Origin of the sequence: Siccirubricoccus soli (assembly GCF_024178315.1) — a bacterium.
GTDB lineage: Bacteria > Pseudomonadota > Alphaproteobacteria > Acetobacterales > Acetobacteraceae > Siccirubricoccus > Siccirubricoccus soli.
This window is the reverse complement of record NZ_JAMZIK010000118.1, coordinates 1-43,184: the sequence shown is the minus strand read 5'-3', so window position 1 is coordinate 43,184 and position 43,184 is coordinate 1. Positions and strand designations below refer to the sequence as shown.

At 72.3% G+C, this 43,184-nt stretch carries 32 protein-coding genes and 1 pseudogene; 12 read left to right on the top strand and 21 right to left on the bottom strand.

All coding sequences use genetic code 11. The features are described from left to right. Positions 1 to 118: 118 nt before the first annotated feature. The 5 genes from NJ376_RS18480 to NJ376_RS18460 form a co-directional block, all read right to left on the bottom strand. Positions 119 to 775, bottom strand: coding sequence for an RluA family pseudouridine synthase (locus NJ376_RS18480; RefSeq protein ID WP_252954759.1), 657 nt, complete (start codon positions 773 to 775; stop codon positions 119 to 121). Beyond that, a complete protein-coding gene (locus tag NJ376_RS18475; protein WP_252954758.1) occupies positions 772 to 1,266 on the bottom strand; it encodes a YaiI/YqxD family protein in 495 nt (164 codons plus the stop codon). The genes NJ376_RS18480 and NJ376_RS18475 overlap by 4 nt, the downstream gene beginning before the upstream one ends. Before the next feature lie 397 nt (positions 1,267 to 1,663). Further along, a complete protein-coding gene (gene sugE / locus NJ376_RS18470) occupies positions 1,664 to 1,984 on the bottom strand; it encodes a quaternary ammonium compound efflux SMR transporter SugE (protein WP_252954757.1) in 321 nt (106 codons plus the stop codon). Positions 1,985 to 2,208: 224 nt separating this feature from the next. Further along, the gene (pbpC, locus tag NJ376_RS18465) at positions 2,209 to 4,215 is read right to left on the bottom strand and encodes a penicillin-binding protein 1C (RefSeq protein ID WP_252954756.1); all 2,007 of its coding nucleotides are present in this window, start codon (positions 4,213 to 4,215) and stop codon (positions 2,209 to 2,211) included. 236 nt (positions 4,216 to 4,451) lie between these two features. Beyond that, the gene (locus tag NJ376_RS18460) at positions 4,452 to 9,584 is read right to left on the bottom strand and encodes an alpha-2-macroglobulin family protein (protein ID WP_252954755.1); all 5,133 of its coding nucleotides are present in this window, start codon (positions 9,582 to 9,584) and stop codon (positions 4,452 to 4,454) included. Positions 9,585 to 9,985: 401 nt separating this feature from the next. On the opposite strand from NJ376_RS18460, the gene NJ376_RS18455 reads away from it, so the two are divergent. The 3 genes from NJ376_RS18455 (at position 9,986) to NJ376_RS18445 (ending at position 14,598) form a co-directional block, all read left to right on the top strand. After that, entirely contained in the window at positions 9,986 to 11,014 is a 1,029-nt protein-coding gene (locus NJ376_RS18455) for an efflux RND transporter periplasmic adaptor subunit (protein ID WP_252954754.1), read from the top strand. Between the two features lie 17 nt (positions 11,015 to 11,031). Further along, the gene (locus tag NJ376_RS18450; protein ID WP_252954753.1) at positions 11,032 to 14,127 is read left to right on the top strand and encodes an efflux RND transporter permease subunit; all 3,096 of its coding nucleotides are present in this window, start codon (positions 11,032 to 11,034) and stop codon (positions 14,125 to 14,127) included. 138 nt (positions 14,128 to 14,265) lie between these two features. Continuing rightward, on the top strand, positions 14,266 to 14,598 hold the full coding sequence (locus NJ376_RS18445; RefSeq protein ID WP_252954752.1) for a DHCW motif cupin fold protein: 333 nt from the start codon (positions 14,266 to 14,268) through the stop codon (positions 14,596 to 14,598). Here the strand turns inward: NJ376_RS18445 and NJ376_RS18440 are convergent. The 4 genes from NJ376_RS18440 to NJ376_RS18425 all read right to left on the bottom strand — a co-directional run bounded on the left by NJ376_RS18440 (position 14,585) and on the right by NJ376_RS18425 (position 18,546). Continuing rightward, a complete protein-coding gene (locus NJ376_RS18440) occupies positions 14,585 to 14,833 on the bottom strand; it encodes a hypothetical protein (RefSeq protein ID WP_252954751.1) in 249 nt (82 codons plus the stop codon). The genes NJ376_RS18445 and NJ376_RS18440 overlap by 14 nt on opposite strands. A 120-nt stretch (positions 14,834 to 14,953) precedes the next feature. Beyond that, complete coding sequence (locus NJ376_RS18435; protein ID WP_252954750.1) at positions 14,954 to 16,417, bottom strand: MDR family MFS transporter; 1,464 nt, start codon at positions 16,415 to 16,417, stop codon at positions 14,954 to 14,956. 9 nt (positions 16,418 to 16,426) lie between these two features. Then, the gene (locus NJ376_RS18430) at positions 16,427 to 17,431 is read right to left on the bottom strand and encodes an NADPH:quinone oxidoreductase family protein (protein WP_252954749.1); all 1,005 of its coding nucleotides are present in this window, start codon (positions 17,429 to 17,431) and stop codon (positions 16,427 to 16,429) included. Between the two features lie 122 nt (positions 17,432 to 17,553). Continuing rightward, positions 17,554 to 18,546 carry a Bug family tripartite tricarboxylate transporter substrate binding protein gene (locus tag NJ376_RS18425; RefSeq protein ID WP_252954748.1) on the bottom strand — a complete coding sequence of 331 codons (993 nt, stop codon included), beginning with the start codon at positions 18,544 to 18,546 and terminating at the stop codon, positions 17,554 to 17,556. A 161-nt stretch (positions 18,547 to 18,707) separates the two neighbouring features. Here NJ376_RS18425 and NJ376_RS18420 point away from each other — a divergent pair, with 161 nt between their 5' ends. The 4 genes from NJ376_RS18420 to NJ376_RS18405 all read left to right on the top strand — a co-directional run bounded on the left by NJ376_RS18420 (position 18,708) and on the right by NJ376_RS18405 (position 23,821). After that, a complete protein-coding gene (locus NJ376_RS18420; protein WP_252954747.1) occupies positions 18,708 to 19,826 on the top strand; it encodes a CaiB/BaiF CoA transferase family protein in 1,119 nt (372 codons plus the stop codon). A gap of 352 nt (positions 19,827 to 20,178) precedes the next feature. Then, entirely contained in the window at positions 20,179 to 21,438 is a 1,260-nt protein-coding gene (locus NJ376_RS18415; RefSeq protein WP_252954746.1) for a hydantoinase/carbamoylase family amidase, read from the top strand. A gap of 84 nt (positions 21,439 to 21,522) precedes the next feature. Further along, on the top strand, positions 21,523 to 22,875 hold the full coding sequence (locus NJ376_RS18410; RefSeq protein WP_252954745.1) for a tetratricopeptide repeat protein: 1,353 nt from the start codon (positions 21,523 to 21,525) through the stop codon (positions 22,873 to 22,875). A 19-nt stretch (positions 22,876 to 22,894) separates the two neighbouring features. Next, the gene (locus NJ376_RS18405) at positions 22,895 to 23,821 is read left to right on the top strand and encodes a serine hydrolase domain-containing protein (protein ID WP_252954744.1); all 927 of its coding nucleotides are present in this window, start codon (positions 22,895 to 22,897) and stop codon (positions 23,819 to 23,821) included. 42 nt (positions 23,822 to 23,863) lie between these two features. On the opposite strand, the gene NJ376_RS18400 is transcribed toward NJ376_RS18405, so the two are convergent. The 4 genes from NJ376_RS18400 to NJ376_RS18385 form a co-directional block, all read right to left on the bottom strand. Further along, positions 23,864 to 24,259, bottom strand: coding sequence for a carboxymuconolactone decarboxylase family protein (locus tag NJ376_RS18400; protein ID WP_252954743.1), 396 nt, complete (start codon positions 24,257 to 24,259; stop codon positions 23,864 to 23,866). A gap of 16 nt (positions 24,260 to 24,275) precedes the next feature. Further along, positions 24,276 to 25,052 carry a fumarylacetoacetate hydrolase family protein gene (locus NJ376_RS18395; RefSeq protein WP_252954742.1) on the bottom strand — a complete coding sequence of 259 codons (777 nt, stop codon included), beginning with the start codon at positions 25,050 to 25,052 and terminating at the stop codon, positions 24,276 to 24,278. Between the two features lie 320 nt (positions 25,053 to 25,372). Then, positions 25,373 to 26,308, bottom strand: coding sequence for an SMP-30/gluconolactonase/LRE family protein (locus NJ376_RS18390; RefSeq protein WP_252954741.1), 936 nt, complete (start codon positions 26,306 to 26,308; stop codon positions 25,373 to 25,375). A gap of 225 nt (positions 26,309 to 26,533) precedes the next feature. Further along, the gene (locus NJ376_RS18385) at positions 26,534 to 28,051 is read right to left on the bottom strand and encodes a glycosyltransferase family 39 protein (protein WP_252954740.1); all 1,518 of its coding nucleotides are present in this window, start codon (positions 28,049 to 28,051) and stop codon (positions 26,534 to 26,536) included. A 115-nt stretch (positions 28,052 to 28,166) separates the two neighbouring features. On the opposite strand from NJ376_RS18385, the gene NJ376_RS18380 reads away from it, so the two are divergent. Together NJ376_RS18380 and NJ376_RS18375 are read left to right on the top strand one after the other, a co-directional pair. Continuing rightward, positions 28,167 to 29,798, top strand: coding sequence for a hydantoinase B/oxoprolinase family protein (locus NJ376_RS18380; protein ID WP_252954739.1), 1,632 nt, complete (start codon positions 28,167 to 28,169; stop codon positions 29,796 to 29,798). Beyond that, positions 29,798 to 31,846, top strand: coding sequence for a hydantoinase/oxoprolinase family protein (locus NJ376_RS18375; RefSeq protein WP_252954738.1), 2,049 nt, complete (start codon positions 29,798 to 29,800; stop codon positions 31,844 to 31,846). The genes NJ376_RS18380 and NJ376_RS18375 overlap by 1 nt, the downstream gene beginning before the upstream one ends. Positions 31,847 to 32,166: 320 nt before the next feature. On the opposite strand, the gene NJ376_RS18370 is transcribed toward NJ376_RS18375, so the two are convergent. Next, a complete protein-coding gene (locus tag NJ376_RS18370) occupies positions 32,167 to 32,412 on the bottom strand; it encodes a hypothetical protein (RefSeq protein ID WP_252954737.1) in 246 nt (81 codons plus the stop codon). A 150-nt stretch (positions 32,413 to 32,562) separates the two neighbouring features. Here NJ376_RS18370 and NJ376_RS18360 point away from each other — a divergent pair, with 150 nt between their 5' ends. Both NJ376_RS18360 and NJ376_RS18355 read left to right on the top strand, forming a co-directional pair. After that, positions 32,563 to 33,450 carry a fumarylacetoacetate hydrolase family protein gene (locus tag NJ376_RS18360; protein WP_256476438.1) on the top strand — a complete coding sequence of 296 codons (888 nt, stop codon included), beginning with the start codon at positions 32,563 to 32,565 and terminating at the stop codon, positions 33,448 to 33,450. Between the two features lie 190 nt (positions 33,451 to 33,640). Next, a complete protein-coding gene (locus NJ376_RS18355) occupies positions 33,641 to 35,230 on the top strand; it encodes an ABC transporter substrate-binding protein (protein WP_252954736.1) in 1,590 nt (529 codons plus the stop codon). 88 nt (positions 35,231 to 35,318) lie between these two features. Here NJ376_RS18355 and NJ376_RS18350 read toward each other — a convergent pair whose 3' ends face one another. From NJ376_RS18350 to NJ376_RS18325, 6 genes are all read right to left on the bottom strand, one after another. Further along, complete coding sequence (locus tag NJ376_RS18350) at positions 35,319 to 36,188, bottom strand: ABC transporter permease (protein ID WP_252954735.1); 870 nt, start codon at positions 36,186 to 36,188, stop codon at positions 35,319 to 35,321. Positions 36,189 to 36,191: 3 nt separating this feature from the next. Further along, positions 36,192 to 37,127, bottom strand: a complete 936-nt coding sequence (locus NJ376_RS18345; protein WP_252954734.1) for an ABC transporter permease — start codon at positions 37,125 to 37,127, stop codon at positions 36,192 to 36,194. 156 nt (positions 37,128 to 37,283) lie between these two features. Further along, entirely contained in the window at positions 37,284 to 38,531 is a 1,248-nt protein-coding gene (locus tag NJ376_RS18340) for an ABC transporter substrate-binding protein (RefSeq protein WP_252954733.1), read from the bottom strand. A gap of 18 nt (positions 38,532 to 38,549) precedes the next feature. Beyond that, entirely contained in the window at positions 38,550 to 39,548 is a 999-nt protein-coding gene (locus NJ376_RS18335; protein ID WP_370288425.1) for an ABC transporter ATP-binding protein, read from the bottom strand. A 165-nt stretch (positions 39,549 to 39,713) separates the two neighbouring features. Then, positions 39,714 to 40,736 (bottom strand): glycerophosphodiester phosphodiesterase family protein, encoded by a 1,023-nt coding sequence (locus NJ376_RS18330; RefSeq protein ID WP_252954732.1) that lies wholly within the window; start codon positions 40,734 to 40,736, stop codon positions 39,714 to 39,716. Positions 40,737 to 40,995: 259 nt separating this feature from the next. After that, positions 40,996 to 41,625, bottom strand: coding sequence for a NeuD/PglB/VioB family sugar acetyltransferase (locus NJ376_RS18325; protein WP_252954731.1), 630 nt, complete (start codon positions 41,623 to 41,625; stop codon positions 40,996 to 40,998). A gap of 94 nt (positions 41,626 to 41,719) precedes the next feature. Here NJ376_RS18325 and NJ376_RS18320 point away from each other — a divergent pair, with 94 nt between their 5' ends. Beyond that, complete coding sequence (locus tag NJ376_RS18320) at positions 41,720 to 42,694, top strand: S1C family serine protease (RefSeq protein WP_252954730.1); 975 nt, start codon at positions 41,720 to 41,722, stop codon at positions 42,692 to 42,694. Positions 42,695 to 42,900: 206 nt separating this feature from the next. Here NJ376_RS18320 and NJ376_RS18315 read toward each other — a convergent pair. Beyond that, positions 42,901 to 43,184, bottom strand: a pseudogene (locus NJ376_RS18315) (transposase); the annotation flags it as partial.

Below are 43,184 nucleotides of genomic sequence, written 5' to 3'. Positions count from 1 at the left end.
GGGGCGCCGAGCGCCGTCTCGGCAGTTCGCAGCGCGGCCAGCCCCTCGCCATAGCCGCAGGCCGGGCGCTGCGCCACGGCCGGCGCGGCCAGCAGCAGGGCGAGGAGCAGGGCCGGGCTCATGCCGCCCAGCCGCAGCGCGCCAGCGCCGCCCGCATATGCGGCGGCACCGGCGCCTCCACCGCGACGGGGGGCGAGAGCGGCAGCGCGATGCCGCGCGCCAGCAGCTGCATCGGCCCGGGGCCTTCGCCGTAGCGCGCATCGCCGAGGATCGGCCAGCCGGCATGGGCGCAATGGACGCGAAGCTGGTGGGTGCGGCCGGTGCGCGGATGCAGCTCCAGCCAGGCAAGGCCCTCGGCCCCGCCCAGGCGGCGCCACTCCGTCACGGCCGGCTGGCCGGCGGGGTCCACCACTATGCGCCAGCCCTCCCGCGCCGTGCTGCGCTTCAGCAGCGGCGCTTCGATCACCCCTGCCTCCCCCGGCACGCCGCGCACCACGGCCCAATAGGTCTTGCGCACCTGCCCGGCGGCGAAGAGCGCGCCCAATTCGGCCAGCGCCGGCTTGGTCCGCCCCAGCACCAGGCAGCCGGCGGTGTCCGCATCCAGCCGGTGCGCCGGCTGCGGCAGGCGCTTCTTCCCCATCGCCAGCGCCGGCAGCCAGTCCTCCAGCGAGACCCCGCCCCGCGGCCCGGCATGCACCGCGAGCCCCGCCGGCTTGTCCAGCACCAGCAGCCGCTCGTCGCGGTACAGCAGGCGGCCGAGCGGGTCCTGGCTCACTCGAAGGGTACCCAGGCGCGGGGCGGCGGCGCGGCCAGGTCCCGCTTCGCCGCCGCCACCTCCGCGTCCAGCGCGGCGAGGAAGCGGGAGCGGTCCTCCCTGCTCAGCGGCGCCGGGCCGCCGGTGGCGAGGCCGCGCTCCCGCATCTCCCGCGACACCTCCCGCCCCGCCAGCGCCCCGCCGATATTGTCCGGCGTCCAGGGGCGCCCCTTGAAGCCCAGGGCGCGGGCGCCCCTGGCGAGGCAGCGGCTGGCGAGCGGGATATCCGCGGTGATGCAGACATCGCCGCGGGCGATGCGCTCGGCGATCCAGTCATCCGCCTTGTCGGCGCCTTCCGGGACCAGCACCAGCTCCACATTCGGCAGGCCGGGCGGGCGGATGGGGCGGGAGCCATTGGCGACGAGCTTCACCGGCAGGTTGAGCCGGGTGGCGACGCGGAACGCCTCCTCCCGCACCGGGCAGGCATCGCCGTCGATATAAAGGGTGGTCATGGCGGGACCATGGGAGGGTGGGCCGCCCGCCGCAAGGCCCATGCACCGCCTGGCAGGACAGGAGGGGACATGGCGGATCTGCCCTTCCTGCCGCCTGGCCGCGGCGGGCCGGGCGAAGCACCGCATGCGATCGCCACGCCCCGCGACGCCGCGCCGCGGCAAGCTGCCACCCGGCCGGAAGCTCCTGACGTGCCGAGCCGGGTATCACCTGCAGGATTCGCGCAGGAGATGCGCGCGGGAGCCAGGCCAGGCCGGGCGGCTGTGGACCGGTCCTGATTCGTATTTCACACGCCGTGCCGGTGTGGCGGCTGCATGCTGGTGGAGCGCATGGGCCGGTAGCCCGCGCGGCCGGCAGGAGGCGCTGGCGCCATGCGCCGGACGGCCGCCACCCAAGCTCCTACGCGGGGCTGGACAGCTTCATGAGCAGCAGGCCGCTCACGATCAGCAGGGCGGCGGTCACGCGCAGCGCATTGGCCGTCTCACCGAGGAAGACGACGCCGACGAGGAAGGCGCCCACCGCGCCGATCCCAGTCCACACCGTATAGGCGGTGCCAAGGGGGAGCGTTCGCATCGACCAGGACAGCAGCCCGAAGCTCACCAGCATCGCGGCAAGGGTGACGACCGAGGGCCAGAGGCGCGTGAAGCCCTCCGACTGCTTCATCGCGAAGGCCCAGACGACCTCGAACAGACCGGCGATAGTGAGAATGAGCCAAGCCATGGCAGCCTCCAAGCAAGCTGCCGGGCCGTCCCGGACCTGAACCCATGAAGGGGGAGGACGTGGCCTCGCGCCGCTGAGGTAGGGTGCGGCAGACCCGGGGTCAACATTCCCGCCCCGCCCGTTCTCCGTCAGCCCTCGGCGCGCCTGACAGACCCTGCCGCCGCAAGGCCTCGGGAATGCAGTGATGTCGCCCACCAAAGCCGCGCAGCGGTCTTGTGGGAACGTTATCGCACCCGCACCTCCGCCCGTGCCACGCTGCCCGCCGCATCCAGCACCGTCACGCGGTAGAAGCCCGGTCCCTCCGGGCGCCAAGCGGCCTCGCGCTTGGCGGGCTCGGCGGGGACGGGCCGACCATCCACCAGGAAGGTCAGCGGCCGGCGACCGCCGCTCGCCCGCAGCGTCACGTGCGGCACGCCTTCCTCCAGCACCGCGCCCGGGGGCGGGAAGACCAGGCGCAGCCGGTCCACAGCCTCGGCCAGCATGGGCGCCGGCGCGGTGCGGGCGGGCAGGGCGCGGCGCGGCGCGGGCGGCAGGCGCTCGAAGAGCTGGGCCAGCAGCGGCAGGGCGGTGCGGGCGCCGGTCGCGCCCGGCAGCGGCGTGCCATCTGGCCGCCCGACCCAGACCCCCGCCACATGCCGGGCGTCGTACCCCACCGCCCAGGCATCCCGCCCGCCCCAGCTCGTCCCCGTCTTCCAGGCGATGCCCTGCGGCCCACCGCCGGGGAAGGGGTTCACCAGGATGCCCGCCACCTGTTCCGCCGCCCGCGGCGCGAAGGCCGGCCGCGCCGCCGCCACCGTCTCGCCCGGCCGGAACAGCAGCGGCCGCGCCCGTCCCTGATCCGCCAGCGCGGCATGCACCGCGACCAGCTCGCGCAGCGTCGTCCCCATCCCGCCAAGCGCCAGCGGCAGGGAGGGATCCTGCCCCGGCGGCAGGCGCGGCGGCGCCCCCGCCGCCTTCAGCGCCGCGACGAAACGCAGCGGCCCGAGCTCCGCCAGCAGCGCCACGGCCGGCAGGTTCAGGGATTGCCGCAGCGCATCCGCCACCGTGATGCGCCCGGCGAAGCCGCGGTCGAAATTCTCCGGCGCGTAGCCGCCGAAGCGGCGCGGCAGGTCCGCCAGCAGCGTCTCCGGCGCGGCGATCCCCGCCTCGAAGGCCAGGGCATAGAGCGCCGGCTTCAGCGCCGAGCCGGGCGAGCGCACCGCCCGCGTCAGATCCAGCATCCCCGCCCGGCCATTGGCGCCGAACTCGCCGCCCACCAGCGCCCGCACCTCCCGCGTCTCCAGCTCCGCCACGAGCATGGCCAGCGAGGCCCGCTCCGGCAGCTCCCGCAGCGCCCGGCCAGCGATCGCCTCGGCCGCACGCTGCAAGGGCAGGGAGAGGGTGGAGGCGATGCGCACCTCGGTCGCACCCCGCGCCAGCTCCCGCGCCAGGTGCGGCGCGGCCTGGGGCAGCGGGCGGCGCATGGCGGGCACCGGGCGGGCCAGCGCCGCTTCGGTGTCCTCGGGGCTGATGCCGGGGGCCGCGCGTGCGCGTTCCGTCAGCACCGCGTCCCGGGCAGCGCGGGCGGCTGCGGGATGGCGGTCGGGGCGCAGCGCCTCCGGCCTGCGGGGGATCGCCACCAGCAACGCCGCCTCGGCGGGATCGAGCTGCCCGACCGGCCGGCCGAACCAGGCAAGCGCCCCGATCCGCGCCCCTTCCAGGTTGCCGCCCATCGGCGCCAGGGTCAGCCAGAGACCGAGGATCTCATCCTTCGAGTAATGCGCTTCCAGTTGCAGGGCACGCAGGATCTCGATGGCCTTGCTGCGCAGGGTCCGCGGCCGTGGCTCCAGCAGCCGCGCCGCCTGCATCGTCAGGGTGGAGCCGCCGGAGACGATGCGGCCCGCCCAAATCCATTGGAAGGCCGCGCGCGCGAGGGCCAGGGGATCGACGCCCGGATGGTGGCGGAAGCGCCGGTCCTCGGCGGCGATCAGCAGATCCAGCAGATGCGGCGGCACATCGGCGGCGCTGGTCGGCAGCCGCCAGATGCCGCCCGGGGCGGGCAGGACGGCGAGGCTGCGCCCCTCCCGGTCCAGCACCTCCGTGCCATGCACGGCGAGGCGGGCGAGGTTGGGGGGGTAAAGCCGGTCGAGGATGAAGGCGGCGCCGGCAAGCCCCGCCAGCACGGCCAGCGCGGCGAGAGCCAGGCGGTGCCGGCGCCGGCCCCTGCCCACCTGCATCCCGGCGGGGCGCATGCGCCCCGCCGCAGTGGGCGGCGGCGTCCCTTGCCTCGCCGGCGGGGGAGGGCCAGGGCGGGCGCCATCCGTCCCGAGGCGGTGGCCCGACACCACAGGGTCAGGGCAGCCCGCATCGGAAGGGCGGGGCCGGCCCGCCCCCAGGGCCCGGCCGTGATCCGCCACGCCGGTGCCGTCACGGCCTCGCCCTCCGGGCGGGGCCTGGCCCTCCCCGCCCGCCTCCACCGGCCCTGCCATCACTCCACCGGCCGCACCGTGATCCGCCCGGTGTTCTGCCGCGCGAAGAGCTGCGGCCGGTACATGTCCTCGAGCTGTGCGCCCGGCAGTTCGTACTGCCCGGCCGTCACCGCCCGCACCCGGACCGCGAGGCGGAATTCCGGCGCATCCGGCGTCAGATCCATGGCCGCGGCGAAGCGGTCATCCAGCGCCGGGGAGGCCACCGTCTCGGTCAGGGTGCCGAGCCAGGGCATGCCCGGCACCTCCCCCGCCGCCAGCCTTCCGATGATCTCCCACCCCGCCGGCAGCCCCTGCTGCAGGATGGCGCGATGCGCTTCCCGCGTCTCCGCCCTGCCTTCCAGCAGCAGGACGAAGACCTGGTTCTGCCGCAGCGTGTCGAGGTTCAGCGGCTGGCCGTCGAGCCCGAGGAAGCGCCGCGTGATGCGCATTCCCGCCCGCCCGGCCGGCAGGGGCTGGGCCGGGATGCCGGTGACGGAGGTGGTGACGTAGAGCGGCGCATCGCCGAGGTTCCGCGCCACCGCGGGCGCGCTCAGCGCCACCGAGAATTGCGCCGCCGGCGCCTGCTCCCGGCCATCCAGCGCCACCCGGGCCGGGCGGCCATCCCGTCCCAGCGCCTGCGCCGCCAGCACCGCCCAGGCGGCTTCCTGGGTATTCGCCACCGCAGGGGTGAAATTCGCCCCCGGCAGCCGGGTCTGCAGCGCCTGCATCTGCTGCGGCAGCAGCCCGCTCTCCCGCAGCAGCGCGGCCATGGCCAGCAGGTCGCGCTCCGCCGTGCCGTAGTCGTAGAGCCAGGGCTGCCGGGCGCCGGGCGCCAGCGCCGCCCGGAAGGCCTGCTCCGCCCGCGCCGTGTCGCCGGCCCGGGCGAAGGCGGCGCCGAGCTGCGCCTTGGCCAGCGGCGTCGGCAGCGCGTCGAGCTGTTCCAGCAGCCGCCGCGCCGCCCCCGGCAGCGGCTGGCCCGCCAGCGACAGCACATGCAGCCGGTAGGCCTGGGCGGCCCGCTCCTCCGGCGTGTCCGGCGTGCCCTCCTCCGCCTGCTCGGCGATCTGGCGCAGCGCATCGGCCAGCGCCGCCTCGGGCACCGCGGCGCCGGCCAGGCGGGCGCGCAGCAGCCCCTCCACGGCATAGGCGCCGGTCCAGTACTGCGCCTCGCCCTGGGCGGACCACAGGCCGAAGGCGCCGTCATAGCGCTGCTTGTTCAGCACATGCTCCACCGCCTGCTGCAGCCGCGCCGCGCGCTCCGGCAGCAGCGGCGTCTCCGGCGGCGTGGCGGCGAAGGCGAGGAGCTGGGAGGAAGACTGCTCCAGGCAGGCAAAGGGGTAGAGGTCGAGCAGCCGCAGCATCCCCGCCGCATCGTAGCGCACCACCCCGCCGAAGCTGGCCGTCGCCCGGAGGGTGCCGGGCAGGAAGCGCGCGGCGGGGATCTCCAGCCGCCCCTCCTGGCCCGGCGCCAGGCTCTGGCTGGCGATCTCGGTGGTGATGGGGCGGGAGGAGCGGATGGTGATCCGCGCCTCGCGCTCCACCGTGAAGCCGCCCGGTCCCGCGACGGAGAGCCGCAGCACCCCCTGCCCCGCCGCGGTCGCCCGCAGCGCGCTGGCCGGCAGGGCGCGGGCATTGGGCGCCAGGGTCGCCGCCAGCCGCTCCGGCCCGGCCAGCGCAATGGCGCCCTCCGCCCGCAGGGTCGCGGTGATCTCGCCCGCCGGCAGGTCGAGATTGTGCAGCAGCACCGGCAGCCGCGCCTCGTCGCCCGGGGCGAGGAAGCGGGGCAGCAGCGCCTCCGCCACCACCGCATCGCGCACCGTCAGCGGCTTCGAGGCCGAGCCCACCCTGCTGCCGGCCCAGGCGACGGCCATCAGCCGCAGTTCCCCGGCGAAATCCGGGATGTCGAGCGTCACATTCGCCGTGCCGTCCGGCGCCACCACCACCGGCCCGCTGAACAGCGCCACCGTCCGTTGCGGGATGTCGATGCTGCCGAGGCTGAACTCGTCGCCGCCCTGGCGCAGCACCGCCAGCTCGCCCTCCGGCGGCGGCACCAGCCTGCCGTAATCGTCGCGGATATCGACGCCGAGGCGCCTTTTGCCCATGAAATGGCCGAGCGGGTCGGGTGTCGCGAAGCGGGTCAGGCGGAGGATGCCCTCATCCACCGCCGCGAGGGTCAGCGTCGCGCCAGAGGCGCGCCAATCAATCGCCTCCCCACCTGCCCCGTCCAGCCGCAGCGGCACGGTCAGGCGCTGGCGCGGCGCGATGCGCTCCGGCGTGTCGATGGCGATGCCGATGCGGCGGGAGGCGGGGTCAAGCTGCAGCCAAGCCAGGCCCAGCGCCCGCCCGGGATGTCCCTGCTTGGCCTCGCCCGGCCGGTAGGCGGTGATGGCGACATAGGCGCCCGGCCCCCAGGCGGCATCGACCGGCACCTCCACCTCCGTGCCGCCCTCCGCCACCTGGATCTCCCGCAGGGAAACCAGCCGGTCGGTCAGCACCGCGATGCTGGCCGGGCCGGCAAAGGGCGGGGTGATGCGCAGCCGGGCGACCTCCCCCGGCGCATAGGCGCGGCGGTCGGCGGCCACATCCACCTTGTCCGGCACCTCCGGCGTCTCGCCCCCCGCCCAGCCGGCGCGGAAGCGCAGCGAGGTGATGACGAGGCCGCCCGGCTCGCTCACCTCCAGCCGGTAGCGGCCGAAGGGCAGGCGGCGGGCGAAGCGCCCCGGGGCGGCGGCCGTCACGGCGAGGTCGGTGCTGTCCACCGCCTCGTCGCGCCACACCGTCTCGTAGCGCGCCTGGCTGCCGCGCAGCACGACGCGCCAATCCGGCCGCTCCCGCACCAGCCGCACCCGCAGCCGCGCCGCGACCGGCCGCGCATCGCCATCCAGCGCCAGGATGTCGAACCCCGCCTCGGAATCGGCATCGATCGCCAGGTCGGCGAAGCGCGGCTTCACCCCGATCATCCGCTCCGCCGCCCGCACCGGCAGGGTGAGGGAGGTCCGGGAGGCGCGGCCGCCCGGCTCGTCGATGGCGATGGCGAGCTCGGCGCGCAGCGGCCGGGTGGTGTCCGGGACCCTCGGCAGGGTCACCTCGAGCTTCCCATTGCCCTGGTCGTCCAGTGCCTCGATCTCGAGCGGCACGAGATCCGGCGAATACTGCTCATCGACCAGCCCGAAGACGTAGTCGCGATACTGCTCGAAGGGGGAGCGCAGGGCCTGGAGGCGCAACTCCGCGCTGCCGGTCAGCCCGGCGGCGGGGGCGCCGTAGAGGAAGCGGGCGGAGAGCGGGATGGCCAGCGCCTGCCCCGGCACCAGCGGCCCGGGCGCAGGGCCAGCCCGCACCTCCAGCCGTTCCGGCACGAAGGCATCGATGCGGAACTCGGTCTTGCCGATGGGCGGGTCGTTCGGGTCGGCCAGCACCTCCAGCGTCCAGACGCCGCTGGGCGCACCGGGGCCGATCTGGACCGGCCAGAGGATCGCCGCCCCCTTCTCCCGCGCCGGCACCGCCTCGGCATAGACCGAACCATTCGGCCGCCGCAGCCGCAGACGGGCCGGGATGTCGAGCGGCGCGCCGCCGGCATCGCGCAGCAGCGCCGCCGCCTGCACCGTCTCGCCCGGCCGGTAGATGCCGCGGTCCAGCCAGAGGAAGGCCTCCATCGGCCCCGGATGCTCCACCCCCGTCGCGCCGCGGTCCGACAGGTCGAAGGACGCGGCCTCGAGGTCGAGCTGGACGAAGTCATCGCCGAGGAAGGCCTGCACCGCCTTGGGCGCCATCGGCCCCTGGCCGCGCAGCAGAGGCGCGGCGAAGCGGACCAGCCCCTCCGGCCCGGTCTCCGCCTCGGCCAGGATGTCGTTGTTGGTCGCCATCAGCCGCAGCTTCGCGCCCGGCAGGGGCCGCCCGGCCTGCAGCCCGCGCGCCTGCACGGCAAGGCCGGCGCTGCTGCGCCAGGCGGTCAGCCCCAGATCCGTCACGATCACCGGCAGGGCGGCGGCCCGGCCGCGCGTGCCATCGGCCGGCTGCACCACCAGGGCGTAGAGGCCGGGGCCGGCGGCGCGCAGCCCCTCCGGCAGGGGCAGGGCGTGGCGCTGCAACCGGTTCGCCTCGAAGCGCGGCAGGTCCACCCGGCCTTCCCAGACCACCCGCCCCCAGCTCTCCGGCAGATCCTGGGCGGTCCAGCTCTCGATCTGCTCGCCCACCGTCCAATTGCCGCGGGAGAAGGGGATCAGCGTCCGCTCCGTCACCCGCACCACGCGGAGGTTGAGGGCGGAGATGTTGACCGTGGCGAGGCCGACCCGCGGCGCCTGGCCGCGCGGCAGCAGGAAGGTGGTGGCGTCGAAGATGATCTGCGCCCGGCGGTTCGGCATCGCCACCCGGACCGGCATGTCCCGGTTCAGCCGCAGCCCGTCCTCCCCCGGCAGCCCGGCGCGCAGCACCAGGCGCGTCGTCTGGCCGTTGGGCAGGCCGGCGATGCAGATCTGGTCGCCCTCCCGCAGCACCGCCATGCCGGGGATCGGCGGCTCCGCCCGCACCCAATCCTGGGGCTGCCAGTCGGTGCGGCGGGCGGGGGGCACGGTGAAGGAGAGGCAGGCCCGGGCCGGCTCGCTTTCCGCCTCGGTGTTGATCCGGGCGACCAGCAGCCCGGCCTCCCGCCGGGCATCGGCCAATTGCTGCCGGTAGGCGGGATTGTCCGGCGCCCGTTCCAGCACCGCCTCCAGCGCCTGGATCCGCTGCGCCGGACGGTCCAGCAGCCGCAATGCTTCGGCCATGAGCAGGAGGGAGGGGAGTTCCGGCGCGCCCGCGGGCACGGCCTGGAAATTCTGCCAGGCCGCTTGCAAGGCCCGGTTGGCCTCCGGCGGCGTGCGGCGGAGCTGGGCGCGGGCCAGCGCCAGCCAATGCTCCGCCCTGGCGTCGCCGCCGGCGATCCGGTCCTCCCAGGCCTGGGCCGCGGCCGGCCAGTTGTTCTGGCGCTCCGCCGCCGCCGCCCGCTGCTCGGCCGCCGCCTTCTGCGCCGCCGTGGCGCCGGCCGGAAAGCGCCGCCCCAGCTCCCGCTCATAGCCTGCGGCATCATTGGCAAGGCCCGGCAGGTCGAAACCCTGGGCGTGCAGCCCGGGCGCGGCCAGCAGCAGGCCAAGGAGCAGGATCAGCAGGCGCGGCATGGTGCGAAAGGCCCTCCCGAAGCGTTGAGGGCATACTAGCCCTGGCAGAGGCTGCGGGACGGTGAAAACCGTCTTATCGATTCTTCCGAAACCGCCATGATAGCATCACGTGGTATGGCGCTTGCTTCATCGGGCTGACTCCGGCGCCGGCCGGGGCATGGCCCGGTCGGGCGATCGTATGCCGGGCCGGGCGGTGTAAGATCGGGCTGTGGGTCCGGGCGGAGCTGCCCGTATAAGCGGAATGGGAGGGGTCCGGCATCTCGAATTCGGAGATGCGTGCTCCTGTCCGTGCGAGGGTTTGGGCAAAAATGAGACGTCTTGTGGTTTTGTCTGCATGCCTTGTCCTGCTCCTCGCCGGAAGCCTGGCGGCGCCCGGCCATGCCCAGCAGGCCGGCGGCGGCGTGCCCGTGACCACGGACCCGGTGCAGCAGGGCGCCGTGCCCATCGAGATCCTGGCCAACGGCATCGTCGCCTCGGAATCCGTCGTCACCATCCGCACCCGGGTGGATGGCCAGATCACCCAGGTGCACGTCACCGAAGGCCAGATGGTCCGGCGCGGCCAGCCCCTCTTCACCCTGGATTCCCGGCTGAACCAGGCGCTGCTGGCGCAGCAGGAGGCGCAGCTGATGCGCGACCGCGCCCTGGCGGCGCGGGCGGAGGCGGATGCCAAGCGCTACCAGTCGCTGCGCGGGGAGAGCTTCGCCTCCCAGCAGCGCTACGAGCAGGCCCAGGCGGATGCGCTGGCCGCGGCCGCCACGGTGCGGGCGACCGAGGCGATGATCGCCCAGACCAAGCTGCAGGTGGAATTCGCCACCATCACCGCCGAGATCGACGGCCGCCTCGGCGCCATCCCGCTGCGCGTCGGCAATTTCGTCCGCCAGGCGGAGAGCACCGCCATCACCACCCTGACCCAGGTGGACCCCATCCTGGTGCAATTCGCCGTGCCGGAACGCTGGCTGGCCGAGGTGAAGGCCGCCATGCGCCACAACACCGCCCATGTCCGGGTGCGGATCGAACAGGATGACGGGCCGCCGCCGGAAGGCGAGCTGGTCTTCGTGGACAGCGCGGTGGACACCACCACCGGCACCATCCTGCTGAAGGCCCGCTTCGCCAATGGCGATCTGCGGCTCTGGCCCGGGCAGTACGTCCAGGTGACGCTGACGCCGCGCGCGCAGGAGAATGCCATCACCGTCGCCGGGCCGGCGGTGCAGACCGGGCAGAATGGCCGCTTCGTCTTCGTCCTGGCGCCCGACAACACCGCCCGCCGCCGCGAGGTGACGCTGGTGCGGGTGGCCGGGGACCGCGCCGTCGTCACCGGCGACCTGAAGCCGGGCGAGAAGGTCATCGTCGACGGCGCCCAGCGCGTCACCGAAGGCAGCCGCGCCGTGGAGCGCAACCCGGCGCCGCAGCGCGTCTCCGCGGTCCGCTAACCGGAAGGGCGCGCAGGATGAACATCTCCGAACTCTGCATCCGGCGCCCGGTGATGACCGGGCTGCTCTCCCTCGCCGCCATCGTCGCCGGCATCATCGCCTATACGCGGCTGCCGGTCGCCGCCGTGCCGCGGGTGGACTTCCCCGTCATCACCATCTACGCGAATTTCCCCGGCGCCAGCCCGGAGACCATGGCGACCAGCGTCGCCCTGCCGATCGAGCGCGAGCTCTCGACCATCGCCGGGGTCGATTCGATGAGCTCGATCAACGGCCAGGACACCTCGCAGATCACCGTCCAATTCGTCCTGTCGAAGAACATCGACGCGGCGGCGCAGGACGTGCAGGCCGCCCTCACCCGCGCCCAGCGCCGCCTGCCGGTGGACATGCTGGTGCCGCCCAATTATCGCAAGGTGAATCCGGCCGATGCGCCGGTGGTGCTGCTGACCGTCTCCGGCGGCGACAAGCCGCTCTATTATCTGAACGACCTGGTCAGCACCATCATCAGCCCGGCGCTCTCCCGCGTCCCGGGCGTCGCCCAGGTGCAGACCTATGGCGAGCAGCTCTACGCCGTCCGCGTCCGGCTGGACCCGGACCGCATCGCCGCCATGGGCCTCGCCTTCGACACCATGCAGACCGCCATCGCCCAGGCCAATTCGGCGACCCCGGTCGGGCTGATGAATGGCGAGCGGCAGCAGCTCACCCTCCGCGCCAACGACCAGCCCCAGAACGCCGAGGAATTCGGCCGGCTGGTCGTCGCCGGCAAGCCGAACGCGCCGGTCCGGCTGAGCGAGATCGCCTCGGTCGCCGATGGCGTGGCGAACAGCCGCATCGCCGCCTGGCGCAACGACGACCGCGCCCTGGTGCTGGCCGTGCTGCGCCAGCCGGACGCCAACACGGTGGATGTGGTGGACGGGGTGAAGGCCAGCCTGCCGGCGCTGGAGGCGGCGCTGCCGCCGGGCGCCCATATCGACATCATGCTGGACCGCTCGCGCTCCATCCGCGCCGCAGTGCATGACGTGCAGGAAAGCCTCGCCATCGCCATCGGCCTCGTGGTGCTGGTCTGCTTCATCTTCCTCCGGAAGCTCAGCGCCACGCTGATCCCGACCGTTGCGGTGCCGATCAGCCTCTGCGTCGCCTTCGGGCTGATGTATGTGATGGGCTACGGCATCGACAACGTGACGCTGCTCGGCCTCACCATCGCCGTCGGCCTCGTGGTGGACGACGCGATCGTGGTGCTGGAAGCCATCATGCGCCACATCGAGGAAGGCATGGCGCCCATCCCGGCGGCCATCAAGGGCTCGCGGGAGATCGGCTTCACCGTCCTCTCCATCACCCTCTCCCTGGTCGCGGTCTTCCTGCCCATTCTGCTGATGGGCGGCGTGGTCGGACGGGTCTTCAACGCCTTCGCGGCGACCGTCTCGCTTTCGGTCATCGCCTCCTGCATCGTCTCCCTCACCCTCACCCCGCTGATGTCCTCCCGCCTGCCGGCGCATACCCATCCCGGGCTGGTGGAGCGGGTGCTGGAGCGGATGCTGAGCCTGATCGAGCGCGGCTACGCCGCGGCGCTCGGCTTCGCGCTGAAATTCCGCTGGCTGGTCTGGCTTGCCTTCTTCGCCTCGCTCGGCGCCGCTGGCTACATGGCGGTGATCATCCCGAAGGGCTTCTTCCCGATCGAGGATACCGGCCTGCTGACCATCAACACCGAGGGCCCGCGCGGCGCCTCCTACGCCGCGATGGTCGAGATGCAGGGCGGGCTCTCCCGCCGGCTGCGGCAGAACCCCTCGGTTGCCAACGTCGTCTCCAACATCGGCGCGACGGGCGGCAGCATCTCGATCAACCAGGGCCGCCTCTTCGTCGAGCTGAAGCCGGCCGATGAGCGGCCCGGCATCATCCAGGTCATCCAGCAGCTGCGGCGGGAGACCAGCCAGATCCCGGGCCTGCGCGTCTTCATCCAGCCGATCCAGAACCTGAATTTCGGCTCCCGCCAGACCCGCACCCTCTACCTCTACTCGCTGCAGGGGCTGCGGCTGGACGAGCTGTATGACTGGGCGCAGCGGATGGAGCAGCGGCTGAACCAGCTGCCGCAGCTGCAGGACGTGAACACCGACCTGCAGATCGACAGCCCGGTGGTCCAGGTGAACGTGAACCGGGACCGCGCCACCTCCCTCGGCGTCTCGGTCGATGCGGTGCGCCAGGCGCTGTTCTCCGCCTTCGGCACAAGGCAGATCTCCACCCTCTACGGCCAGGCCAATGCCTATCAGGTGATCCTGGAGGCCCTGCCGGAGGACCAGCGGGACGAGACCGGCCTCGCCAAGCTCTATATCCGCGGCAGCAATGGCCGGCTGGTGCCGCTCTCGGCGCTCGCCAGCATCGAGCGGAAATCCGGCCCGCTCAACGTCTCCCATCAGGGGCAGCTGCCGGCCGTGGTCATCGGCTTCAACACCCCGCCCGGCGTCGCGCTCGGCGATGCGGTGAACGCCATCCGCGAGGCCGAGCGCGAGCTCGGCATGCCGCCCACCATCGTCACCGGCTTCTCCGGCGCGGCGCAGGTCTTCCAGCAGGCGCTGGCCGGCCAGGGCATGCTGGTGCTCGCCGCCCTCGCCATCGTCTATGTGGTGCTCGGCGTGCTGTATGAGAGCCTGATCCACCCGCTCACCATCCTCTCCGGCCTGCCGGCGGCGGCGCTCGGCGCCTTCCTGACGCTGTGGTATTTCGACCTCGACCTCTCGGTCATCGCCGTCATCGGCGTGCTGCTGCTGATCGGGCTGGTGAAGAAGAACGCCATCATGATCGTGGACGTGGCGTTGCAGCGGCAGCGCGCCGGCGCCGCACCCTTCGCCGCGGTGAGGGAGGCCTGCCTGGTCCGCTTCCGCCCCATCCTGATGACGACCCTCGCCGCCGGCGCCGGCGCGGTGCCGATCGCCGCCGGCTGGGGCGCCGCCGCCGAGCTGCGGCAGCCGCTGGGCCTTGCCGTGGTGGGCGGGCTCGCCGTCTCCCAGGTGCTGACGCTGTTCGTGACGCCGGTGCTCTATCTCGGCTTCGACGGGCTGGCGCGGCGCCTCACCTCCCGCCGCCGCCAGGCGCCGCTGGATGCGGTGGCGCCGGCGGAGTGACCTCCCCGCAACGCCGCTGCGCGGCGTGGCGGGCTCCGGGGCGCTGGTGGCCCGAGGCACCGCACGGCCTGTCGCGGCCAAGCCGCGGCAGGGCACCGGGCAGCGTCAGTCCCTGACAGTGATGCCAGAGGCCCAGAGATGAAGATTCCTACCCTGCCCTTCACCGTCACCGACTGGTCCGGCGTGGCGGAGACCCGCCATCCGGGCGAGACCGGGGAGGCGATCTGGCGGACGCTCACCATCGGCGACATCCGGGTGCGCCAGGTGGAGTACACGCCCGGCTACCTGGCGGACCATTGGTGCGACCGCGGCCATATCCTCTATGTGCTGGAAGGGGAGCTGGAGACGGAGCTGCGCGACGGCCGCCGCTTCACCCTGCGGCCGGGGATGAGCTACCAGGTCTCCGATTTCGGCGATGCGGCGCATCGGTCCTCGACCCGGACGGGGGCGAAGCTCTTCATCGTAGACTGAGTTTGTCCGGGGACGAAGCGATGCCGCCGCGGCCCTGGTCCGGGTGATGCGGATGCCGGTCGAGATCCAGGCCCCGATGCCGGCCCTGGCGACGCACGCCCTCGGCCTCGCCACAAGCCTCGACCGCCTGCTCTATGGCGGACTCCACTTGGCCCTCGCCGAGGCCCGGGGCGCCGCCCTCGCCCGCGCCGGCGCCCTCCCGGCCGGGCGCCTGCTCATAGCGGCTGCGCGACATGCCGACCGATGTCGGTCCACGGACGCGCAGCCGGTCTGCCCTTGATTTTGGCGCGCAGCCGTCACACCACCCCTGCGCGCGCTACCCGGCCTGGAACGTCACGACCTTCCGAGCCGGGCGTCACTCCGCCGGCGCCCGCCTGACGCCGCCCGCCGGGGCATGGCCGCTCACATCCGCCCCGGCATCCGGCGCCAGGCTCATGAAGAAGGGCGTGGAGGCGGCCACCACGGCGCCCGCCACCAGGAAGGCCACGCAGAAATCCGGCACCCCGATCGCCGCCCGCCCGGCCAGGTGCGAGGACAGCTCCAGCGTCGTCGTCGCCAGCACCACGCCGAGCGCCGGCGATAGCTGCTGCGCCGTGCCGGCGAAGCTGGTGGCCGCCGAGAGCCGCGCGGTCGGTACATCCGCAAAGGCCAGGGTGTTCAGCGCGGTGAATTGCAGGGAGCGGAACAGCCCGCCCAGCGCCAGCAGCAGGAAGATTGCCGGCAGCGGCCAGGCCGGGGTGAACAGCGCCGCCACCGCCACCCCGAAGGCCGCCAGCAGCGCCCCCGCCACCAGCACGGTGCGGAAGCCGAAGCGCTGCAGGATGGGCCGCGCCAGCGGCTTCATCGCCATGGCGCCGAGCGCCGTCGCGAAGCTCACCAGCCCGGCCTCGGACGCAGTCTTGCCGAAGCCCACCTGCAGCAGCATCGGCACCAGGAAGGGCGTCGCCCCCGCCCCGCTGCGGAACAGGCTGCCCGCCAGGGTGGAGCGGTTGAAGGTCGGGATCCGCAGCAGGGAGAGGTCGAGCGCCGGCCGCGCCACCTGCCGACAATGCCGCACCACCGCCCAGCCGAACCCAGCCCCCAGCAGCAGCGCCACCTCCGGCATCCCGCGCGGCAGCACGCCGCGGCCGAAGGTCTCGAGCCCCGTCATGAACAGCGCCAGCGCCAGCCCCAGCAAGGTCAGCCCCTTGAGGTCGGGCGGGCCGGGGTCGGTCGGCGCCATGCGCGGGATCTTCCACGCCACCATGGCAATGCCGAGCAGCCCGATCGGCACATTGATGAGGAAGACGGAGCGCCAGCCGAAGGCATCGGTCAGCAACCCGCCCAGGGGTGGCCCGCTGACCGGGCCGATCATGGCCGGAATGGTCAGCCAGGCCATGGCGTTCAGCATCTGGTCCTTGCGCACCTGGCGCAGCAGCAGCAGCCGGGCCACCGGCACCATCATGGCGCCGCCCACCCCCTGCAGCACCCGGGCGCCGATCATCTCCGGCACCCCGGTCGCCCGGCCGCACAGGATGGAGGCGATGGTGAACACCGCGATCGCCGCCATGAAGACGCGCTTCGCCCCGAACCGGTCCGCCACCCAGCCGGAGACCGGGATGAAGACCGTCAGCGCCACGAGGTAGGAGGTGATGGCGGCGCCGAGCCGCGCCGGCTCCACCCCCATCTCCCGCGCCATGGCGGGCAGCGCCGTCGTCACCGCCGCGCTGTCGAGGTTCTGCATGAAGAGCGCGCTGGCGACGATGGCCGCGATCAGCCGATGGTCGGTCCGGGCCGGGGGAGGACCGAGGGAAGGTGCCGCGGGCGACGCATCACTCATGCCTTCGTCCTAAACCTCCTGCGGCCTCAGGACCACCCGGCCGGAGGCCCGGCGGCTCCGCACCTCCGCCATGGCTTCGCGGAATTCATGCAGCGGAAACCCGGCATGCACCTCCGGCCGCAGCGCGCCCGCCGCCCACCACTCCGTCAACTGCGCCCAGATGGCCCGGGCCCGCGGCGCATGCAGCTGCCGGTTGTCGCCCGGCGACCAGCCGCAATAGGTGCCCCAGTTCAGCCCCGCCACGCCGATATTCTTCAGCAGCAGGATGTTCACCGGCAATTGCGGGATGCCCCCGGCGGCGAAGCCGATGGTCACCAGCGTCCCGCCATCCCCCAGGCAGCGCAGCGATTCGTCGAAGACCGGCCCGCCCAGCGTGTCCAGCACGGCGCCGACGCCGGCACCGCCCGTCGCCTCCAGCACGGCGTCGCGGAAGGGCTCGGCGCTGTCCAGCACCAGATCGGCGCCGCGGGCCAGCGGCACGCCCCGCTTCGCCGCGCCGCAGCGGGCGATGACCCGCAGCCCCAGCGCCCGGGCGATCTCCACCCCCGCCAATCCGACGCCGGCGGCCGCGCCCTGCACCAGCACCCACTGCCCCGGCGCCAGCCGCGCCCGCCACAGCAGGGCGGCGGCGGCGGTGGGGTAGCTGATCGGCATGGCCACCGCCGGCTCCAGCGGCAGCCCGTCCGGGATGGCGGTCACGTGGATGGCGTCCGCCACCACCTCCTGCGCCATCCCGCCCCAATCCACCACGGCGAAGACCCGGGTGCCGGGCGGCAGCGGGTCCGGCACGTCCGGCGTGCTCTCCAGCACCGTCCCGGCCACCTCCGTGCCGGGGGTGAAGGGCAAGGGGGGCTTGCGCTGGTACTTGCCGGCGACGACGAGCTGGGTGGCGAAGGAGACGCCGGCCGCCTCCACCCGGATGCGCACCCCGCCGGGACGCAGGGGCGGCGGCGGGATCTCCTTCAGCTCCAGCTCGTCGAATTCGCGCCAGCTTTCGCAGACCAGGGCGCGCATGCGGGGTTTCCTTTCCTACTGTCCTGCGCCGTGGGGAACATCGCGCCGCGAGGCGCGCCTCTCCCCGGCCTCCACCCGCCAGGGGCCGAACGGCCCCGGGCAATCATGAGTTGCGCCGCGCCTCAATCGGCGCGGATATTCGCCTCGCGCACCAGCCTGCCGTAGCGGTCGTATTCTGCCGTGGCGAAGGCGGCAAAGGCCGCCGGCTCCTGCGCCACCGGCTCGGCGCCCATGGAGGCGAACCGCTCCGCCGCCTCGGGCTGCCGCACCCCCGCCGCCACCGCCCGCTGCACGCGCTCCAGGATCGGCGCCGGCGTCCGGGCCGGGGCCCAGAGCCCGTACCAAGTGGTGATGGCATAGCCCGGCACCCCGGCCTCGGCGACGGTCGGCAGCTCCGGGAAGCCGGCGATGCGCCGCTCCGTCGTCACCGCCAGGGCCTTCAGCCGCCCCTCCCGCACCAGCGCGGCGCTGCTCGCCAGGCTGTCGAACATCACCTGCACATTCCCCGCCACCAGGTCCGGCAGGGCCTGGCCGCTGCCGCGATAGGGCACATGCGCCAGATCGACGCCGGCCAGCAGCTTGAACATCTCCCCCGCCAGATGCGGCGCCCCGCCATTGGAGGAGGAGGCATAGGAGAGCTGCCCCGGCTTCGCCTTGGCCAGCGCCACCAGCTCCGCCACGTTGCGCACCGGCAGGCCGGGCGTCACCACCAGGATCAGCGGCACCGCGGCGATGCAGGTGATGGGCGCGAAATCCGCCACCGCATCGAAGGGCAGCCGCAGCATATGCGGCAGGATGACATGGGCGGAGGCATTGGCCAGCAGGGTATGGCCATCCGGCGCGGCGCGCGCCACCTGCTCCGCCCCGATGGAGCCGCCCGCCCCCGCCCGATTCTCCGCCACCACGGGCTGCGGCAGGGCGGCGGTCAGGCGCTGCGCCACCACCCGCCCCAGCAGGTCGGTCGGCCCGCCCGGCGGGTAGGGAATGACCAGCCGGATCGGCCGGTTCGGCCACTCCGCCCCGGCGCCCGGCGCTCCCTGCGCCTGCCCCCGCCCGGGGGCCAGGCCCGGCGCCGCCAGCAGCCCCGCCAGGGCGGCGCGTCGCGTCATCTGCATCCTGGGTCTTTCCTCCCGTCCCGTTCCGGGCAGGATAGGGCCATGGCGCGGGGGCGGAAACGCCCGCAAGCTGCAACCGCGCCACGACCGACGACCCAATGGCGACCGGGCCCCGCCCGGCCGCCACCCGCCATGGGCGGCAACATCACCGGGGAGACGCCATGAAGCCGTATCAGGGCCTGTTCGTTCTGGATGCCAGCCAGGGCATTGCCGGCCCCTATTGCGCCACCCTGCTCGCCGCCTGCGGCGCCGATGTGGTGAAGGTGGAACCGCCCGCCGGCGACTGGTCCCGCGGCCTCTCCACCCGGGAGGGCACGCAATCCGTCATGCATGTCAGCTTCAACCGCGGCAAGCGCAGCGTGGTGCTGGACCTGCAGACGGAGGCAGGCCGCACCGCCCTGGCGAAGCTGGCCGCCCGCGCCGATGTCATGCTGGAGGCCTTCCGCCCCGGCGTCGCCAGGCGACTCGGCCTGGTGCCGGAGGCGGGGAAGCCGGATGTGGTCTTCCTCTCCATCTCCGGCTTCGGCCAGCAGGGGCCGGAGAGCGAACGCCCCTGCACCGATGGCGTGGCCCAGGCCTATACCGGCCTGGTCTCGCTCAATATCGGCGCCGACGGCATCCCCCACCGCACCGGCCAGCTCATGGCGGTGGACATGACGACGGGGCTTTCCGCCTGCATCGCCGTCCAGGCCGCGCTGGCGGAGCAGGCGCGGGACCGCCATGCCGGCGCCCCGCCGCGGCGCCGGGTGCTGGATGTCTCCCTCATGCAATCCGCCGCCGCGCTGATGGGCTTCAACGTCGCGGAGGCGGGGATGCTCGGCCAGGTGCCGCCGGCCGCCAATGTCCCCGCCGGCACCTATCAGGGCAGCGACGGACGCTGGTTCATGGCCGCCTTCCTGCGGGAGCCGGAATGGGTGACCTTCTGCGAGGTGGCCGGCCGGCCGGAGCTGGCCGAGGATCCGCGCTTCCAGGGCTTCCCCAACCGGGCGAAGCACCGCGACATCCTGGTGCCCAGCCTGCGGGAGACCTTCGCCCGCCAGCCCACGCCATACTGGGTGGAGCGCTTCAAGGCGGCGCGGCTGCTTTGCGACGTGGTGAACACCCCGCTCGACTGGCTGGCGGATGCGCATGTGCGGGCGGTGGGCGCCGCCGTCCCGCTGGAACAGCCGGGCCTCGGCACCCTGCCCTTCCCGAAGCTCCCGGGCCTCGGCCCCTGGAGCGTGCCGGCCCCGGCGCTTGGCGAGCATACGGAGGAGGTGTTGCGGGAGGTGGGGCTGTGATCTCTCCCGGCCCTGGGGGCGGGCCGGGGTGGCGCTTCCTTCCGGCCGGCGATGCGCCAGGCCCCCGGCGCGGGCGGCAATGGCATGTCCGCCGCCCCGCTTGCGGGGAAGGGCAAGGAGTTGAGTGGCCCTCCGCCCCGCGACACGCCGGACCACCCGCCCTGCCAACCCGGGAGGCGCCGGCCTGTCCGCCGCCCCCCGCTTGCGGGAAAGGGCAAGGGTTGAGTGCCCCGCGCCACGCCGGACCACCGGCCCCGCCAGCCTGGGAGGCGCCGGCCCGTCCGCCGCCCCCGCTTGCGGGAAAGGGCGGGGGTGAGGGCAGAATGCGCATCCTGCTGACCAAGGCCCTGCCATGACCCTTGCCGATGCCATCGCCGCCCAGGCCCCCCTCGTGCAGCGCCTGCTGGATGGCGTGGCCGAGATCGGCCGCGACCCGCCCGGCATCACCCGCGACGCCTTCGGCCCCGGCGAGAATCGCGCCCGGGCGCTGATCGCCGCGGCCGGCGCCGCGCTCGGCTTGGCGGCCAGCACCGATGCCGGCGCCAACCTCACCCTGCGCTGGGAGGGCACGGACTCCGCGGCGAAGCCCATCCTCATCGGCTCGCACCTGGACAGCGTGGTTCAGGGCGGCAATTTCGACGGCGCCGCGGGCGTCATCGCCGGCCTCGGCGCCGTCGCCGCCCTGCAAGCCGCCGGGAGGCGGCCCCGCGCCCCGATCGAGGTGCTGGCGCTGCGCTGCGAGGAGGCGGTGTGGTTCGGCCTCGGCCTCATCGGCTCCCGCTGCCTGCTCGCCCGGCTGCCGCCGGGGGCGCTGGAGCTGACCCATGCCCGCACCGGCCGGACGCTCGCCCAGAGCATCGAGGATTGCGGCGGCGACGCCGCGGCGCTGCGGGCGGGGAGGCCGCTGCGCGACCCCGCCTCCCTCGGCGCCTATCTGGAGGTGCATATCGAGCAGGCGCCGCAGCTTGTCGAAGCGGAGGCGCCGGTCGCAATCTGCCTCGCCAATCCCGGCAATGTCCGTCACCCCTTCATCCGCATCACCGGCGCCGATGCCCATACCGGCCTGCCCCATCGCTTCCGCCGGGACGCCGCGCTGGCCGGCGCCGACCTGGCGCTGGAGCTGGAGAAGCTCTGGCTTGCGGAGGAGGCCGAGGGCCGCCCCATGGCCGTCACCATCGGCCGCTTCCACACCCCCTTCGGCCATCACAGCCTGACCATGGTCTCCGGCGGCTTCGAGATGTCGCTCGACCTCCGCGCCTATGATCCGGCGCATCTGGCGGCGCTGGAGGCGAGGCTCGGGGAGATCGTCCGCATGGTCGCGCAACGGCGCAGAGTGGAGATCGCCCTCGGCGAGCGCAGCGCCGCCGCCCCGGGCCCGATGCACCCAGAGATCATCGCCGGGCTGGAAGCGGCTGCCGTGCGCTGCGGCCTGCCGGCGCCGCGCCTCAACAGCCCCGGCAGTCATGACGCCAATAATTTCGCGGCGAGCGGCGTGCCCACCGGCATGCTCCTCATCCGCAACCGCAATGGCAGCCACAACCCCGACGAAGCCATGGAGACCGCGGACCTGATGGCTGCGATCCATGTGCTGGCGGATTACCTGGCGGTCTGAGGCCGGGAGGCTTGCGGTTCCCCTCCCCGCGCGGGCAAACCGGCGCAGGGGAGAGGACAGGACAGGAGCGGAGGAAGCACAGCCATGCAGCGCGACGCCAGGGGCCTGGCCCTTTCGACCGACAGCGCGGAGGCCGTCGCCGCCTTCGACGCGACCATCGAGGGCTATCTGAAATACCGCTTCGACACCTCCCAGCGGCTGAAGCCGGCCTTCAAGGCGGACCCGGAATTCGGCATGGCGCATGCGCTGAAGGCCGCCTTCATGCTGCTGGGCTACAAGCAGGATTTCATCGCCCCGGCCAGGGCGGCGATCGCCACCGCCGAAAGCTGCATGGCCCGCGCCACGCCGCGCGAGCAGGCGCATGTCGCCGCGCTGCGCCACTGGGCGGATGGCGAGATGGACCGGGCACTCGCCGCCTGGGAGGCGATCTTCGCCGCGCACCCCACCGATATCCTCGCCTTCCGCCTGCACCATTTTTGCGCCTTCTGGCTCGGCCGGCCGGAGGCGATGCTGACGGCGGTGGAGGGTGTGCATCCGCGCTGGGAGGCCGGGATGCCCGGCTTCGGCAGCGTGCTTGCCTGCCGCAGCTTCGCCCATGAGGAATGCGGCAACTACACCGTGGCGGAGGCCGCCGGCCGCGACGCCATCGCCCTCGACCCCGGCGATCTCTGGGCCGCCCATGCCGTGGCGCATGTGCTGGAGATGCAGGGCCGCCGCGGCGAGGGCATCGCCTGGGTCGCCTCGCTCGAGAAGCATTGGGATGGCGGCAACAACCTGATGCACCACCTCTGGTGGCACCGCGCGATGTACCACATGGAGCGGTGGGAGCATGCGCAGGTGCTGGCGCTCTACGACACCGGCTTCCGCAACCTGGGCAGCCGCGTGACGGAGGCGCAGCCCGACCTCTACATCGACGTGCAGAACGCCGCCTCCATGCTGTTCCGCCTGGGCCTGCACGGCGTCGATGTCGGCAACCGCTGGGAGGAGCTGGCGGCGAAGGCGGAATCGCGCATCGGCGATTGCCTCTCCGCCTTCACCCTGCCGCACTGGATGATGGCCCTGGCCGCGACCGGGCGATGGGAGGCGGCGCAGCGCATGCTGGCGGCGATGCGCGACTATGCCGGCGCCAATGCCGGCACCAACGCACCGCTGGTGCACGACTACGCCCTGCCGATCTGCGATGCGGTGCTGAAGCACGGCCAGGGCGACTTCGCCGGCGCGGTCGCCGTGATGCGCCCGGCGCTCAGCGGCATGTACCGGCTGGGCGGCAGCCACGCGCAGCAGGACGTGCTGGAACAGCTCTTCCTGCACAGCGCCATGAAGGCGGGGCTGCAGGAGGACGTGCGGATGCTGCTGGAACGGGTGGCGGGGCGGCATCCGGTGCCGCCGGAGCGGCGCGTGGGCTATGCGGAGGCGGCGAAGTCCGTGCGGCACTGATCGGGCGGACAGGGCCGGCATGCCCGAATGCTTCAGCGCGACTGTCGACGCGGAAGGCCGCCTTGCTGCGGATGCCTCGGCCGCCGTCGTGCCGTGGTGGAGCTTCAGCAAAACCCTGATCGCCGCCTGCGCGCTCCGCCTGGCGGAGCAAGGCCGACTGTCCCTCGACGGCATCCTCGACGAAGGTCCCTACAGCCTGCGGGACCTGCTGCAGCACCGCGCCGGCCTTGGCAATTACGGCGGCATGGCCGCCTATCACCAGGCTGTGGCACGCAATGAGGAGCCATGGACGGATACCGAGCTCCTCGCCCGCATCCCGCCCGACCGGCTGGCCTTCCCGCCACGCCAAGGCTTCGCCTATTCGAATGTCGGCTTTCTCCTTGTCCGCCGCCGCATCGAGCGGGCGGGCGGCGCGGGGCTCGGCATCCTCCTGCAGCATCTGGTGCTTGCGCCGCTCGGCCTCGTCGTCGCGCGCCTGGCCGAGACCAGGGCAGATATGCGCGGCACCGTCTTCGCCGGCGGGCAGGACTATCACCCGGGCTGGGCCTTCCACGGCGTCGTCATCGGTCCGGTGGCTGAGGCAGCGCTGGCGCTGCACCGGCTCCTGCGGGGCAGGCTGCTGAACGCCGCCAGCCGCGCCGCCCTGATCGACCGCCAGCCGATCGGCGGGAGGATGGCTGGCCGGCCCTGGGTGGCGACGGGCTACGGGCTTGGCCTGATGATCGGCGAGGCGCTCGCCCCCGGCCTGTCGCGGCCCATGCCCGTCGCCGGCCATTCCGCGGCCGGCCCCGGCAGCGTCGGCGCCGTTTACCACCGGCTCGGCGCCGAGCCCGCCCGTACCGCCGCGGTCTTCATGGCCGCGGCCGAGGAGGGCCCGGCGGAGCACCGGGCCATGCATCTGCTGGCTATGGCCAGGTGCCATGGCGGATCCGCCGGGTCCGGCTGAGCCACCATTGCTCGACGGGCAGCGCCATCCGCCTGGCGGAGCCTACAGCTTGCCATGCTCCCGCAGCACCTCCTCCGCCACGCGCAGCGCGTCGATGGCGGCGGGGAAGCCGCAATAGGCGACGGCATGGGTGAAGAGCTCGCTGATCTCCTCCGCCGTGCAGCCATTGTTCAGCGCCGCCACCAGGTGGATGCGCAGCTCATGCGGCCGGTTCAGGGCGCAGAGCATGGCCAGCGTCACCAGGCTGCGCTGCCGCCGGTCGAAGACCGGCCGGGTCCAGAGCGTGGCGTAGGCGAATTCCTCGGAAAGCCGGCGCACCGCGGCGTTGAAGGGGGTGGTGCCGGCGTCGCGCTTGTCGACATAGGCGTCGCCCAGCACCTCCCGCATCACGCGGCGGCCGCTCTCGCGCAGCGCGTCATGCGCCTTGTCTTCTTCCATGGCGTTTCCTCCTTGCTCAGGCCGCCGGGGCGTAGGCGTTCTCCAGCGTGCCGATGCCCTCAATCGTCACCGCCACCTGCATGCCCGGCCGCATCGGCAGCGCGCCGAGCGAGGTGCCGCAGGCGATGACGTCGCCCGGCTGCAGCGTCATCTCCCGCGAGATCAGGGAGACGATGCGGGCGGGCGGGATGATCATGTCGCTCAGCGGATAGTCCTGCCGCACCCTTCCGTTCAGCGCCACCTTCACGCTCAGCGCCGACCAGTCGAGGCCGGTGGCGATGACCGGGCCGATCGGGCCGAAGCTGTCGGCGCCCTTGGCCCTTGCCCATTGCGGGAAGGAGGCGTCGGCGAAGAGCAGGTCGAGCGCCGTCACGTCGTTCACGCAGGTCAGGCCGAAGATGGCGGCGCCGGCCTCCGCCTCGTCGGCGTTGGAGACCCGCTTGCCGATGACGAGGCCGAGCTCCCCCTCATACAGCACCTTGCCCTCGTAGCCCGCGGGCGGGCGGATGGCGGCGCCGGGGCCGATGACGCAGCGCGGGTTCTTCAGGAAGTAGAGCGGGAATTCCGGAATGGGATTGCCCTGCTTCGCTGCCGCGGCATGGAAATTGTTCCACAGCCCGATGAAGGCGCCCGGCCGCACCGGCGGCAGCAGGGCCACATCCGCCAGCGCCAGCGTCGCGCCCGTGGGCGTCGCGCCGGCGAGGAGATCGCCGCTGTGCACGGCGATGGTCTCGCCATCCAGCGTGCCGAAGCCTTCCGTGCCATCCCGCGTGAAGCGCACCCAGAGTGCCATGCTCATTCCTCTCCGACCTCGCCGCGGCGTGGCGCCACCTGCCGCACCCGTCAAGGGCGTCATCGCGCCCGGGCGCGCTCCCTGCGCGCTCGGCCCCGTCGAGCGCACCTCAAGCCCCATGGCCCTGGCGAATGGTCGCCTTCGGCGGTGTCGAAGGCGCGCAAAGGCGCCTTCACCCGCGAACCGGCCCGGGGAGCCTGCGGCAGGGTCCGGCGCCGTCTGATGCCCTGCAGCGGCCTTGCCGCGGCAGGCTGTGCGAGGCGCCGATCATCCTGCGCCCCTGGCCCCCCGCGGCGTTGTGCAGCAACGTCGTGGGGAGCTTACGCCCAGGGCAGCACCAGCCCCGGCTCGTCCCACTCCATCGCCGCCAGCTTCCCGGTCAGCGACAGGGTGATGTAGGCCGTGCGCATGTCCTTGCCGCCGAAGCAGATATTCGTCGGCATGCGTTCCGGCATCTTCACCACGCGCAGGATCTCCCCGCTCGGCGCGACGGTGGTGATCTCCCCGCTCACCAGCGTCGCCACGCAGATATTTCCCGCCGCCGTCGCGGCGATGCTGTCCAGCCGGCGGTAGCCGGGGAATTGGCAGATCACCTGCCCGCCATTGGTCGAGGGCCAGGGATCCTTCCGCAGCACGCCCGGCCCTTCCACATCCCAGGCCCAGAGCCGCCCCGTCTCCGTCTCCGCCACATAGAGCCGCCGCCCATCGGGCGAGAGCGCAATGCCATTCGCCCCGCCGAACACCGGATAGGCCGCCTCGACGATCTTCGAGCCGTCATTCGCCGCCCAATAGACCCCGCCATGGTCGCGCTCCCGCGCCCGCACCTTGCCGAGGTCGCTGAACCAGAACCCGCCCTCCCCCGGCGAGCCCGGCGGCGCGAAGACGATGTCGTTCGGCCCCTTCAGCCTGTGCTCGCCGCAATGGTCGTAGAGCACCTCCACACTGCCGGTGGCGGGGTCGATCACCTCGATCCGCCCGCCCTTGTACTCCGGCGGCACGCCGGCGGGGCGCAGCATGTTCGGCTCCTCATGCCACAGGAAGCCGCCATTGTTGCAGCAGTAGATCTTCCCGCCCGGCCCCACCGCGATGCCGTTCGGCCCGCCGCCCGGCGTGGAGATGACGGTCTTGCCGCCATCGGCGCCGATGCGCGTGATTCGCCCGGCGGCGATCTCCACCAGCACCACGCTGCCATCCGCCATGGCCACCGGCCCTTCGGGAAAGCGCAGCCCCTCGGCCAGGATTTTCAACTCGCTCATGCATTCCCTCCCATCTTCCCGGGAATGCTGCCCCAGCCGCGCCGCGCGCGCCAGTGGCCGGCCCAGCGGCGCCGTGCAACAACAGTCGCTGCCCCTTGCCCTGCCGCGGCAGGCTGTGCGAGGCGCTGGTCCAAGGGAGTGGACGGGCCCCATGGCGGCGCGCAGCGCCCGCCTGGGCCGTAACCCGGGGCCCCGCGGCGTCGCGCAGCGACGTCGTGGGGAAATCTAGCGTGGCCGCCAGATCTCGATCGGCCCGCGCTCCTCCGGCACCTCCGCCACCAGCTCGTAGTCGCGCTCCAGCACCTCATCCAGCATGGCCTGCGCCGTCTCCCGCACGCTCGGCCACCAGCCGCGGTCGATGACGATGAGGCGCGGCCAGGTGCCGAGGATGCGCGCCACCTCCTCATCCGTATCGACGCCGGAGATGCTGGTGAACTCCTTGCCCGTCAGATGCGCCGGAAAGACGAAGCGCGTCGGGATCGCCGCGCCCGCCAGCACATAGACCGCCGGGTGGTAGTTCACGACCCAGATCGGCTCGCCCGGCTCGATGCGCGAGCGGACCTCCGCCGCCACCTGCCGCACCGGGTCCGGCGCGAACAGCCCGATGCCGCGGTCGATGCGGAAAGTGGCATCGGCGCGCCAGGAGCCGATGACGAGCACGGCGATGATGACGACGAAGCCCCGCCGCCGCCAGCGCGAGGGCAGGCGGGACGCCATGGCCCAGCTTCCCATGGCCATCAGCAGGGAGAGCGGTGGCAGCCAGATGACGAAGTAGTGCGGGAAGAAATAGCCCGGCCCCGCCACCGCGATGGAGGAGACCGCGAGCCACAGCAGCGCCATGCGCACCAGCATGCCGCTCGGCCCCCGCCGCCCCCCCCAGCGCCACAGCGCCATGGCGGCCAGGGTGAAGGGCCAGGTCAGGGTCAGCACCGTCACCAGGATGCGGTGGAAGCTCTCCAGCGCCCCCAGCCGCCCCTGGCTGTAGCGGAAGGGCGCCAGCAGGCTGCCCTCGATGAAGACCTCCAGATGCCCGTGCAGCGCATAGGCCAGGGCGAACAGCAGCGTCGGCGTCAGGCAGAGCAGCGCATAGGCCGCCGCCATGGCCAGCGCCCTGCCCCAGGGCAGCACCCGCCGCCCCAGCGCCGGGAAGACCAGCAGGGCGAAGGCCAGGCACCCCTCCGGCGCCACCACCGGCTTGATGACCATGGCAGAGCCGATCAGCAGCCCCATCGCGACCAATTCCGGCCAGCCCGGCCCCTCGCCGCGCCGCAGGCTCCGCGCCGTCCCCGCCAGGCCCAGCGCCATGGCCGCCGCCACCATCGGCGCGAAGAGGATCTCGGTATTGGAGGCGAGGCCCCCCAGCCGCACCGAATGCGCCGCATAGGCCAGCCCCGCCCCGAGCCCGAGCAGCCGCGACCCGCCCACCGCCCGCACCGCGCCATAGAGGGCCCAGGCCGTGGCCCCGACGCAGAGCGCGGCGAGCAGCCTGATCGCCTCGAACCCCTCCCCGAAGGCCAGGATCGCCACGGCGAACATCGCCGGCGCCCCCACCGGGTGCATGTCCCAGGCGGCGATATAGGGCCAGCCGCCCTGCAGCCATTCCCTCGCCTGGACCCAGTAGAGCCCCTCATCCGTGTCGATGACGGCGTTGAAGAAGCCGAGGAATCGCAGCACCACCGCCGCCAGCAGCAGGAACAGCGGCACCGCCACAGCCAGGGCCGCCCGGCGAAATCTCATGCCCATGCGCGTGGCGCCCCCGACATCTCCGCCCCCTTATCATGCGCCCCCGGCCGGTAAAGCGGAGTTTCGCCACCGCCCCGGCTTGACGCCCCCGCCCCCCTTGGCGAGCCTGCCTGCCATGGACCCCGTGACCCTTGCCGTGCTGGACAACCGGCTGCGCGCCATCGTCGAGGAGATGGGGGAGGCGATGCTGCGCACCTCCTACTCCCAGATCCTCAATTCCTCCCGCGACTTCTCCATTGCGCTGTGCGACGCGCAATGCCGGCTGGTCGCGCAGGCGGACCACATCCCCGTCCATGTCGGCGCCATGCCCTGGGCGGCGAAGGCGATCGCCGAGGCCTTCCCGAACCCGGTGGAGGGCGACACCTACCTGCTGAACGACCCCTATTTCGGCGGCAGCCACCTGCCCGATCTCACCATCGTCATCCCCGTCTTCGCCGAAAGTGCCCTTCGCTTCTGGTCCGTGGTCCGCGCTCATCACTCGGATATCGGTGGCGCCACCCATGGGGGTTACAACCCGGGGGCCACGGAAATCTGGCAGGAAGGCGTCCGCATCCCGCCCATCCGGCTGGGCGAGGGCGGCACGCTGCGCGACGACCTCATCCGCATGCTGGCGACCAACACCCGGATTCCACGGGATTTCACCGGCGACCTCATGGCGATGATCGGCGCCGCCCGGCTCGGCGAGCAGCGCCTGAAGCCGCTGCTGGCGAAATACGGCGCGGATGGGCTGGAGGCGGCGGTCTCGGCCATCCTCGACCTGTCGGAGAAACATGCCCGCCGCATCCTCGCCGCCTGGCCGGATGGGGAGTGGCGCGGCGAGGCCTTCCTCGACGATGACGGCTTCGACCGGGTGGATGTCGCGATCCGCGCCCGGGTGGTGAAGCAGGGGGACAGCCTGACGGTCGATCTCTCGGAGAGCGATCCGCAGACCACCGGCTTCGTCAATTCCAGCTATCCCAACATGCGCAGCGCCGTCGCGATGGCCTTCGCCTTCCTGCTGGATCCCGAGGTGGCGAAGAATGACGGCGCCTTCCGCCCCATCGAGGTGATCGCCAGGGAAGGCACCGTGGTCTGGGCGAAGCCCGGCGCGCCGGTGACCATGTGCACCTCCCACTGCTCGAACGAGATCGTGGAGGCGATCATCCGCGCCCTGCAGCATTGCTGCCCGGAGCGCGCCATGGGCGGCTGGGGCCGGCGCTTCCGCGTCGCCATCACCGGCCAGGATGCCCGCCGCCCGGGCAGGCGCTTCGTCTGGCACCTCTTCCAGGCGCGGCCGGGCGGTGGCGGCTCCGCCGGCGGCGATGGCTGGTCCACCAGCGGCGAATGGCACAGCGCCGGCGGGCTGAAATTCGGCAGCGTGGAAATGGCGGAGGCCCGCTTCCCCCTGCTCTTCGAGAGCCATGAGTACCGCCCCGGCTCGGCCGGGGACGGGCAGTTCCGTGGCGGGTTCGGCGGCCGCCTCTCCCTGAAGGTGGAAAGCGACGGCCCCTGCCGCGCCAACACCGCGGGCGATGGCGTGCGCCATGGCGCCGCCGGCATGTGCGGCGGGGAGGATGGCAAGCCCCACCACTATGTGCTGCGCCGCACGGATGGCACGGAGCGGGTGCTGAAGACCAAGGAGGTCGGCCTGACCATCAACCCCGGCGACCGCGTCATCGTGGAAGCCGGCGGCGGCGGCGGCTGGGGCGACCCGGCGAAGCGCGACCCGGCGGCGCGGGAACGGGACGCGGCGGAGGGGCTGGTCTGATGCTCACCTACCGGATCGGCATCGATGTCGGCGGCACCTTCCCCGATGTGGTGGGGATCGCCTCGGATGGCAGCCAGACCCTGGCGAAGGCCGCCTCCACCCCGGCGGACCAGTCGGAAGGCGTGGTGAACGGCTTGGCGAATCTCGCCAAGGCGCTCGGCCTCGACCTCGCCACCCTGCTGGGGCGGACCGAGCGCATCGTCCATGGCACCACCGTCGCCACCAACGCCCTGCTGGAGAAGAAGGGCGCCAGGCTGGCGCTGCTGACCACGGAGGGCCACCGCGACGTCATCGAGATGCGGGAGGGGCTGAAGCCCGAGCGCTACAACATGCGCATGCCCGCGCCGGCGCCCCTGGTGCCGCGCCGGCTGCGCCTGCCGGTGGCGGAGCGGCTCCGCGCCGATGGCAGCGTGCTGACGCCGCTCGACCCCGCCTCCCTCGCCGCCGCCATCGAGGCGGCGAAGGCGGAGGGGGTGGAGGCGGTCGCCATCGCCTTCCTCCATGCCTGGGCGCAGCCGGTGCATGAGAACCAGGCTGCCGAGGCGGTGCGCGCCGCCCTGCCGGGCGTCTTCGTCACCACCTCCGCCGAGGTGCTGCCGCAGATCAAGGAGTTCGAGCGCTTCTCCACCACGGCGGTGAATGCCTATGTCGGCCCCGTGGTCTCCCGCTACCTGGCGAAGCTGGCCGGGCGGCTGGAGGGGGCGGGCTATGCCGGACCGCTCTTCGTCATCCTCTCCCATGGCGGCATCGCCCCGGTGGAGGAAGCGGCGCGGCTGGCCGTCGGCACGGCGCTGTCCGGCCCCGCGGGCGGCGTCGCCGCCGCCGTGGCGCTGGCGAAGGAGGGGCTGGGCCAGGACCTCATCACCTTCGACATGGGCGGCACCTCCACCGACATCGCCCTGGTCGTCGGCGGCGAGGCGGCGCTGGGCCGCGGCCGCGAGGTGGGGGGCGAGCGCATCGCCCTGGAGAGCCTCGACATCGTGACGCTCGGCGCCGGCGGCGGCTCCATCGGCCATCTCGGCCCGGGGGGCACCCTGCAGGTCGGTCCGCGCTCCGCCGGCGCCGTGCCCGGCCCGGCCTGCTACGGCCAGGGCGGGACGGAGCCGACCGTGACGGATGCCAACCTCGTCCTCGGCTATCTGGACCCCGCAAATTTCCTCGGCGGCGCCAAGACGCTGGATCTGGAGGCGGCGCAGGCGGCGGTGGCGCGGCTGGCGGCGCAGCTCGGCATCCCGCCGCTGGATTGCGCCGCCGGCATCCATGCGCTGGTCAATGCCCGAATGGCGGACGGGGTGCGCGTGGCGACGGTGCGGCGCGGCGTCGATCCGCGCGACTCGGCGCTGCTGGCCTTCGGTGGTGCCGCCGGGCTGCACGCCACGGCGGTGGCGCGGGAGCTGGGGCTGAAGCGCGCCGCCGTGCCGCTCTTCGCCGCGGGGCTCTCCGCCTGGGGCATGCTGCACACCGATCTGCGCTACGAGTTGGCGCAGAGCGCGGTCGGCGCCGGCGGCATCCCGGCGGATGCCGAGCTGCGCCGGCTGTTCGACTCCCTGGAATCCCAGGGCCGCAGCCGCATGGCGGGCTGGTACCAGGGCGAGGTCACGGCGCGGCGCAGCGCCGATATGCGCTATGGCGAGCAGGTCTTCGAGATTGCCGTGCCGCTGGACGGCATCGCCTGGGACGGGCCGGATCTGGCTGGCCAGCTCCGCGCCGCCTTCCATGCCCGCCACCGCGCCCTCTTCACCTATGATCTGCCGGAGGAGGAGGTGGTGCTGGTCAATGCCCGGGTCGCGGTGGTCGGCGCCCTGCCCATGGGCGAGGCGGCGCGGCGGGAGGGCGCATCCGGCCCTGCCGCCCCGCTCGGCACCCGCCGCATCGCCATCGACGGCATGGTGCAGGAGGCGCCGGTCTTTGGCTTCGACGCCCTGGCAGCAGGACAGGAGATCGCCGGCCCAGCCCTCATCGAAAGCGCCACCACCACCGTGCTGCTGCGGCCGGGAGACGCGGCGCGGATGGATGGGCGGGGTTGGCTGGATATCGCGCTGACCTAGAGCATGCTGCGTTCGCTTGCGCTCACGCAGCATGCTCTAGGCCGTTGTTTTGCGAGCAGCTTCACGCGTTCAGATGATTCCATCTGAACGCGATCTGCTCTAGCCCGGTATTCAGGGCGGATCCGGTTGCGGCAGTGCCGCATTCGGAGCCTTCCGCGAAGGGGTTGCGCCGTGCGTCCAACCCCTTGGGCCCTTGAGCCCGCCCTCCGAACCGGGCCGCCCGTTGCCCTGCCGCGGCTTTGCCGCGGCAGGCTGTGCGAGCCGCCGGAAGGACAGCGCACCGGGGCCCCGCGAAGGCGCGCAGCGACTTCGTGGGGAAGTCAGCCCGGCCCCGAATTCCCCATCCGCAGCGCGCAGCCCAGCACCGGGGCACCGCCGGGCACGGTGCCGCCGGTCATCATCCGATGCGCCAGGGTCGGGTTGTCCAGCACGTTGTTCCCGCAGCCCTGCTTGCGCAGGCTCTGCGCCGCCGCCCGGCTGACGCTCCAGCCCTCGCCGCCCGTCACATCGGCACAGGCCGAAAGGCCCAGCAGCGCCATCACCGCGGTGCAACGCAGGGTTTGCATGCCGCCCCTCCCTCAACCTATCCGTGCATAAGCCCGGCCGGGACAGGTAACCGGAAGATGGATCGATCCGGGCATCACGATCCCGAGGGGCTTGCCTTCCGCGCCCGGCCGGGCTTGCCTCTGCTTCCCGACTTCCCGCGAGGAACGCCCATGACCAAGCTCGCCACCTTCTCCGACGCGAAGGGGACCCGCCTCGGCGCCGTGCTCGAGGATGGGCGGATGCTCGACCTCGCCGCCGCGGGCCTCGCGCAATCCGACATGCTGGCGCTGATTGACGCCGGCCCGGCCGCCCTCGCCGCCGCCCGGGCGCTCGCCGCCAACCCGCCCGCCGCCGCCATCCTGCCCGCCGGCGGCTGGACCCTGCTGGCCCCCATCCCCCGGCCGCGCCGCAACGTCTTCTGCGTCGGCCGCAACTACATGGACCATGTGGCGGAAGGCGACCGCACCCGCGGCATCACCAATTCCGAGCTGCCGAAATACCCGCAGTTCTTCACCAAGGCGCCGGACACCGTCATCGCCCATGAGGATTGGGTGCCCGCCCATACCGGCGTGACGGAGTGGCTGGACTACGAGGTCGAGCTCGCCGCCATCATCGGCAAGGAAGGCGCCAATATCAGCCGGGAGGACGCGCTCTCCCACGTCTTCGGCTGGACCATCGGCAACGACATCACGGGGCGGGAGCTGCAGCGCCGCTACGGCCAGTGGTTCAAGGGCAAGTCGCTGGACCGCTCCTGCCCGCTCGGCCCCTGGATCATCCCGGCGGCGGAGCTTGACGCGCTGAACACCGGCATCCGGCTCTGGATCAACGGCGAGAAGCGGCAGGACAGCCACACCAGCAAGATGATCTTCGACGTGAAGGAGATCATCCACCAGCTCTCCCTCGGCTTCACCCTGAAGCCCGGCGACGTCATCATCACCGGCACGCCGGAGGGCGTCGGCTACGCCATGCAGCCGCCCAAGACCCTGAAGCCCGGCGACGTGATCGAGGCCGAGATCGACGGCATCGGCCGCCTGCGCAACGTGGTGAAGGAAGCCTGAGCCATAGCCGGGCCGGGGATTTCTCCCCCGGCGCGGCGCCATGCCACAGGCGGCGGCAGCCCGTGCCGCCCATGCCCACGCCCCGGGCAATGTCGCCTGGCCGGGGCGATGTCCCTCCCCGCATTCCGGTTCCCCTCCGCGGCCGAAGCTGGCAGCCTTCCTTTCGCCACCGGAGAGAGGGGGACGCCGGATGCACCGCCGCCATCTGCTGCAGGCCAGCGCAGGCCTCGCCGCCACGGGCCTCGCCGGTCCGGCGATCGCCCAATCCGCCCGGGACCGCGTGCTGCGCTTCGTCCCCCAGGCGAACCTCACCTCGCTGGACCCCATCTGGACCACCGCCGCCGTCACCGAGGCGCATGGCTGGGCGGTGTTCGACACGCTCTACGGCCTGACCGACGACCTGAAACTGCAGCCGCAGATGGCGGAGGGCCACGAGGTCTCCGCCGATGGCCACACCTGGCAGATCCGCCTGCGCGAGGGGCTGCGCTTCCATGACGGCGCGCCGGTCCTCGCCCGGGATTGCGCGGCGAGCCTCGCCCGCTGGAGCAAGCGCGACACCTTCGGCCAGTCCCTCGGCGCGGTGGTGGAGGCCTGGGAGGCGGCGGATGACCGCACCCTCCGCATCCGCCTGAAATCCCCCTTCCCCATGTTGCTGGAGGCACTGGCCAAGCCCGCCGCCGTCGTCCCCTTCATCATGCCGGAGCGGCTGGCGAAGACCGACCCCTTCCAGCAGGTGGCGGAGATGGTGGGCTCCGGCCCCTTCCGCTTCGTCGCCAACGAATACGTCTCCGGCAGCCGCGCGGTGTACGCCCGATTCGAGGGCTACAATCCGCGCCCCGAAGCCCCTTCCCGCACCACCGGCGGCAAGCGCGCGCAGTTCGAGCGCATCGAATGGCACATCATCCCGGACAGCGCGACGGCCGCCGCCGCCCTGCAATCCGGCGAGGTGGATTGGTGGGAGCAGATCAACGCCGACCTCACCCCGCTGCTGCGGCGCTCCCGCGGGGTGAAGGTCGATATCACCAACACCCTCGGCTATGTCGGCGTGGCGCGCTTCAACCACCTGCAGCCGCCCTTCAACAACGTGGCGATCCGCCGCGCGGTGCTGCTGGCGCTGAACCAGGAGGACTACCTGCGCGCCATCACCGGCAACGACCCGGAAGCCTTCAAGCCCTGCCCCTCCATGTGGCCCTGCGGCACGCCCTATGAGAGCACCACGGGCGCCGAGGCGCTGCAGGGCCCGCGCAGCATCGACCGCGCCAAGGCGGCGCTGCAGGCGGCGGGCTACAAGGGCGAGAAGGTCGTCGTCATCAACCCCTCGGACTTCCCGACCATCGGACCGATGGGCCAGGTGACGGCGGATCTGCTGACCAAGCTCGGCATGAATGTGGAGCTGGTGGAAACCGACTGGGGCAGCGTGGTGCAGCGCCGCACCAGCCGGGAGCCCGTGGAGAAGGGCGGCTGGAGCATCTTCCACACCTGGTGGGCCAGCGTCTCCATCCTCAACCCGGCGGTGAACGCCACGCTCCGCGGCCAGGGCGCGCAGGGCTGGTTCGGCTGGTACAGGAACGACCGGGTGGAGGAGCTGGCGGCGCAATGGCTGCAGGCCGCCACGGAGGCCGAGCAGAAGCGGCTGGCGGACGAGATCCAGAAGGAGAGCTTCGAGCAGGTGCCGGTCCTGCCGCTCGGGGAGTTCTTCATCCGCACGGCCTATCGGGATTCGCTGGAAGGGGTGCTGAAGGGGAACTCGCCGCTGTTCTGGAATGTGCGGCGGAAGTGATTGAGGGAGGGCGCTGCCCTCCCTCAAACTCCCTCCCGCCGAAGGCCGAAAGGCCTTTGGAAACCGGGAGTTCGGACCCGTCGGGCGATCAGCGCCTCACTCGGCGCCAGAGTGCGATGGCGGCGAAGGCGGTGCCGATCACGAGCACGGAAACGCCGGTGGTGAGGGTGCCGAGCGCGTAGATCTCGGGCGTCGTCACCGTGGTCGTCAGCCCCTGTAATTCCAGGGGCAGGGTGTTGCGGTCGCCGATGGCCTGGGAGGTGCGGGCGATCTCGTCCCAGCTTAGCGTGAAGCCGAACAGCGCCACGCCCACCAGGCTCGGCCCGATCAGGGGCAGCACCACATGGCGGAAGACCTGCCACGGGCTTCCCCCCAGGTCGCGCCCCGCCTCCTCCAGCGCCGCGGGGAAGCGGTTGAACACGGCGAACATGATCAGCAGGCCGAAGGGCAGCGTCCAGGTGAGATGCGCCCCGAGGCCGGAGCTGAACAGCCCCATCGCCGTGGTGTAGCCCTCATTGATCCAGGCGATGTCGTAGGCCTCGCCCAGCGCCTTCACCGTGTCGTCCAGCAGCCGGAATTCCAGCGCGATGCCCAGCGAGACGACGATGGAGGGCACGATGAGGCTGGCGATGCTGAGCTGGAACAGCGCCCCCTGGCCGGGAAAGCGCCGCCGGAAGGCATAGCCGGCGGCCAGCGCAATGGCCGTCGTCAGCACCATCACCACCAGGCCGAGCGCGACGGAGCGGCGGAAGGCCGACCAGATATCGACAACGCCAACCCCTTCCCACAGCACCCGGTACCAGTGCAGGGAGGCGCCCTGCATCGGGAAGGTCAGCCCCCCCTCCGGCCCCTGGAAGGAGAGGACGAGGATGGTCAGCGTCGGCCCGTAGAGGAACAGCAGGAACAGCGAGAACAGCGCCGCGAGCAGCCAGAAGGTGAAGGACCGGCGATCCTCCATGCCCTAGAGCTCCCGCCTGATGTCGACCAGCTTCGTCAGCACCGCGATCATCAGCAGCACCAGCGCCAGCAGCACCATGGCCTGCGCCGCCGCGGCGGGGAATTGCAGGTAGGACATCTGCACCTGGATCACCTTGCCCACCGAGGCGATCTGCTGCCCGCCCATGACGCCGATAGTCACGAAATCCCCCATCACCAGCACGATGACGAAGATGGCGCCGATGACGATGCCGGGCTTGGCCAGCGGGATGACCACATGCCAGAGCGTCTGCCAGGCGGAGGCGCCGGCATCCCGCGCCGCCTCGATCAGCCTTCGGTCGATGCGCATCAGGCTGTTGAACACCGGCACCACGACGAAAAGCGTGTAGAGGTGGATGAAGGCCAGCACGACCGAGAACTCGGAAAACAGCAGCCAGTCCTGCGGCTGCTGCACCACGCGCAGCGCCAGCAGCGCCTGGTTCACCACCCCCTCCCGCCCCAGCAGCGGGATCCAGGAAACCATGCGGATGACGTTGGAGGTGAGGAAGGGCGCGGTGCAGAGCAGGAACAGCGCCATCCGCACCCCCTCCCCCCGCACATGGAAAGCCAGGAAATAGGCGACGAGGAAGCCGAGCGGCACCGTCACCAGCGCCACTTCAGCGCACAGGCGGAAGGTGGAGAGATAGGTGCGCAGCGTGGTACAGCCGCCGGCGGAGACATCCGCGCAACCCTCGAACATCTCCCGGTAATTCCGCAGGGTGATGTCCGGCACCAGGGAATACTCGGTGTAGTCCCAGAAGCTGACCACCGCAGTGGCCAGCAGCGGCAGCACGAAGAACAGCAGCAGCACCAGCCCGAGCGGTGCCGCCTGCCACAGCGGCGCGCGCGGAACGCGCGGCGCGGAGGCAGCCGGCGCGGCCTGCTCCGCCGCCAGGGGCACGCTCTCCACCTGCGCCGTCATGCCAACCTCTCCACCACACAACCGCTCATCGCAAGCCGTCCATCAGAACCTGCGCCACCCGTTGTCCCGCCGCGGCTTCGCCGCGACGGGCTGTGCGACACGCTGCTCCGCACAGTCCGCAGGGCCCGCGGCGTTGCGCAGCAACGTTGTGGGGATCTAGGCGGCGATGAACTCGTTCCATTTCCTGACCATGTAGTCGTTCTCGTCCATCACCGCGTTCCAGCAGGCGACGGCGCCCATGCGCGCCTCGTAGCTGCCGCCGTCGCGCACCGCGCCGGCCTTCTCCATCACCGTGCCGTCCGGCGCCTTGATGTCCTGCGCCGCCGGCTTGCCCAGCATCCAGTAATCCCACTCATAGGCCTGCATGTTGGCCTGGGCGGTGGAGAGCACGGCGGAGTAGTAGCCCTGGCGGTTCAGGAAGGCGCCCGCCCAGCCGGAGAGGAACCAGTTGATGAACTCATAGGCCGCGTCCAGCTTGCGCCCGGTCAGCGTCTTCGGCAGGCCGAAGCCCGCGGCCCAGGCGCGGTAGCCCTCCTTCAGCGGCTGATAGACGCAGGGCACGCCCTTGCTGCGCACGGCCGTCACCGCCGGCGACCACATGGACTGGATGACGGTCTCGCCCGAGGCCATCAGGTTCACGCTCTCGTTGAAGTCCTTCCAGAAGGCGCGGAACTGCCCAGCGCGCTTGGCTTCCGTCAGCACGCGCATGGTCAGGTCGATCTCCGCCCGGGTCATGTTGCCCTTGTCGGCGTATTTGTGCTGGCCCAGCGCCTCCACCACCATCGCGGCGTCCATGATGCCGATGGAGGGGATGTTGAGGATGCTGGCCTTGCCCTTGAACTCCGGGTTCAGCAGCTCCGCCCAGCTCTCGATCGGCCGGCCGATCCGGTCCGGCCGGATGCCGAGCGTATCGGCATTGTAGGTGGTCGGGATCAGGGTCAGCCAGCGCGTCGGCTCATTGGCGAAGGTCCGGGCATTCTGTTGCGGCAGGTACATCACCTTGCTCGGCGCGGTGCCCTGCAGGCCGATCTTCCGGCCGCCGATCTCGCCCTTGGTGAAGACCGGGGTGATCTCGCCCACCTTGGCGATGCCGTTGGCATCCATGCCGACGAGATTCCCCGAGGGGACGATCTTCTTCAGCATCCAGTACTCGGAATCCAGGATGTCGAAGCTGTTCGGCTGCGTCACCGCCCGCCGCACCACATCGTCCGAGGTGACGGGGATGTAGTCCAGCGTGATGCCGAGATCCTGCCGCACCTTCTCCCTGATGCCCTGGTGCTGGTTCACCGCGGTGCCGACGTAGCGCAGGGTGACGGCGCCCTGCGCCTGCACCGCGGGCGCCGCCAGCGCCAGGGCGGTGCCGGCCAGCAAGCCGCGGCGGCCGATCTTTGCGGTCTCGTCCATTCCTCGTCTCCCCTTGCGTTACGCGTCGGCGGCCAGCGGCCGCATGTCGCGCGCATCCCAGCTCAGCCCCACCGTCTCGCCGGCGGCCAGGCCCTCTTCCGTCTCGCGCAGCACGGTGAACTCCTCCCCCGCCGCATCGGCGAGCGTCACGGCGAAGCCCGTGCCCATGTATTCCACGCCGCGCACCGTGGCCGGGTAGCCCTGGCCCAGCGGCAGGATGCGGGTGCGATCCGTGCGCACCGCGATGCTGCCGCCCTCCAGCGGGAAGACGTTGTGGCCGCCGATGAAGCGCGCGACGAAGGCGGTGCGCGGGCTGTCGAACACCTCGAAGGGCGTGCCCATCTGCTCGATGCGGCCAGCCCTCATCAGCACCACCAGGTCGGCCAGCGCCATCGCCTCATCCTGGCTGTGGGTGACATGCACGAAGGTGATGCCGAGCTCGCGCTGGAACCGCTTCAGCTCCGCCCTGACGCGGCCGCGCAGGAAGGGGTCGAGCGCCGAGAGCGGCTCATCCAGCAGCAGCGCCGCCGGGTTGGTCACCAGCGCGCGGGCCAGCGCCACGCGCTGCTGCTGCCCGCCGGAAAGCTGTGCCGGCAGCCGCTCCGCATAGGGCGCCATCTCCACCAGCCGCAGCATCTCCATGGCGCGCCCGTGCCGCTCCGCCTTCGGCATCCCCTTCATGCGCAGCGAGAAGGCGACGTTGTCGAGGCAGGAGAGGTGCGGGAACAGCGCGTAGGACTGGAACATCATCGCCGTCCCGCGCTGCGCCGGCGGCGCGCGGGTGATGTCCTGGTTGTCCAGCAATATGTCGCCGCTGCTCGGCGTCTCGTGCCCGGCCAGCAGGCGCAGCGTCGTGGTCTTGCCGCAGCCGGAGGGGCCGAGCAGGCAGCAATAGGTGCCGGCGGCGATCCGCAGGTCGAGGGCCTCAAGGGCGGTGGCGGCGCCGAAGCGCTTGCTGGCGCCGATGAACTCGACGGCGCCGCGGGGACGCTGGAGGGTGGCGACGGACAGCTTCAACTCTCCCGACGGGACGCTCGTCGGAGGGCTAGCAGGTAGCGTGCCAGCTTCGGTCCGCGCCGGCGGCCGGCTTCCGGGCGGGCGCCGGCCGCTTCGGCAGGCATCTGCCCAGGGAAAGGGCAGCCCCGAAGGGCCGGGACGGGGCTGCCGCCCCGGCCCGCCGGCTCAGCGGCGGCGGCGCAGGCCCACCAGCCCGGCCAGGCCGAGGCCCAGCAGGCTGAGGCTCATCGGCTCCGGCACCGGGAAGAGCGCGTCGCGCACCTCCTGCGCCACCGGGCCGAAATTGGTGAACACGCCGTCGACGCCCATCTTGTAGTAGGTCTCGTACTGCGTCGGGTTGTTCAGGAAAGTGTAGGGGTGGACAAAGAGCCCGGCGTTGTGCGCCCGGGTGACGCAGGCGGCGGTGGTCTGGCCGGTGGAGGGGCCGATGCCGTCGGCATAGGTGGCGATCTGCGCCGCCGCCGCGGCGGTGCCGGGGCAGACGCCCAGCATCGTCACCGGGATGTCCGTCTTCCCGTTCATGTAGGCGACCTGGCCTTGGTCGAAGGACTGCAGGAAGGCGGTGCCGTTCCCGGCGGCGAAGTAGCCATTGTATTTCGGGTCGCTCAGCACGGCGAGGATGGCGTCCACCACCGGCAGGCCGCCCTGCTTGGCTTCCGGGTAGATGCCCATCTTCTTCCCGGTGTCGAGGAAGGCCTGGTAGGCCATGTCCGCCACCTGGGCCAGGGCGGCGATCTGGTAGTGGGTGCCGGGGTTGTAGTAGCCGTCGCGGTAGGTGCCGTAGCCGGTGGCGTTGCGGTAGGTGACCGTCAGCTCCTGCAGCTGGGCATAGGTGAATTTGGTGACGTCGTAGCTGCCGTTGGCGGAGCGCAGCGCGGCGATCTCGGGATGCGTCGCGGCATAGGCGACGACATTGGTGGTGGCGTTCAGCGTGCCGTCATGCAGCATGACCGCGACGCCGTCCTTGGTGACGTAGACATCGCCTTCCAGGAAATCGACCCGCTGCTGCACGGCAAGCTGGTAGGCCTGGATGGACTCCTCCGGCAGGTAGCCGCTGGCGCCGCGGTGGTTGATCACCAGGGGCGGCTGGCCGCTCAGCGTGTTGGGGGTGAGTGGGGCGGCGGTGGCCGCCCCGGCGATCAGGGCCACCAGGCCCGGCGCAGCGTATCGAAGCAGATTCAGCAGCACGGCACTTCTCCGAACAGGCTTGCGGGCACCTGGCCGGCGCCCGCCGGTTCGTTCCTAGGCCGGTTCCGTCTCGCTGTCGGGCCAATCAATCGGACAGAATTGTGATGTTTCCCTGACATCGCGCCCGAAATCGAGACAATTCCGGCACCAATCCCAGGAAAGACCAGCCACCTCCCCTTCCGGCGGGCCCTGGCGGGCATCGCGCCGGGCCGGGCGCGGGACGGCGCCGCCAGGGCGCAACGGCCCGAGCGAGAGGCCCTCAGCTTGGCAGGGGACGGGCCGGCACGCCGCCCATCGCCGCCCCCTCCGGCACATCCGCCACCACCGCGGCGCCGACGCCGATCACCGCCCGGGCGCCGATCGTCACATAGGGGCGGCAGCACGCCCCGGCGCCGACCAGCGCCCCCTCCCCCACCCGCACCCCGCCCGGCAGCACCGCGCCGGGCCCGATATGGGCGAGCGGGCCGACCGCCACGTCGTGCTCCAGGATCGCGCCGGTATTCACGATGGCCAGCCGCCCGACCCGCACCGCGGCGCCCAGCACCGCCCGCGGCAGCACCACCACCCCCTCCTCCACCGCCGCGCTGGCGGCCCGGATGGCGGAAGGGTGCAGCAGCGCCGGCAGGGCGAAGCCCATGGCCTGCAGCCGGGCAGCGGCGGCGGCCCGCGCCGCGGCATCCCCCAGCGCCACCACCGCCGTCCGCACCCCGGCCGCCAGCAGCCCGGGCAGCGCCGCCTCGTCGCCCAGCACCTTCAGGCCGAGCATCTCCGGCCCCGGCGGCCGGGCATCGACGAACCCCACCGGCGCGAAGCCCGGCAGCTCCCGCAGCAGCTCCCGAATCGCCCGGCCATGCCCGCCGGCACCGAGAATCACCAGCTTTTCCGCCATCGCCCGCCCTTATCCGCCCGCCGCATTGGCGTCCGCGCCCATCGGCCCGATATAATGCCCGAACCCCAAGACGCGGCGGAGCGGACGACACGGCATGGCCAGCAGCGAATGGGAAATTCCGCCGGAGCTCCAGCCCGATCCCACGGAGCATGATTTCGACCTCGACCTGGCGCTGCGCTCGATCGTCGGGGTGAAGGCGCTGGTGCCGGCGGATGCCTTCACCGCCCAGAGCCTCGGCACCGAGCGCGGCGGCAGCGGCGTGGTGATCCGGCCGGACGGGCTGATCGCCACCATCGGCTATCTGGTGACGGAGGCCGAAACCATCTGGCTGACGACGCATGACGGCCGCGCCATCCCGGGCCACGCCCTGGCCTATGATTTCGAGACCGGGTTCGGGCTGATCCAGGCCCTCGGCAAGCTGGACCTGCCGGCGCTGCCGCTGGAAAGCGGCGAGGCGCCGAAGCCGGGCGATGTCTGCGTGCTGGCCTCGGCCGGCGGGCGGAAGCATGCGCTGCGCTGCACCGTCGCGGCGCGGCAGGAATTCGCCGGATACTGGGAATACATGCTGGAGGAGGCGCTGTTCACCGCGCCGGCGCATCCCTCCTGGGGCGGGGCGGGGCTGATCGGCGGCGATGGCAGGCTGATGGGCATCGGCTCCCTTGTCATGCAGCAGCAGGACGGCAAGGGGCGGCGCGTCGATCTCAACATGGTGGTGCCGGCGAGCCTGCTGCCGCCGGTGCTGGAGGATCTGCTGAGCTTCGGCCGGCCGAACAAGCCGGCCAGGCCCTGGCTGGGGCTGTACGCGGCCGAGGATGAGGAAGGGGTGGTGGTGTCCTCCATGGCGCGCGGCGGGCCGGCGCAGAAGGCCGGGCTGCACGAGGGCGACCGGGTGACGGCCGTGGGAGACACCAAGGTGACGGAGCTGACGGGGCTGTGGCGGGCGGTCTGGGCCTCCGGCCATGCGGGGGCCAAGGTGCGGCTGAGCATCAGCCGGCAGGGGGTGGCGCGGGAAATCGTGCTGGCCTCGGTGGACCGCAGGAGCTTCCTGAAGGCGCCCAGGCTGCATTGAGGTAACGGGGGCGCGGCCCCCGGAGCAGATCGCCGTAGGGCGGCATCGCCCGCAGGCGTGAATCTGATCCGCAAGCAACGACCTGGCGCATGTCCGGTGGACGCATGTGCACCGGACATGCGCCAGGCCCCCGGCAGCAGAGGGGCGCTGCCGCTCTGCCCTCCCCGCCAAGGGCCGAGGGGCCCTTGGAACCCTTGAGCTGGGCATCACGCCGGCTCCATCCAGCGCGCCAGGCGGGCGCGGCCGGCGGCGAAGCGGTGCATGTCGTGCAGCAGGCGCCAGATGGCGCGGGGCGGGTGCCAAAGGCGGTGGAGCATGGCTGCCGCGAAGCGCTGGAGGATGGGGGTGTAGATTTCGGACAAATCCTCATCCGGCAGGAGCTGGCCGGGCGCCGGGAGCGCGCTGAACAGCCGCAGCCGCTTGGCCAGCATGATGGCGCGCAGGCTGCCCATGTGGCGGATGGCGCGGCGGAAGGCGCAGCAGAGGCGAT

Bases quoted from the DNA above. Each gene is read 5' to 3' on its own strand.
- NJ376_RS18380 (WP_252954739.1), top strand. From the start codon at position 28,167: ATGGACCCCGTGACCCTTGCCGTGCTGGACAACCGGCTGCGCGCCATC.
- pbpC (WP_252954756.1), bottom strand. From the start codon at position 4,215: ATGCGCCCCGCCGGGATGCAGGTGGGCAGGGGCCGGCGCCGGCACCGC.
- NJ376_RS18355 (WP_252954736.1), top strand. From the start codon at position 33,641: ATGCACCGCCGCCATCTGCTGCAGGCCAGCGCAGGCCTCGCCGCCACG.
- NJ376_RS18405 (WP_252954744.1), top strand. From the start codon at position 22,895: ATGCCCGAATGCTTCAGCGCGACTGTCGACGCGGAAGGCCGCCTTGCT.
- NJ376_RS18320 (WP_252954730.1), top strand. From the start codon at position 41,720: ATGGCCAGCAGCGAATGGGAAATTCCGCCGGAGCTCCAGCCCGATCCC.
- NJ376_RS18415 (WP_252954746.1), top strand. From the start codon at position 20,179: ATGACCCTTGCCGATGCCATCGCCGCCCAGGCCCCCCTCGTGCAGCGC.
- NJ376_RS18450 (WP_252954753.1), top strand. From the start codon at position 11,032: ATGAACATCTCCGAACTCTGCATCCGGCGCCCGGTGATGACCGGGCTG.
- NJ376_RS18435 (WP_252954750.1), bottom strand. From the start codon at position 16,417: ATGAGTGATGCGTCGCCCGCGGCACCTTCCCTCGGTCCTCCCCCGGCC.
- NJ376_RS18390 (WP_252954741.1), bottom strand. From the start codon at position 26,308: ATGAGCGAGTTGAAAATCCTGGCCGAGGGGCTGCGCTTTCCCGAAGGG.
- NJ376_RS18325 (WP_252954731.1), bottom strand. From the start codon at position 41,625: ATGGCGGAAAAGCTGGTGATTCTCGGTGCCGGCGGGCATGGCCGGGCG.
- NJ376_RS18340 (WP_252954733.1), bottom strand. From the start codon at position 38,531: ATGGACGAGACCGCAAAGATCGGCCGCCGCGGCTTGCTGGCCGGCACC.
- NJ376_RS18395 (WP_252954742.1), bottom strand. From the start codon at position 25,052: ATGGCACTCTGGGTGCGCTTCACGCGGGATGGCACGGAAGGCTTCGGC.
- sugE (WP_252954757.1), bottom strand. From the start codon at position 1,984: ATGGCTTGGCTCATTCTCACTATCGCCGGTCTGTTCGAGGTCGTCTGG.
- NJ376_RS18400 (WP_252954743.1), bottom strand. From the start codon at position 24,259: ATGGAAGAAGACAAGGCGCATGACGCGCTGCGCGAGAGCGGCCGCCGC.
- NJ376_RS18445 (WP_252954752.1), top strand. From the start codon at position 14,266: ATGAAGATTCCTACCCTGCCCTTCACCGTCACCGACTGGTCCGGCGTG.
- NJ376_RS18360 (WP_256476438.1), top strand. From the start codon at position 32,563: ATGACCAAGCTCGCCACCTTCTCCGACGCGAAGGGGACCCGCCTCGGC.
- NJ376_RS18345 (WP_252954734.1), bottom strand. From the start codon at position 37,127: ATGACGGCGCAGGTGGAGAGCGTGCCCCTGGCGGCGGAGCAGGCCGCG.
- NJ376_RS18440 (WP_252954751.1), bottom strand. From the start codon at position 14,833: ATGTCGCGCAGCCGCTATGAGCAGGCGCCCGGCCGGGAGGGCGCCGGC.
- NJ376_RS18430 (WP_252954749.1), bottom strand. From the start codon at position 17,431: ATGCGCGCCCTGGTCTGCGAAAGCTGGCGCGAATTCGACGAGCTGGAG.
- NJ376_RS18475 (WP_252954758.1), bottom strand. From the start codon at position 1,266: ATGACCACCCTTTATATCGACGGCGATGCCTGCCCGGTGCGGGAGGAG.
- NJ376_RS18375 (WP_252954738.1), top strand. From the start codon at position 29,798: ATGCTCACCTACCGGATCGGCATCGATGTCGGCGGCACCTTCCCCGAT.
- NJ376_RS18425 (WP_252954748.1), bottom strand. From the start codon at position 18,546: ATGCAGATGACGCGACGCGCCGCCCTGGCGGGGCTGCTGGCGGCGCCG.
- NJ376_RS18370 (WP_252954737.1), bottom strand. From the start codon at position 32,412: ATGCAAACCCTGCGTTGCACCGCGGTGATGGCGCTGCTGGGCCTTTCG.
- NJ376_RS18420 (WP_252954747.1), top strand. From the start codon at position 18,708: ATGAAGCCGTATCAGGGCCTGTTCGTTCTGGATGCCAGCCAGGGCATT.
- NJ376_RS18460 (WP_252954755.1), bottom strand. From the start codon at position 9,584: ATGCCGCGCCTGCTGATCCTGCTCCTTGGCCTGCTGCTGGCCGCGCCC.
- NJ376_RS18350 (WP_252954735.1), bottom strand. From the start codon at position 36,188: ATGGAGGATCGCCGGTCCTTCACCTTCTGGCTGCTCGCGGCGCTGTTC.
- NJ376_RS18385 (WP_252954740.1), bottom strand. From the start codon at position 28,051: ATGGGCATGAGATTTCGCCGGGCGGCCCTGGCTGTGGCGGTGCCGCTG.
- NJ376_RS18410 (WP_252954745.1), top strand. From the start codon at position 21,523: ATGCAGCGCGACGCCAGGGGCCTGGCCCTTTCGACCGACAGCGCGGAG.